42 protein-coding genes, 1 tRNA gene and 1 pseudogene are annotated in these 45,541 nt (G+C 68.2%); 28 read left to right on the top strand and 16 right to left on the bottom strand.

All coding sequences use genetic code 11. The features are described 5' to 3' along the window. Positions 1–402: 402 nt before the first annotated feature. On the bottom strand, positions 403–1,668 hold the full coding sequence (locus tag AP428_RS14750) for an SGNH/GDSL hydrolase family protein (RefSeq protein WP_011546648.1): 1,266 nt from the start codon (positions 1,666–1,668) through the stop codon (positions 403–405). A 206-nt stretch (positions 1,669–1,874) separates the two neighbouring features. Between AP428_RS14750 and paaA the strand changes: the two genes are divergently transcribed. The 8 genes from paaA to AP428_RS14710 all read left to right on the top strand — a co-directional run bounded on the left by paaA (position 1,875) and on the right by AP428_RS14710 (position 8,142). Continuing rightward, positions 1,875–2,873 carry a 1,2-phenylacetyl-CoA epoxidase subunit PaaA gene (gene paaA, locus AP428_RS14745; protein WP_006477414.1) on the top strand — a complete coding sequence of 333 codons (999 nt, stop codon included), beginning with the start codon at positions 1,875–1,877 and terminating at the stop codon, positions 2,871–2,873. A 36-nt stretch (positions 2,874–2,909) separates the two neighbouring features. After that, positions 2,910–3,194 carry a 1,2-phenylacetyl-CoA epoxidase subunit PaaB gene (gene paaB, locus AP428_RS36725; protein WP_011546649.1) on the top strand — a complete coding sequence of 95 codons (285 nt, stop codon included), beginning with the start codon at positions 2,910–2,912 and terminating at the stop codon, positions 3,192–3,194. A gap of 10 nt (positions 3,195–3,204) precedes the next feature. After that, entirely contained in the window at positions 3,205–4,008 is an 804-nt protein-coding gene (paaC, locus tag AP428_RS14735; RefSeq protein ID WP_054928273.1) for a 1,2-phenylacetyl-CoA epoxidase subunit PaaC, read from the top strand. A gap of 25 nt (positions 4,009–4,033) precedes the next feature. Next, positions 4,034–4,597: a 1,2-phenylacetyl-CoA epoxidase subunit PaaD gene (gene paaD / locus AP428_RS14730; protein ID WP_011546651.1), complete on the top strand. Its 564-nt coding sequence runs from the start codon at positions 4,034–4,036 to the stop codon at positions 4,595–4,597. 2 nt (positions 4,598–4,599) lie between these two features. After that, entirely contained in the window at positions 4,600–5,688 is a 1,089-nt protein-coding gene (gene paaE, locus AP428_RS14725) for a 1,2-phenylacetyl-CoA epoxidase subunit PaaE (RefSeq protein WP_011546652.1), read from the top strand. Between the two features lie 129 nt (positions 5,689–5,817). Then, a complete protein-coding gene (locus AP428_RS14720; RefSeq protein ID WP_011546653.1) occupies positions 5,818–6,639 on the top strand; it encodes a DUF1835 domain-containing protein in 822 nt (273 codons plus the stop codon). A 16-nt stretch (positions 6,640–6,655) separates the two neighbouring features. Then, positions 6,656–7,261 (top strand): TetR/AcrR family transcriptional regulator, encoded by a 606-nt coding sequence (locus AP428_RS14715; RefSeq protein WP_006482923.1) that lies wholly within the window; start codon positions 6,656–6,658, stop codon positions 7,259–7,261. A 233-nt stretch (positions 7,262–7,494) separates the two neighbouring features. Beyond that, the gene (locus tag AP428_RS14710) at positions 7,495–8,142 is read left to right on the top strand and encodes a GNAT family N-acetyltransferase (protein ID WP_011546654.1); all 648 of its coding nucleotides are present in this window, start codon (positions 7,495–7,497) and stop codon (positions 8,140–8,142) included. Positions 8,143–8,217: 75 nt separating this feature from the next. Here the strand turns inward: AP428_RS14710 and AP428_RS14705 are convergent, their stop codons facing one another. Beyond that, a complete protein-coding gene (locus AP428_RS14705; protein WP_011546655.1) occupies positions 8,218–8,742 on the bottom strand; it encodes an Lrp/AsnC family transcriptional regulator in 525 nt (174 codons plus the stop codon). Positions 8,743–8,956: 214 nt separating this feature from the next. Between AP428_RS14705 and hppD the strand changes: the two genes are divergently transcribed. Further along, the gene (gene hppD / locus AP428_RS14700) at positions 8,957–10,054 is read left to right on the top strand and encodes a 4-hydroxyphenylpyruvate dioxygenase (protein WP_006477405.1); all 1,098 of its coding nucleotides are present in this window, start codon (positions 8,957–8,959) and stop codon (positions 10,052–10,054) included. 137 nt (positions 10,055–10,191) lie between these two features. Here the strand turns inward: hppD and AP428_RS14695 are convergent, their stop codons facing one another. Further along, positions 10,192–10,386, bottom strand: a complete 195-nt coding sequence (locus AP428_RS14695; RefSeq protein ID WP_012327745.1) for a hypothetical protein — start codon at positions 10,384–10,386, stop codon at positions 10,192–10,194. Positions 10,387–10,716: 330 nt separating this feature from the next. Here AP428_RS14695 and AP428_RS14690 point away from each other — a divergent pair, with 330 nt between their 5' ends. Beyond that, on the top strand, positions 10,717–14,307 hold the full coding sequence (locus AP428_RS14690; protein WP_054928272.1) for an indolepyruvate ferredoxin oxidoreductase family protein: 3,591 nt from the start codon (positions 10,717–10,719) through the stop codon (positions 14,305–14,307). A 150-nt stretch (positions 14,308–14,457) separates the two neighbouring features. Here the strand turns inward: AP428_RS14690 and AP428_RS14685 are convergent, their stop codons facing one another. Beyond that, positions 14,458–16,728 (bottom strand): NADP-dependent malic enzyme, encoded by a 2,271-nt coding sequence (locus tag AP428_RS14685; RefSeq protein ID WP_006477404.1) that lies wholly within the window; start codon positions 16,726–16,728, stop codon positions 14,458–14,460. Positions 16,729–17,187: 459 nt separating this feature from the next. Here AP428_RS14685 and AP428_RS14680 point away from each other — a divergent pair, with 459 nt between their 5' ends. The 7 genes from AP428_RS14680 (at position 17,188) to AP428_RS14650 (ending at position 24,708) form a co-directional block, all read left to right on the top strand. Continuing rightward, on the top strand, positions 17,188–17,874 hold the full coding sequence (locus AP428_RS14680) for an orotate phosphoribosyltransferase (RefSeq protein WP_011546659.1): 687 nt from the start codon (positions 17,188–17,190) through the stop codon (positions 17,872–17,874). Between the two features lie 239 nt (positions 17,875–18,113). Then, positions 18,114–18,710, top strand: coding sequence for a YbhB/YbcL family Raf kinase inhibitor-like protein (locus AP428_RS14675; protein WP_054928271.1), 597 nt, complete (start codon positions 18,114–18,116; stop codon positions 18,708–18,710). Between the two features lie 211 nt (positions 18,711–18,921). Next, the gene (locus AP428_RS14670) at positions 18,922–19,494 is read left to right on the top strand and encodes a flavodoxin family protein (RefSeq protein WP_054928270.1); all 573 of its coding nucleotides are present in this window, start codon (positions 18,922–18,924) and stop codon (positions 19,492–19,494) included. A 165-nt stretch (positions 19,495–19,659) separates the two neighbouring features. Beyond that, positions 19,660–20,610 carry an N-acetyl-gamma-glutamyl-phosphate reductase gene (argC, locus tag AP428_RS14665; protein ID WP_054928269.1) on the top strand — a complete coding sequence of 317 codons (951 nt, stop codon included), beginning with the start codon at positions 19,660–19,662 and terminating at the stop codon, positions 20,608–20,610. Positions 20,611–21,044: 434 nt separating this feature from the next. After that, positions 21,045–22,466, top strand: a complete 1,422-nt coding sequence (locus tag AP428_RS14660; protein ID WP_006477399.1) for a DUF2957 domain-containing protein — start codon at positions 21,045–21,047, stop codon at positions 22,464–22,466. A gap of 148 nt (positions 22,467–22,614) precedes the next feature. Next, positions 22,615–23,856 carry a DUF2957 domain-containing protein gene (locus tag AP428_RS14655; RefSeq protein WP_054928268.1) on the top strand — a complete coding sequence of 414 codons (1,242 nt, stop codon included), beginning with the start codon at positions 22,615–22,617 and terminating at the stop codon, positions 23,854–23,856. Between the two features lie 18 nt (positions 23,857–23,874). After that, positions 23,875–24,708, top strand: a complete 834-nt coding sequence (locus AP428_RS14650) for an OmpW family protein (protein WP_054928267.1) — start codon at positions 23,875–23,877, stop codon at positions 24,706–24,708. Between the two features lie 184 nt (positions 24,709–24,892). On the opposite strand, the gene AP428_RS14645 is transcribed toward AP428_RS14650, so the two are convergent. Then, the gene (locus AP428_RS14645; protein ID WP_054928266.1) at positions 24,893–25,825 is read right to left on the bottom strand and encodes a LysR family transcriptional regulator; all 933 of its coding nucleotides are present in this window, start codon (positions 25,823–25,825) and stop codon (positions 24,893–24,895) included. A 94-nt stretch (positions 25,826–25,919) separates the two neighbouring features. Here AP428_RS14645 and AP428_RS14640 point away from each other — a divergent pair, with 94 nt between their 5' ends. Beyond that, entirely contained in the window at positions 25,920–27,203 is a 1,284-nt protein-coding gene (locus AP428_RS14640) for an MFS transporter (protein WP_054928265.1), read from the top strand. Between the two features lie 142 nt (positions 27,204–27,345). Here the strand turns inward: AP428_RS14640 and AP428_RS14635 are convergent, their stop codons facing one another. Further along, complete coding sequence (locus AP428_RS14635; RefSeq protein WP_054928264.1) at positions 27,346–27,981, bottom strand: LysE family translocator; 636 nt, start codon at positions 27,979–27,981, stop codon at positions 27,346–27,348. A gap of 73 nt (positions 27,982–28,054) precedes the next feature. Further along, a complete protein-coding gene (locus AP428_RS14630) occupies positions 28,055–28,924 on the bottom strand; it encodes an NAD(P)-dependent oxidoreductase (protein WP_054928263.1) in 870 nt (289 codons plus the stop codon). Between the two features lie 96 nt (positions 28,925–29,020). Here AP428_RS14630 and AP428_RS14625 point away from each other — a divergent pair, with 96 nt between their 5' ends. Continuing rightward, positions 29,021–29,800, top strand: a complete 780-nt coding sequence (locus AP428_RS14625; protein ID WP_054928262.1) for a Mut7-C RNAse domain-containing protein — start codon at positions 29,021–29,023, stop codon at positions 29,798–29,800. A gap of 79 nt (positions 29,801–29,879) precedes the next feature. On the opposite strand, the gene AP428_RS14620 is transcribed toward AP428_RS14625, so the two are convergent. Beyond that, on the bottom strand, positions 29,880–30,113 hold the full coding sequence (locus tag AP428_RS14620; protein WP_023477920.1) for a hypothetical protein: 234 nt from the start codon (positions 30,111–30,113) through the stop codon (positions 29,880–29,882). 358 nt (positions 30,114–30,471) lie between these two features. Between AP428_RS14620 and AP428_RS14615 the strand changes: the two genes are divergently transcribed. Genes AP428_RS14615 through AP428_RS14600 form a run of 4 tightly spaced genes read left to right on the top strand, consistent with a single transcriptional unit; the run spans position 30,472 to position 34,732 of the window. Further along, a complete protein-coding gene (locus AP428_RS14615) occupies positions 30,472–31,677 on the top strand; it encodes an efflux RND transporter periplasmic adaptor subunit (protein ID WP_054928261.1) in 1,206 nt (401 codons plus the stop codon). A gap of 5 nt (positions 31,678–31,682) precedes the next feature. After that, positions 31,683–32,381 (top strand): ABC transporter ATP-binding protein, encoded by a 699-nt coding sequence (locus tag AP428_RS14610; RefSeq protein WP_054928260.1) that lies wholly within the window; start codon positions 31,683–31,685, stop codon positions 32,379–32,381. A 21-nt stretch (positions 32,382–32,402) separates the two neighbouring features. Further along, on the top strand, positions 32,403–33,557 hold the full coding sequence (locus AP428_RS14605) for an ABC transporter permease (RefSeq protein ID WP_054928259.1): 1,155 nt from the start codon (positions 32,403–32,405) through the stop codon (positions 33,555–33,557). 8 nt (positions 33,558–33,565) lie between these two features. Next, complete coding sequence (locus AP428_RS14600) at positions 33,566–34,732, top strand: ABC transporter permease (RefSeq protein WP_011546675.1); 1,167 nt, start codon at positions 33,566–33,568, stop codon at positions 34,730–34,732. Between the two features lie 13 nt (positions 34,733–34,745). Here the strand turns inward: AP428_RS14600 and AP428_RS14595 are convergent, their stop codons facing one another. From AP428_RS14595 to AP428_RS14585, 3 genes are all read right to left on the bottom strand, one after another. After that, positions 34,746–36,083 carry a carotenoid oxygenase family protein gene (locus AP428_RS14595; protein WP_054928258.1) on the bottom strand — a complete coding sequence of 446 codons (1,338 nt, stop codon included), beginning with the start codon at positions 36,081–36,083 and terminating at the stop codon, positions 34,746–34,748. Positions 36,084–36,098: 15 nt separating this feature from the next. Then, a complete protein-coding gene (locus AP428_RS14590) occupies positions 36,099–36,731 on the bottom strand; it encodes a DUF2239 family protein (protein WP_054928257.1) in 633 nt (210 codons plus the stop codon). Between the two features lie 126 nt (positions 36,732–36,857). Further along, positions 36,858–37,589 (bottom strand): glutathione S-transferase family protein, encoded by a 732-nt coding sequence (locus tag AP428_RS14585; RefSeq protein WP_054928256.1) that lies wholly within the window; start codon positions 37,587–37,589, stop codon positions 36,858–36,860. A gap of 40 nt (positions 37,590–37,629) precedes the next feature. On the opposite strand from AP428_RS14585, the gene AP428_RS14580 reads away from it, so the two are divergent. From AP428_RS14580 to AP428_RS14565, 4 genes and pseudogenes are all read left to right on the top strand, one after another. After that, entirely contained in the window at positions 37,630–38,607 is a 978-nt protein-coding gene (locus AP428_RS14580) for a LysR family transcriptional regulator (protein WP_054928255.1), read from the top strand. Positions 38,608–38,770: 163 nt separating this feature from the next. Beyond that, positions 38,771–40,159: pseudogene (locus AP428_RS14575) on the top strand (MFS transporter); the annotation flags it as partial. A 62-nt stretch (positions 40,160–40,221) separates the two neighbouring features. After that, positions 40,222–41,619 carry an enolase C-terminal domain-like protein gene (locus AP428_RS14570; RefSeq protein WP_011546681.1) on the top strand — a complete coding sequence of 466 codons (1,398 nt, stop codon included), beginning with the start codon at positions 40,222–40,224 and terminating at the stop codon, positions 41,617–41,619. 126 nt (positions 41,620–41,745) lie between these two features. Continuing rightward, complete coding sequence (locus AP428_RS14565; protein ID WP_054928254.1) at positions 41,746–42,057, top strand: hypothetical protein; 312 nt, start codon at positions 41,746–41,748, stop codon at positions 42,055–42,057. Between the two features lie 69 nt (positions 42,058–42,126). Here the strand turns inward: AP428_RS14565 and AP428_RS14560 are convergent. The 5 genes from AP428_RS14560 to AP428_RS14540 form a co-directional block, all read right to left on the bottom strand. After that, a tRNA-Ala gene (locus AP428_RS14560) sits at positions 42,127–42,202 on the bottom strand. Between the two features lie 67 nt (positions 42,203–42,269). Beyond that, entirely contained in the window at positions 42,270–42,623 is a 354-nt protein-coding gene (locus tag AP428_RS14555) for a c-type cytochrome (RefSeq protein ID WP_006477385.1), read from the bottom strand. Next, positions 42,620–43,420: a BON domain-containing protein gene (locus AP428_RS14550; RefSeq protein WP_011546683.1), complete on the bottom strand. Its 801-nt coding sequence runs from the start codon at positions 43,418–43,420 to the stop codon at positions 42,620–42,622. The genes AP428_RS14555 and AP428_RS14550 overlap by 4 nt, the downstream gene beginning before the upstream one ends. Positions 43,421–43,437: 17 nt before the next feature. Continuing rightward, on the bottom strand, positions 43,438–44,022 hold the full coding sequence (locus AP428_RS14545; protein ID WP_006497445.1) for an SIS domain-containing protein: 585 nt from the start codon (positions 44,020–44,022) through the stop codon (positions 43,438–43,440). A gap of 136 nt (positions 44,023–44,158) precedes the next feature. Further along, positions 44,159–44,587, bottom strand: a complete 429-nt coding sequence (locus AP428_RS14540; protein ID WP_197285598.1) for a YraN family protein — start codon at positions 44,585–44,587, stop codon at positions 44,159–44,161. A gap of 46 nt (positions 44,588–44,633) precedes the next feature. Between AP428_RS14540 and rsmI the strand changes: the two genes are divergently transcribed. Further along, positions 44,634–45,521, top strand: coding sequence for a 16S rRNA (cytidine(1402)-2'-O)-methyltransferase (gene rsmI, locus AP428_RS14535; protein ID WP_027805497.1), 888 nt, complete (start codon positions 44,634–44,636; stop codon positions 45,519–45,521). Positions 45,522–45,541 lie beyond the last annotated feature (20 nt).

Genomic DNA, 45,541 nt, shown 5'->3' with positions numbered 1-45,541 from the left:
GGCTGTTAATTTTTAAAGAGCGTTTCTGCGAGGAATCTTGAACCCCTCAGCAGCGCTGCGTTTTCAGCAGCAGAGAAGCGAGATTATGAACCGTGTTTCGCAGCTCGTCAACAACTTTCTGAACGACTTCGTTGCGACTGCGGGGCTCAACTTCCGTACCGCCGAGGCTCGCTACCGCCGAACCCCAACAGCACTGCTTCCCTTCCTCCCGCGCCGCGTTTCCGTTAGCGCGAAAGAGGCGTGATTCTAAGCATCCGCCCCCGTCCACGCAAGCCCTTTGTGAAGAAAGTTTGAAAAAGCCTCCGTGCGCTGCCGCGCACGGAGGCTTTGGGCTCGACGAACGATGTCGCGGTGTCGGCCCGCAGGCCGTCGGCAACCTTTCCCTCTATATATAGAAGCGCGTCACTTGCCGCCCACCGCGGCCTGCAGTCGCTCGACCGGCACCGCGCCAGCCATCGCCGTGTAGCCCGCATCGCTCGGATGGATACCGTCGCCGCTATCGTATCGGCGTTGCAGCACGCTTGGGCGCGCCGGGTCGCGCAGCACCGCGTCGAAGTCCACCACGCCGTCGAACCCGCCGCCGCTGCGAATCCACCGGTTCACCTCGAGCCGGATCGCCTCGCGTCCGGCCGGCAACGCCGCTGGCGTGAGCGTCGCGCCGAACACCTTCACGCCCTGCCGGTGCGCCGCCTCGATCAGGCGGCGATAGCCGTCGATCAGCGACGCGGCCGTCACCTGCGTATGCGGGTGATCGCAATCGAGCCCCGCGCGCGGCGGCATCTCCGCGAAGTTGATGTCGTTGATCCCGATCAGCACGATCGCCGCCTTCACGCCCGAGCGCGACAGCGCATCGCGCTCGAATCGCGACGCCAGCGACGTGCCGTAGCAAGCGGAATCGCTGAGCAGCCGGTTCCCGCTGATGCCAAGATTCACGACACCGATCGAATCGACGCCCGACGCCGTCAGCCGGCGCGCGAGCGCGTCCGGCCAGCGGCGGTTCCGGTTCACGCTGGAGCGCAGCCCGTCGGTGATCGAATCGCCGATCGCCGCTACGCTGGCGTGCGCGGAGCCGGCTTCGACGGCGAGCTCGGTCACCCACGCATATTGGGTAAAACGGGTCCGGAAGTCGGCGGCACCCGGATCGCTTACGTGATCACCCTGCGCGGACACGTAATTGAACTGGTTCGATACGCGATGCCAGACCGTCATCCGCTGGTCCGGCCCCATCTGGAGACTGATCGCATACGGCTGCGCGGCCGTCACGCCGATCGTCACCGGGTCGCTTTCGAGCTCCGCTCCCGGTGCGAGCGTCACCGACGCCTTGCCGCCGAACCGAACCGGCACCGCCGCACCGCCGGCGAGCGCAGCCCCGTCGCCGGCGCGCGCCAGGCTCGCGGCCTCGACGACCAGCGGCGCGCGACCGTATGCATTGCTCACGCGAATCCGCGCGGCGCGCCCCGACACGGTCGGGTAGACGATCTGGCGCACGGTCCGCCCGGCCACGTCGGGGGCGCGATAAAGCGGCGGCGGCGCGGCGAGATCGGGAATCGGCTGCAGCGCGGTCGCCCATGCGGCGACCCACCCGGCCGGTGCGGCCGACGCCGCAAGCGGCGCCACGAGAACGGCCGCACCCAGCACGGCCGCGGCGAAACTGCTTCGAAATGACATCGGCAAAATCCTCATCGGAAAGCGGGCATTGTGCCGCAGAAGCCGAAGACGCGAGACCACGTGCGGAGCCGTAGCTGCGCCCACCTGACCGCACCCTGACTTCCCTCGTTTACCCGAATCCCACTGCAAATCCGCAAGAAATTTATTAACCGACCGGTCGGTTGGTTTATACTTCGCACACATTCAACCGGACGAGAGCTTTCGCCATGTACACGCAATCCCTCGACATCCCCGGCAACGTCGCGCCGCTCGACGCCGCAGCCGAGTCGCCCGAGCAGGCGCGGTTCGATGCGGTGATGGCCGCGGACGGCAAGATCGAACCGCAGGACTGGATGCCCGACGCGTATCGCAAGACGCTGGTACGCCAGATCTCGCAGCACGCGCATTCCGAAGTCGTCGGCATGCTGCCGGAAGGCAACTGGATCTCGCGCGCGCCGAGCCTGAAACGCAAGGCGATCCTGCTCGCGAAGGTGCAGGACGAAGCCGGTCACGGCCTCTATCTGTATAGCGCGGCCGAAACGCTCGGCGTATCGCGCGACTCGCTGATCGACGCGCTGCACGCCGGCAAGGCGAAATACTCGAGCATCTTCAACTACCCGACGCCGACCTGGGCCGACGTCGGCGTGATCGGCTGGCTGGTCGACGGCGCCGCGATCATGAACCAGATCCCGCTGTGCCGCTGCACGTACGGCCCGTATGCGCGCGCGATGATCCGCGTGTGCAAGGAAGAGTCGTTCCACCAGCGCCAGGGTTTCGACGCGCTGTTGTCGATGATGAAGGGCAGCGACGCGCAACGCGCGATGGTCCAGCAGGCGGTCGACCGCTGGTGGTGGCCGGTGCTGATGATGTTCGGCCCGAGCGACGCCGATTCGGTCCACAGCAGCCAGTCCGCGAAATGGGGCATCAAGCGGATCTCGAACGACGATCTGCGCCAGAAATTCGTCGACGCGACGGTCGACCAGGCCAAGGTGCTCGGCGTGACGCTGCCCGACCCCGACCTGAAATGGAACGAAGCGCGCGGCCACCACGACTACGGCACGATCGACTGGGACGAATTCTGGCGCGTGGTCAACGGCGACGGCCCGTGCAACAAGGAACGCCTCGCGACGCGCGTGAAAGCACACGAGGACGGCGCCTGGGTGCGCGAAGCCGCGCTCGCACACGAAGCGAAGCGCCGCGCCCGCGCCGAACAGCACGCCGCCTGAGCGGCACCCCTCGAATTCAGGAATCTGGAGAAAGTGATGAACAAGGAATGGCCGATCTGGGAAGTGTTCGTGCGCAGCAAGCAGGGCCTCGACCACAAGCATTGCGGCAGCCTGCACGCCGCCGACGCGACGATGGCGCTGCGCATGGCGCGCGACGTGTACACGCGTCGCCAGGAAGGCGTGAGCATCTGGGTGGTGCCGTCGTCGGCGATCACCGCGTCGGACCCGGCCGAGAAGGCCGAACTGTTCGAGCCGGCGGGCGACAAGATCTACCGTCACCCGACGTTCTATACGTTGCCCGACGAAGTCAACCACATGTAACGCCCGCGCCATGACGATCACGCCCGAACACCTCTCCTACGTGCTGCGTCTCGCGGACAATGCGCTGATCCTCGGTCAGCGCAACGCCGAATGGTGCGGCCACGGCCCGATCCTCGAGGAAGACATCGCGCTCACCAACATGAGCCTCGACCTCATCGGCCAGGCGCGCATGCTGTATACGCACGCAGCCGAACTCGAGCGCCAGCTCACCGGCGCGACGAAGACCGAGGACGACTACGCGTACTTCCGCACCGAGCGCGAGTTCGCGAATTTCACGCTCGCCGAGTTGCCGCACTATGGCCCCGTCTCCGGTACCGCGCACGCCGACAAGGACTACGCGGTGACGATCGTGCGCAACTTCCTGTACGCGGCGCTGATGCTGCACGTGTGGAGCGCGCTGGAAACGTCGACCGACACGCAACTGGCCGCGATCGCCGCGAAATCGGTGAAGGAAACCCGCTATCACGTCCAGCATGCGCGCGAATGGCTCGTGCGCCTCGGCGACGGCACCGACGAATCGCACCGCCGCGCGCAGGCCGCGCTCGACTATCTGATGCCGTACACGCGCGAATTCTTCGCCGCCGATGAAATCGACGACGCGATCGTCGCGGCGGACATCGGGCCCGCACCGGCCGCGATCGAGGCCGCGTGGCGCGCGGACGTGGACGACGCACTCGCCGAAGCCACGCTCACGCCGCCTGCGCCCGTGAAGCATGTGACGACCGGCAAGCAGGGCGAGCACTCGGAACACATGGGCTACCTGCTCGCCGAAATGCAGAGCCTCGCGCGCCAGCACCCCGGCGCGAGCTGGTAACCGGCCCACGCCACGGAGCCCGACGATGTCCGCCCAGACCGCCGCCCCTGCCTACGCCGCGCCCGCCGCGCACCACGACGATCCGCTGCTCGCCCGCGCGTGGGACGTGCTCGAAGCCGTGCCCGATCCGGAGATCCCGGTCGTGTCGATCCGCGAGCTCGGCATCCTGCGCGACGTCCGCCGCGCGGACGACGGCCAGCTCGAAGTCGTGATCACGCCGACCTACTCGGGCTGCCCGGCGATGTCGCAGATCGCCGAGGACATCGCCGCCGCGCTGCAGGCCGCCGATCTGCCGCCGCACCGGATCGAGACGGTGCTCGCCCCCGCGTGGACGACCGACTGGATCACGCAGGAAGCGCGCGACAAGCTGCGGGCCTACGGCATCGCGCCGCCGGTCGGCCAATGCGGCAGCGCCGCGCCGCGGGAGAACGTCGTGCGCTTCGTGCCGCGGCCGGTCGCGGCGCCCGCCTGCCCGCGCTGCGGCTCCGCGCGCACCGAACGTCTCGCGCAATTCGCGTCCACGGCGTGCAAGGCGCTGTATCGCTGCATCGACTGCCGCGAACCCTTCGACTACTTCAAACCCTACTGAATATGGCGACCCCGCAATTTCATCCGCTGCGTATCCGCGACGTGCGGCCCGAGACCGCCGACGCCGTGACCGTCTCGTTCGACGTGCCGCCCGAGCTGCGCGACGCGTACCGTTTCACGCAGGGCCAGTTCGTCACGCTGAAGACCCACATCGACGGCGAGGAGACGCGCCGCTCGTATTCGATCTGCGTCGGCACGACGGACTATGACCGCGACGGCGAACTGCGTATCGGCATCAAGCGCGTGCGCGGCGGCCGCTTCTCGAACTTCGCGTTCGACACGCTGAAGCCCGGCCACACGATCGACGTGATGACGCCGGACGGCCGCTTCTTCACGCACCTGAACGCCGACCACGGCAAGCAGTACGTCGCGTTTTCCGGCGGTTCGGGGATCACGCCGGTGCTCGCGATCGTGAAGACGACGCTCGAGCTCGAGCCGCGCAGCACGTTCACGCTGATCTACGGCAACCGCAGCGTCGACGCGATCATGTTCGCGGAGGAGCTCGAGGACCTGAAGAACCGCTACATGAACCGCTTCGTCCTCTATCACGTGCTGTCGGACGATCTGCAGGACGTCGAGCTGTTCAACGGCGTGCTCGATCAAGCGAAATGCGCGGAATTCCTCGCGACCCTGACGCCGGCCGACGCGATCGACGAGGCGTTCATCTGCGGCCCGGCGCCTATGATGGACGCCGCCGAAGCCGCGCTGAAAGCGGCCGGCGTGCCGCCGGCGAAGGTGCACGTCGAGCGCTTCGGCACACCGCTGCCGCAGGCCGGCGCACCGGTCGTCGAGATCACCGACCAGACGCCCGCCGCCGACCTCGAAATCGTGCTCGACGGCAAGAAGCGCAAGCTGCGTTTGCCGTACGAAGGCGTGAGCCTGCTCGACGTGGGCCTGCGCGCGGGGCTCGCGCTGCCGTACGCATGCAAGGGCGGCGTGTGCTGCACGTGCCGCGCGAAGGTGGTCGAAGGCGAGGTGCGGATGGAGAAGAACTACACGCTCGAGGAGCATGAAGTGAAGGACGGTTTCGTGCTGACGTGCCAGTGCCACCCGATCAGCGACAAGGTCGTCGTGAGCTTCGACGAACGTTGAGCGGCGTCGGACCGTCGCGACGCACCGGTTTCTCGTCGTCACACATCTCGCTTACACTAGGGGCCGCCGGCCGGCTGGACATCGCAACGTCCGCCCGGCCGGCGGTTTTCTTTTGTTGACGACAGGCCGATGAGTACCATTCATGTGATTCAGGGCGGCACCGCCGCCGCGTCGCTGCGCGAGGCCCTTGCGCAAGCCGGACGCGACGAGCGCGTCGTCGGGTTGCTCGACGATCTCGGCGTCGGGCCGCTGAAGGGCGTCGACGAGACGCCCGACACGCGCGCCGCCTTCTGGCAGCACGTGCTCGGCGACCAGATTCCCGACTGGAACGCGGAAATCGAGGCCGAATTCGCACGCCTCGACCAGCTCGCGACGGATGCCGGCCAGGTCGTCGTGTGGCACGCGCCGAGCGTCGGCGACAAGCTGCTGCTGCGCCGCGTCGCCTATCACCTGCGCAACGTGCCGCAACGCCTGAACGAGGTACGGCTGTCGGCCGCCGACCTCGACGCCGCGCCGCGCGCAGCGCTGTCGCGCACCGACCAGGCGTGCTCGACCGGGATGTTCTCGCCCGCGGAACTGGCGCGCAAGCGGCCGGCGGCCGCGCCGGTCTCGGTCCTGCGCATCGGCCGCCTCGCGCTCGAATGGCAGGAGGCGAAGCATCTGAACGCCGAACTGCGTTATTGGGTCAGCAACACGATCAAGAGCGGCCACTACGCCGATCTCGACGCGCTGATCGTCGCGCGCGCGGCAGCCGACTGGCAGCCTGCGCGGCGCCTCGTCGGCAGCATCATGGCCGCCGCCGACCGCGGCGGCCTGTTCGTCAGCGACGCGATCGCGTGGTGGCGCTGCCGCGAACTCGCGGCAGCCGGCCGGCTCGAGCTACAGGACGACGCGCCCGACGCCCTCTCTTCCACGCAGGTGCGTGCGGCCCGTGCCGCCGCGCACCGCTAATCTTCCGCATTCGACCATGGCCCGAACCCGAGCGCCCGACCACGAATCCCAGCGCGAGCAGATCCTCGATCTGGCCGCCGAGAAATTCGCGCAGACGAGCTACCCGAGCACGTCGATGTCCGATCTCGCGACCGCGAGCGGCACGTCGAAGGCGCGGCTCTATCACTATTACGAGAGCAAGGAAGCGATCCTGTTCGACCTGCTCGACCGCTACACGAAACGGCTGATGCTGATCATCGCCGAGGTCGAGGGCGCGAGCCAGCGGCGCGGCCTCAGCGAGCGCGACGCGTTCGCCGAACTCGTGCGCGCGTTCCTCGCCGAGTACGAGACGTCGCACAGCCGCCACGTCGCGCTGCTCAACGACGTGAAGTATCTGGAGGACGCGCAGCGCGAAATCGTGCTCGATCGCCAGCGCGACATCGTCGCGGCGTTCACGCGGCAGCTCGCGCGCGCCTACCCCGACCGCATCTCGAAGGAAAACCAGACCTCCGTCACGATGATGGTGTTCGGGATGATCAACTGGACCTTCACGTGGCTGAAGCCGGGCGGGCGCCTCGGCTACCGCGACTTCGCCGAACAGGTGATCGACCTGATCGAGCGCGGGCTGTCGACGGCGGCCTGATTGCCGCGCAGCAGCATGCGTTGCGCGCCGGGCACAGTGCGACCGCCCGCCGCGCATTTCATATGATGAATATTAAATCCGTTTAAAATCAAATAGATATAGAATGAACTAAGCGGATTTAGAATTCCCCCTCAGCACAAACAACGTCAAATACGGGTTTTCCCCAACCCCGCTCGGGTAAAATGCTGTTGCATTGCACAACCCGCTTGTGCGCCCACACTGAGGAACCCACGATGAACACGCAATTCAACGGCCGTGCCGATGCTGTCGGCAAGGTCGGTACTGCGCCGGTTCTCGTCAGGGAACTGGCTTCCAAAGACCGTGAGCAAATGCTCACCCACTTTCTCTCGCTCGACGAAGAGGACCGCCTGCTGCGCTTCGGCCAGATGGTGCCCGACCACGTGATCGAGAACTATGTCCGCACGATCGATTTCGGTCGCGATACCGTGTTCGGCGTGTTCGACCACGACCTCGAACTGATCGGCGTCGGCCATCTGGCCTATCTGCCGGCCGAGGGCGACAAGCGCACGGCCGAATTCGGCGTGTCGGTGCTCGAAAGCGCGCGCGGCTGCGGCGTCGGCTCGAAGCTGTTCGAGCGCGCGGCGATCCGCAGCCGCAACACGCACGTGACGATGCTGTACATGCATTGCCTGTCGCGTAACGCGACGATGATGCACATCGCGAAGAAGTCCGGGATGCGGATCGAGTACGCGTACGGCGAAGCCGATGCGTACTTGTCGCTGCCGCCGGCCGACCACTCGACGATCATCGCCGAAATGCTGCAGGAGCAGGCCGCGGTGTTCGACTATGCGATGAAGCGCCAGGCGCGCCGCACGTCGAAGTTCATCGAATCGCTGATGCCCACCGCGCTGACGGCCTGACGTCGGTAGCCTCGGCCAGCCGGGTTGCGCCTGCGGCGCGCCCGGCGCCCCCTCCTCCCTTCCCCGCCGCGCCAGCTAGCGCACCGAACGAATCGGCAACGCCGTCGTTTCCTTGAAGCAGTCCAGCGAGAAGCTCGTTTTCACGTCGATCACCGACGGGTGATGCAGCAGATGCTCCTGCACGAAGCGGGAGAAATGCGCCATGTCCTCGACCTGCACGCGCAACAGGTAATCCATGTCGCCCGTCATCGCATGGCACGCGACCACTTCCGGCCAGGTCTGCACGGCCGCGCGAAACAGCTCCGCGTGGGTCGCGCCCGCGCGCGCCGACGTCTCGTCGGCCCGCATCGGCGCGAGGCCGCCGCGCTTTTCGAGCCGCACGCTCACGTACGCGAGCAGGTCGAGCCCGAGCTTCTGCGGATTCAGCAGCGCGACGTAGCCGGTGATCACGCCCATTTCCTCGAGCCGCCGGATTCGCCGCAGGCACGGGCTCGGCGACAGGTTCACGCGCTCGGCGATCTCCTGGTTCGACAGGCGCCCGTTCTCCTGAAGAATCGCGAGAATTCGCCGATCGATGGCATCCAATTCGGCTTGCGCCATCTTCTGCCCTCCACTGATTATTTTGAGACTGGAAATTGCGCCATCGTAGGCGCGGGCAATTAAGTTCGCAAGTTTCCGCTCGCGGCCGCCCGCTACACTCTGTCGCATGTCTCGACTCGTCGCGCACGCTCATGGCGGGCACGGCCGTCGACATCGAACCCCGCCGGGCACGCGCACGCCGCCCCGGCAGATCGCCCCGCACAGGAGACACGACATGCAGATCCCCACCTGGGACAACCCCGTCGGCACCGACGGCTTCGAATTCATCGAATACACGGCACCGGACCCGAAAGCACTCGGACAACTGTTCGAACGGATGGGTTTCACCGCGATCGCGCGCCACCGCCACAAGGACGTGACGGTGTACCGCCAGGGCGACATCAACTTCATCATCAACGCCGAACCCGATTCGTTCGCGCAACGCTTCGCGCGGCTGCACGGCCCGTCGATCTGCGCGATCGCGTTCCGCGTGCAGGACGCGGCAAAGGCGTACCAGCGTGCGCTCGAACTCGGCGCATGGGGCTTCGACAACAAGACGGGCCCGATGGAGCTGAACATCCCGGCGATCAAGGGCATCGGCGATTCGCTGATCTATTTCGTCGACCGCTGGCGCGGCAAGAACGGCGCGCAGCCGGGCGCGATCGGCGACATCAGCATCTATGACGTCGACTTCGAGCCGATTGCCGGCGCGAACCCGAATCCGGTCGGCCACGGCCTCACCTACATCGACCACCTGACGCACAACGTGCATCGCGGCCGCATGCAGGAATGGGCCGAGTTCTACGAGCGCCTGTTCAACTTCCGCGAAGTGCGCTACTTCGACATCGAAGGCAAGGTGACGGGCGTGAAGTCGAAGGCGATGACGTCGCCGTGCGGCAAGATCCGCATCCCGATCAACGAGGAAGGCTCGGACACGGCCGGCCAGATCCAGGAGTACCTGGACGCGTATCACGGCGAAGGCATCCAGCACATCGCGCTCGGCGCGAGCGACATCTACCAGGCGGTCGACGGGCTGCGCAGCAAGGAAGTGAAGCTGCTCGACACGATCGACACGTATTACGAGCTGGTCGATCGCCGCGTGCCGAACCACGGCGAATCGCTGGACGAGCTGAAGAAGCGCAAGATCCTGATCGACGGCGCGCGCGACGACCTGCTGCTGCAGATCTTCACCGAGAACCAGATCGGCCCGATCTTCTTCGAGATCATCCAGCGCAAGGGCAACCAGGGCTTCGGCGAAGGCAACTTCAAGGCGCTGTTCGAATCGATCGAGCTCGACCAGATCCGTCGCGGCGTCGTGCAGGACAAGGCCTGACGCTTTCCGCCGCGCGGCGGCGGCGCCGGGCAACCCGGGCGGCCGCACCCTCCGCGCAGCGCAAAGAAAAAGGGCGGGAATCCGAGGATTCCCGCCCTTTTCATATTCCGGCGCAGCCCGCGGGCCGCGCGATCGCATCAACGCACGCTCGCCTTCGACTCGGCGGCACGTTCGGCCGACGGCTGGGCCGCGGCGCCTTGGGCCGGCACGATCTGCTGCATCTGCGCGCCGGCTGCCGCCAGTGCGCTCGCGCCTCGCGCGTGCACCGGGCCGGTCATCGAGAAAAACGCGGCGGACACGATCAGGAAACTCTGGATATGACGTGTGTTCATTGCACCTCCTGTAAAACTGCCGGCGCCTCCCCGACTGCGTCGGCACGAACCCACGCGGCCGGGCACCTCCGGCAGGCCGACAAGATTAACGGCATTTGCCCGAAGATCAACGCGGCTTTACATGCTTTTACATGATGTAACGCATCATCTCGCCCTGTTTCTCAATGTGCGGCCGCCCGTCTCTCCGCGTTGCGACCGATGGGCGGCGGGTTTGCCCCAGTGCTACCATCCCTTAAAACCGGCGAACATGCCGGCCACTGCAGACGCGTCCAAAAGATGCCGACGCAACCGAAGTTTTGGTGATCCCAGACCGGGTGGAGGAGACAGTTAATGAATGCCCCGCTAGACGCAGACCAACGCGCGTCGCTAGAAGCCGCGCTGAAGTCCGTCACGCTTGACGACAAATACACACTGGAGCGCGGCCGCGCGTACATGAGCGGCATCCAGGCCCTCGTGCGCCTGCCGATGCTCCAGCAGGAACGCGACCGCGCCGCCGGTCTCAATACGGCCGGCTTCATCTCCGGCTACCGCGGCTCGCCGCTCGGCGGCCTCGATCTGTCGCTCTGGAAAGCCAAGCAGCACCTGGCCGCCCACCAGATCGTGTTCCAGCCCGGCCTCAACGAAGATCTCGCCGCCACCGCCGTGTGGGGCTCGCAGCAGGTGAACCTGTACCCCGGCGCAAAATACGACGGCGTGTTCGGCATGTGGTACGGCAAGGGCCCGGGCGTCGACCGCACCGGCGACGTCTTCAAGCACGCGAATTCGGCCGGCTCGTCGCAGCACGGCGGCGTGCTGGTGCTCGCCGGCGACGACCACGCGGCGAAATCGTCGACGCTCGCGCACCAGTCCGAACACATCTTCAAGGCCTGCGGGCTGCCGGTGCTGTTCCCGTCGAACGTGCAGGAATATCTCGACTTCGGCCTGCACGGCTGGGCGATGAGCCGCTACTCGGGCCTGTGGGTCGCGCTCAAGTGCGTGACGGACGTCGTCGAATCGTCGGCGTCGGTCGATATCGACCCGCATCGCACCGAGATCGTGCTGCCGACCGATTTCATCCTACCGGAAGGCGGGCTGAACATCCGCTGGCCCGATCCGCCGCTCGTGCAGGAAGCACGGCTGCTTGACTACAAGTGGTACGCGGCGCTCGCCTACGTGCGGGCGAACAAGCTCGACCGGATCGAGATCGATTCGCCGCACGCGCGCTTCGGGATCATGACCGGCGGCAAGGCGTACCTCGACGTGCGCCAGGCGCTGACCGACCTCGGCCTCGACGACGAAACCTGCGCGCGGATCGGCATCCGGCTCTACAAGGTCGGCTGCGTGTGGCCGCTCGAAGCGCAGGGCGCGCAGGCGTTCGCGCGCGGCCTCGACGAAATCCTGGTGGTCGAGGAAAAGCGCCAGATCCTCGAATACGCGATCAAGGAAGAGCTGTACAACTGGCCCGACGCGCAACGCCCGCGCGTGTTCGGCAAGTTCGACGAGAAGGATGGCGCCGGCGGCGAATGGTCGGTGCCGATGGGCAACTGGCTGCTGCCCGCGCACTACGAGCTGTCGCCGGCGATCATCGCGAAGGCGATCGCGACGCGGCTCGAGAAGTTCGAATTGCCGTCCGACGTGCGCGCGCGCATCGCCGCGCGGCTCGCGGTGATCAACGCGAAGGAAATGGCGCTCGCGAAGCCGCACGTGCAGACCGAGCGCAAGCCGTGGTTCTGTTCGGGTTGCCCGCACAACACGTCGACCAACGTGCCGGAAGGCTCGCGTGCGATCGCCGGGATCGGCTGCCACTACATGACCGTATGGATGGACCGCAGCACGAGCACCTTCAGCCAGATGGGCGGCGAAGGCGTGCCGTGGATCGGCCAGGCGCCGTTCACCGACGAAAAGCACGTGTTCGCGAACCTCGGCGACGGCACCTACTTCCACTCGGGCCTGCTGGCCGTGCGCGCGGCGATCTCGTCGAAGGCGAACATCACCTACAAGATCCTATACAACGACGCGGTCGCGATGACGGGCGGCCAGCCGGTCGACGGCGTGCTGACGGTGCCGCAGATCACGCACCAGCTCGCGTCCGAAGGCGCGAAGAAGATCGTGATCGTCACCGACGAGCCGGAAAAGTACGACAGCCAGAACGCGCTGCTCGCGCCGGGCGTGACGATCCATCACCGCGACCAGCTCGACGACGTGCAGCGCGAGCTGCGCGAGATCGAAGGCACGACGATCCTGATCTACGACCAGACCTGCGCGACCGAGAAGCGCCGCCGCCGCAAACGCGGCACGTATCCGGACCCGGCCAAGCGCGTCGTGATCAACGACGCGGTGTGCGAAGGCTGCGGCGACTGCTCGGTGCAGTCGAACTGCCTGTCGGTCGAGCCGCTGGAAACCGAATTCGGCACGAAGCGCCAGATCAACCAGTCGAGCTGCAACAAGGACTTTTCGTGCGTGAAGGGGTTCTGCCCGAGCTTCGTCACGGTCGAGGGCGGCCAGTTGAAGAAGCCGAAGGCGGTGTCGGTCGACGGCAGCGCATTGCCGCCGATTCCCGAACCGACGCTGCCGGCGATCGATCGCGCGTACGGCGTGCTCGTCACCGGCGTGGGCGGCACGGGCGTCGTCACGATCGGCGCGCTGCTCGGGATGGCCGCGCATCTGGAAAACAAGGGCGTGACCGTGCTCGACGTCACCGGCCTCGCGCAGAAAGGCGGCGCCGTGATGAGCCACGTGCAGATCTCGCACGCGCCGACCGACATCCACGCCACGCGGATCGCGATGGGCGAAGCCGATCTCGTGATCGGTTGCGATGCGATCGTCACGGCCGGCGACGAGTGCACGTCGCGGATGCGCCACGACACGACACGGGTGGTCGTCAACAGCGCGCAGACGCCGACCGCCGAGTTCATCAAGAACCCGAACTGGGCGTTCCCGGGCCTGTCCGCCGAGAACGACATCCGCGCGGCGGCCGGTGTTGCGGTCGACTTCATCGACGCGAACCGCTTCGCGGTCGCGCTGCTCGGCGACGCAATCTACACGAACCCGTTCGTGCTCGGCTACGCGTGGCAGAAAGGCTGGCTGCCGCTGACGCTCGCGTCGCTCGAACGCGCGATCGAGCTGAACGCGGTGTCGGTCGAGAAGAACCGCGCGGCGTTCGACTGGGGCCGCCGCGCCGCGTACGACCTCGCCAGCGTGAAGCAGGCCGCGGCCGGCGACGCCCGCCCTGCGCAAGGCGCCACGGTGATCTCGCTGCACACGAAGAAGGCGGTCGACGCGCTGATCGCGAAGCGCGTGGAGTTCCTCACCGCGTACCAGAACGCCGCGTACGCGTCGCGCTATGCGGCCTTCGTCGACAAGGTGCGCGCCGCCGAACGCGCGCTGGCGGACGGCGACACGGTGCAGGAGCCGCTGACCGAAGCGGTCGCGCGCAACCTGTTCAAGCTGATGGCGTACAAGGACGAGTACGAGGTCGCGCGGCTGCAGTCCGACCCCGCGTTCCTCGCGCGCCTGACCGCGCAGTTCGAAGGCGACTGGAAGCTGAAATTCCACCTCGCGCCGCCGCTGTTCGCGAAGACGGACGCCCACGGCCATCTCGTGAAGAAGGCGTACGGCCCGTGGATGATGTCGGCGTTCCGGCTGCTCGCGAAGGCGAAGTTCCTGCGCGGCACGGGGCTCGATCCGTTCGGCCGCACCGCGGAGCGCCGCACCGAGCGCGCGCTGATCGGCGAGTACGAAGCGCTGATCGACGAGGTGCTGACCCGGCTGAACGCGGCCAACCGCCCGCTCGCACTCGAACTCGCGGCGCTGCCGGACGGCATTCGCGGCTACGGCCACGTGAAGGAGAACAACCTGCGCGCGGTGCGGCAGAAGTGGGACACGCTGCTGGCGAAGTGGCGTTCGCCGGCAGGCGGGCAGTCGCACCAGCAGGTCGCGTAAGGGCGCGCGCGGCGGGCGTTCGCGGTCTGGACGCCCTTTCCGCGCCACCGTCGCCCTTACGGTTCACGCGAAAAAAAACGCCACGGAACACAGGTTCCGTGGCGTTTTTCATTGTGCCGCGAGTAACGCGCGGCACACGCGGGCGTGGACTTACTTCGTGTTCACGTTCGCGGCGGCAACGGCCGTCATGTTGATGATCCGGCGCACGGTCGCGGCCGGCGTCAGGATGTGGACCGGCTTGGCGGCGCCGAGCAGGAACGGGCCGACCGTCACGCCTTCGCCGCCGACCATCTTCAGCAGGTTGTACGCGATGTTCGCCGCTTCGACGTTCGGCATGATCAGCAGGTTCGCTTCGCCCGACAGCGTCGTGCCCGGGAACGCCTGCTTGCGGATCAGTTCCGACAGCGCCGCGTCGCCGTGCATTTCGCCGTCGACTTCGAGGTTCGGCGCACGTTCGACGATCAGCTTGCGGGCCTCGGCCATCCGGCGCGACGACGCCGACGGCGCGCTGCCGAAGTTCGAGTTCGACAGCAGCGCGGCCTTCGGCGCGATGCCGAAGCGCTCGATCTCGGCCGCGGCCTGGATCGTCATGTCGGCGAGCTGGTCGGCGCTCGGCAGCTCGTTCACGTACGTGTCGCACACGAACAGGTTGCGGCCCGGCAGCATCAGCAGGTTCATCGCGGCGAAGTGCTCGGCGCCCTTCGCGCGGCCCAGCACCTGCTCGATGAACTTCAGGTGGCTGTGGAACGTGTCGATCATCCCGCAGATCATCCCGTCCGCATCGCCCAGATGGACGAGCATCGCGCCGATCAGCGTGTTGAACTTGCGCATCGCGGCCTTCGCGACTTCCGGCGTCACGCCGTCGCGCGCGCCGATCTCCTGATACGCCTGCCAGTAGCGGTGGTAGCGCGCATCGTCTTCCGGATCGACGATTTCGAAATCGACGCCGGCCTTCAGCTTCGAGCCGATCTTCTGCAAGCGCATGTCGACGACCGACGGACGGCCGACGATGATCGGCTTGGCGATCTTTTCCAGCAGCACGAACTGTGCGGCGCGCAGCACGCGCTCGTCCTCGCCTTCGGCGAACACGATGCGGGCCTCCTTCTGCTTCGCGGCCGCGAACACCGGGCGCATCACCATGCCGGTGCGGTAGACGGTCGCGCCGAGCTGCTCGCGATACGCGTCCATGTCCTGGATCGGACGCGTGGCGACGCCCGAATCCATCGCGGCTTGCGCCACCGCCGGCGCGATCTTGATGATCAGGCGCGGATCGAACGGCTTCGGAATCAGGTAGTCCGGCCCGAATTCGAGCGAATGGCCTTCATACGCCTTCGCGACTTCCTCGCTCTGGTCGGTTTCCTCGGCCAGCTCGGCGATCGCGCGCACGCACGCGAGCTTCATTTCTTCCGTGATCGTCGTCGCGCCGACATCGAGCGCGCCGCGGAAGATGAACGGGAAGCACAGCACGTTGTTGACCTGGTTCGGGTAGTCCGAACGGCCGGTCGCGACGATCGCGTCCGGGCGTACGGCCTTCGCGTCTTCCGGGCGGATTTCCGGTTCCGGGTTCGCGAGCGCCAGGATCAGCGGGCGCTCGCCCATCGTCTTGACCATGTCCTGCTTCAGCACGCCCGCGCTCGAGCAGCCGAGGAACACGTCCGCGCCGACGATCGCGTCGGCGAGCGTGCGCGCGTCGGTGTTCGCCGCATAGCGCTGCTTCGACGGATCGAGGTTGCCGCGCCCTTCGTAGATCACGCCCTTCGAATCGGCGACGAGGATGTTCGACTTCGTGAGGCCGAGGTTCACCAGCAGGTCCAGGCACGCGATCGCCGCCGCGCCCGCGCCCGAACACACGAGCTTCACTTCCGACAGCTTCTTGCCGACGACCTTCAGGCCGTTCAGGATCGCGGCCGACGCGATGATCGCGGTGCCGTGCTGGTCGTCGTGGAAGACCGGGATCTTCATGCGCTCGCGCAGCTTCTGCTCGATGTAGAAGCACTCCGGCGCCTTGATGTCCTCGAGGTTGATGCCGCCGAGCGTCGGCTCGAGCATCGCGATCGCCTCGACGAGCTTGTCGGGGTCGGACTCCGACAGTTCGATGTCGAACACGTCGATGCCCGCGAATTTCTTGAAGAGGCAGCCCTTGCCTTCCATCACCGGCTTCGCGGCCAGCGGGCCGATGTTGCCGAGGCCGAGCACGGCGGTGCCGTTCGTGATGACGCCGACGAGGTTGCCGCGCGACGTGTACTTCTGTGCGTCGAGCGGATCGGCGTGGATCGCCTCGCACGCAGCGGCGACGCCGGGCGAATACGCGAGCGACAGATCGAGCTGGTTCGACAGCGGCTTGGTCGGAGTGACCGAAATCTTGCCGGGTTTCGGGTTCAGGTGATAAGCGAGAGCGGCCTGCTTCAGTTGTTCGTCCATGATTGACCTGCGAGAGACATGCGAAATATTGACGACTCAGTACACAGCACCTTCGGCCGCGTCTGCTTGAATCGAGGGGATGGTCGACTGCGAGACGGCCCGCGACGCGCCGGATCGGCACGCCATCGAACCTTGGCGGATGGCAAGAGGAAGGTCCAAAGTACTGAACGATTTCTTAGGGCCGCCTAGTGTACACCCCCTAAATGACCTCCGTTGGTGCACCGCCGCATCCCCGGCATCAGCATCGGATGGTCGTGCCCCGTTTGTTTCGCCGGTGGTGAGCGGCATGGCGAACCCGCGCGAATTCCGCCGAAAACCGGCCTGAATCGGGTAAAATAGCGGGCTACGCGCGCAGCGATGCGATTGGTCCGCCGATCGCGCCCCGGCCCTTCGGGCAGGTTCCCCTTGCTGCGCCACCGGGCCCGCGCCCGCTCCTCGCTCATCACCCAAGGAATGCCCATGACAGGCTACGATCGTCAGTCGATCTCGGATACGACCGCCAAAATCCTGCTCGAAGTGCAGGCGGTGCACTTCAATGCCGAAAAACCGTTCATCTTCACGTCCGGCTGGGCAAGTCCCGTCTATATCGACTGCCGCAAGCTGATCTCGTATCCGCGCGTGCGCCGTGCGCTGATGGAAATGGCGGAAACGACGATCACGCGCGACATCGGCTTCGAGCAGATCGATGCGGTGGCGGGCGGCGAGACGGCCGGCATCCCGTTCGCGGCCTGGATCGCGGACCGGATGATGGTGCCGATGCAGTACGTGCGTAAAAAGCCGAAGGGTTTCGGCCGCAACGCGCAGATCGAAGGCCATCTGGAAGAAGGCTCGCGCGTGCTGCTGGTGGAAGACCTGACCACCGACAGCCGCAGCAAGATCAACTTCGTCAACGCGCTGCGCACCGCGGGCGCGACGGTGAACCACTGCTTCGTGCTGTTCCACTACGACATCTTCAAGGAAAGCGTGTCGGTCCTGAAGGACATCGACGTCGACCTGCACGCGCTCGCGACCTGGTGGGACGTGCTGCGCGTCGCGAAGGCGTCCGGCTACTTCGAGACGAAGACGCTCGACGAAGTCGAGAAATTCCTGCACGCACCGGCCGAATGGTCGGCCGCGCACGGCGGCGCGACGGCCCCGAAGGAATGACGCCACGCCGGCACACGTGCCGGCGCACTGGCCGAGAAAACCGCCTGCTTGATCGCAGGCGTTTTTTTTCGTCCGTCGACCGGCGCGCTGACCGATCGCAATCGCGCGCGACGGCGGGCGTCGCTCATCGAACCCTAATGCTAGACTTGATCCATCGCCGCCCTCAGCGCTGCGGGCAACATACAACGCCAACAATGCCGGGCGGTTCGGCCCGGCCCACGTGACGGGAGAAGCGCCATATGCGTGTGGATCGCCGGATCACTCCGCCTGCGCCATCGGGTCGCCCTTCTCCGTTTCTTCTCTCCACCCTCCTGTGCGCCGCCGTTTTCGCGGCGCTGCCCGCGCGTGCCGAAGGCCCGTTCACCGTGACGAGCGACGACCTGACGCCCGGCGCGCGCGTGCGGCTCGCGAACGTGTTCGATCGCGGCGACTGCAAGGGCGCGAACCGCTCGCCGCAACTCGCATGGCACAACCCGCCGCCCGGCACGCGCGGCTATGCGGTCACGATCTTCGATCCCGACGCGCCCGGGCACGGCTGGTGGCACTGGGCCGTCGCGGGCATCCCGGCGACCGTCACGAGCCTGCCGGCCGACGCCAGCGCCTCCGGCTTCCTGCGCCGCATCGGCGCGAGCGAGGCGCGCAACGACTACGGGCTCGACGGTTACGGCGGCCCGTGCCCGCCGCCCGGCAAGCCGCATCGCTACGTGATCACCGTCTACGCGCTGAAAGGCACCGACCTGCGCGTCTCGCAGGGGCGCCCCGCGCCGATGTTCGAGCACGAGATCGGCACGCTCGCGATCGGCACCGCGCAACTCACGGTCACTTACGGGCAGTAACCGCGTCCTGCCGCCCGTTGCGGGTCGCGATTGCCCGCGCCCGCGAATTTCTGTGCGCTGCCTGCGCACGTTTTTCCCGTCATTTCGGCTTGCTAGACTCGGTTGCACCGGTCGCGGCATCCCGCCGCGCATCCGGCGCGCCGCCCGAGTACGGCGCGTGACGCGGCGAGCCTGCGGTCCGCCGTTCCCGTCCCTTTCCGGAGAACGCTTCATGTCGAACATCGTCATCGTCTATCACAGCGGCTACGGTCACACGCAGAAACTGGCCGAAGCCGTGCTCGCGGGTGCGCAGGATGCCGGCACCACCGCACGCCTCATCGCCGTCGGCGAGCTCGACGACGCGGGCTGGGCCGCGCTCGACGCGGCGGACGCGATCATCTTCGGCGCACCGACCTACATGGGCGGCCCGTCCGCGCAGTTCAAGCAGTTCGCCGATGCCACGTCGAAAGCGTGGTTCACGCAGAAGTGGAAGGACAAGATCGCCGCGGGCTTCACGAACTCCGCGACGATGAACGGCGACAAGTTCTCGACGATTCAATATTTCGTCACGCTGGCGATGCAGCATGGGATGGTGTGGGTCGGCACGAGCCTGATGCCGGCGAACTCGAAGGCGGCCACGCGTAACGACATCAATTACCTCGGCGGCTCCACGGGCCTGCTCGCGCAGTCGCCGGCGGATGCGACGCCCGACGAGGGGCCGCTGCCGGGCGACCTCGAGACCGGCAAGGCATTCGGCCGGCGCGTCGCTGAAGCGACGGCGCGCTGGGACGCCGGCGCCCGCTGAGCACGCCCCTCCCCGGCCCGCGAGCGGGCCGGCGGGCGTCAAACGGACACCAGGACGGCCCGCGGGCCGTCTTTTTTCGCCCCGCGCGGTGCAGTGCCGCCGGATGACGTCTTAAAATGGCGGTTTCAGGGCGCTGCGGCTCCCGTTTCATTCAGTGAGAGCGAAATGAGCACCAAAGTTTTTGTCGACGGCCAGGAAGGCACGACCGGCCTCAAGATCTTCGAATACCTGTCGGCACGCAGCGACATCGAGATCCTGCGCATCGATGAAGCGAAGCGCAAGGACGTCGACGAGCGCCGCCGCCTGATCAACGCGTCGGACGTCACGTTCCTGTGCCTGCCGGACGTCGCGTCGCGCGAATCCGCGTCGCTCGTCGAGAACCCGAACACCACGCTGATCGACGCGAGCACCGCGTTCCGCACGAATCCCGACTGGGCGTACGGCCTGCCGGAACTGACCCGCGCGCAGCGCGAGAAGATTCGTACGTCGAAGCGCATCGCGGTGCCCGGCTGCCACGCATCGGCATTCGTGCTCGCGATGCGTCCGCTCGTCGATGCGGGCATCGTCGCGCCGACGTTCGCCGCGCACAGCTACTCGATCACCGGCTACAGCGGCGGCGGCAAGTCGATGATCGCCGAGTACGAAAGCGCCGCACCGGGCGGCAAGCTCGCGAGCCCGCGCCCGTACGCGCTCGGCCTCGCGCACAAGCACCTGCCGGAAATGGCCGCGCACACGGGCCTCGCGAACGCGCCGATCTTCACGCCGATCGTCGGCCCGTTCCTGAAGGGCCTCGCGGTGACGACCTACTTCACGCCCGAGCAGCTCGCGAAGCGCGCGACGCCGCAGGACGTGCAGCGCGTGTTCGCCGAGTACTACGCGGACGAGGCGTTCGTGCGCGTCGCACCGTTCGACGCGGAAGCCAACCTCGACGGCGGCTTCTTCGACGTGCAGGCGAACAACGACACGAACCGCGTCGACCTGTTCGTGTTCGGCAACGCGGAGCGCTTCGTCACCGTCGCGCGCCTCGACAACCTCGGCAAGGGCGCGTCGGGCGCCGCGATCCAGTGCATGAACCTCAACATCGGCGCGGCCGAGGACGCGGGCCTCAAACGCTGATTCAGCATCGCATGCCATGCAAAGCCGGCCACTGGCCGGCTTTTTATTTACCCGTATCAGGCAATATATAAAAACACCGGATCGCGCCTTTACAAATATTTACAAGCTTTCCATTGCGCGATTACAAGTGAATTAATCCAGCCCCTCCTCATCCAGTCAATCCCGAATAGGGATAAACCGGATACCCGTCGATTTAAACACTGCCGTTATACGCAGGAAGGCGCCGCGAGAGCGTGCCGGGCGTCGCGCATCCCCCACTCCGGCAGCTTTCGTCAGCCTGTCTCGCGTTTAAATTCTTACTCATTGCCTTATCGGACAAGGATTCAAATCGCAGCTCCCGTTTCAATCGCCTTTTTTAGACGGGTTCATCAATTGACAGCAAAAACCCAGGCAGCGACATTAGCTCGCACAATTAAACGATTGGAGACAGCGGCATGTCGCACGCCTTATCGAAGGGGGTGGCAACGGCCTTTGCCATTGCCCCTTTCCTGGTTGCATGTGGTGGGGGGGACTCCGGCGGCGCGCTCGCGCCGATCAATGCGCCCCAATGTTCCGGCTCGAGTTGCGGCACGCAAGGGCAGCCGCCTTCGCAGCCCATCAACGGCGCACTGTGCCCGGCCAACGCGGATATCGTGAAGAGCACGTATCTCGGCGGCGCGGGGAGCGGCGAGATCGTCAGCGTCAACATCGACGCGGTCGCGATGACGTACACGCTCAAGTGGCTTGAATCGCCGATTCCGCTGAAGACCGGCACCGTCACGCCGAGCCGCGTCGGCACGACCATCACCGGCAAGGTCATCCACCCGCCGACCGGCACGCTGCCGACCGCCGAGCAGACGCGCTGCGCGTTCGTCCTCACGCCGGGCACCGGCCCCGCGCCGGACGGCTCGACCTATTCGACGGCCGCCGACTTCAACCAGGCGAACCCGCCGATGCTGCTGGTCGGCATGGGCGTGGCGGGCGGCGGCATTCCCGGCGCGACGATCCAGTACGACGGGCTGACGATCATCCCGGGCGTCGTGCAGAACGTCGGCCAGGTGCCGAACCGTCACTTCGACTTCTACCCGTTCCTCGGCTTCGCGAATACGACGACCGACCTCTCGAAGCTGCCGGGCACGTACAACGCGCTGCTCTATCACCTCGTGCCGTCGGGCAACTACGCGACGAAGGGCTCGAACTCGAGCGAGACGTTCGACGCGAACGGCGCGTGCACGTCGAGCGGGTCGGGCGGCTGCCAGACCACCGGCGATCCGTGGAAGACGAGCGCGAACGGCGGCTACTTCGACAGCACCAAGGCGCCGCAGACGCTACCGCAGACGCAACTGCCGATCGTCGGCGCGACCGGCAAGTCGGCGACCGCGCACATGGTGATCGGCCAGCTCAACGGCGCGACGGTGCCGGTGATCGTGCGCACGGGCAACGTGAACCTCGGCACGCCGCCGCTGCACCTCGACGCGCAGGTCGACGACGAATCGGGCATCGCGGTGCTCGGCGCGGCGACGGCCGTCACGTCGGGCACGATCGATGGCGGCTACGCGGGCGCGGACTCGAACTTCAAGTACACGGCCGCGCTGATCCGCGGCAGCAACGCGTCGTTCATCAACCCGTCCACGCAAGCCGAGGAAGACGGCTTCACGCTCGACTACGGCCAGACGACGCCGGGCCTGCTGAACGCGAAGACCACCCCGCCGAGCGGCGCGAGCTACCCGTCCGCATCGGGCGTGGTGATCGCGACGGGCGGCCTGTATGCAGCGCTGATCCAGGGCACGGTGAACGGCGGCGTCACGTCGACGTCGGCGAATTCGACGACGTCGTCGACCCCGTACTTCGGCGTGGGCGCGCAGATCAGCAAGTAGCGATCGAGGGCGCGGCGGCCGGCCTGCCGCCGCGGATGGCAGGGAAGGCACGAAGGCGCTCGGCACAGCGCAGGCAGGACGAGTACGACCAACAGAAGCGGCCGACAGGGAGCTGGCCGCCGCACAAAGACAAATCTGGAGGAGCAACATGAAGCGCAACCTCATTCTGGCGGCGGCCCTTGCCGCCCCCCTTCTTTCCGCATGCGGCGGCGGTAGCGACAATCCGCCCCCGCTCGTCGAAGACCGGCTTTGCCCCGCCACGCTCGACTACAACACCGTGTTCACGGGCGGCGCGGGCAGCGGCGAACTCGCGAAGGTCCAGCTCGACACGACCAAGATGACCTGGCAGGTCACCTATGTCGAATCGGCGGTGCCGCAAAAGACCGGCACCGTCACGCCGACCCGCGCGGGCACCGTCGACAGCGGCACGCTCACGCAGGAAACGCTGCTGCCGACCAACAAGCTGAACCAGTGCGCATTCCGCCTGAACGGCGCGAGCCTCGATGCGTCGCGCCCGGCGCGCATCTTCGTCGGCTTCGGCGTTGCCGGCGGCACGATTCCCGGCAAGGAGATCCAGTTCGACGGCGTGCTCGGCCAGGCCGCGGTGCCCGACACGAAATTCCCGTACTACCCGTTCATCGGCTTCTCGTCGATCGAAACCGACATCACGAAGGTCGCGGGCACGTACAGCCACATCGGCTTCGGCGAAGTGCCGTCGCAGAAATTCGCGCCGGCGTCGATCGACGCGAAGGTGACGATCAACGCGGACGGCACCTGGACCAAGTGCGACACGACCGGCCAGTTCGCCGGCGGCGCGTGCGCGCAGCAGGGCACGAACTTCGTGCAGTCGGCCGACGGCAGCGGCGCGTTCCAGTCGAACAACTACGCGAGCCAGTTGAAGCCGACGCTGTCGGCCACGCCGCAGGGCAAGGGCTTCATGATCGTCGGCAAGCTGCGTAACCAGCTCGTGCCGATCCTCGTGCGCACGGGGGTCGCGAACCCGAACCCGACACCGGACAGCAACGGCGTGCCGGGCCTGACTGCCGACGACGAATCGAGCATCTCGATCCTCGCGCCGCAGACGGCCGTCGCGGCCGGCTCGCAGAACGGCGAGTACATCGGCGTCGACAGCCAGTTCGATTACCGGACCACCGCGCTGATCGACAAGCAGGCCACGCTGCTCGATCCGTTCCAGCCGTCGCAGGCGTCGCTCGCGACCGCGCTCGACCTCGACTACACGCAGAAGGTGCCGGGCACGGTCACGACGATCCACACGGGTTCGGGCAGCACGTCGCCGACCGGCAAGTTCATCTTCTCGGGTGGCGTGTTCGGTTTCCTCGACAACGCCGGATCGACGCCGTATTTCACGATCGGCGCATTCGTCCAGTAAGCGGAGGGGAAAGCCGTGATGAAGAAAACCCTTCTCTGCGCGGCGGCCGGCGCCGCCGCCGTGGCGCCGCTCGCGGCGTACGCGCAGAGCGCCGGCAGCAACGTCGTCACGCTGGGCTGGTTCCACATCATGCCGCAGCAGAGCAGCACGCCGATGACGACCAACGTCGCGCCGACGCCGATCAACACGCCGCTGCGGCTGCCGCCGTCGTTCACGTCGGCGGGCACCGGGCTGCACACGAGCGGCGCCGACACCGTCGGCCTGACGGTCAGCCACTTCCTGACCGACCATATCGCGGTGACGTCGGTGGCCGGCGTGCCGCCGGTGTTCAAGGTGTCGGGCCAGGGCACGATCAAGCCGCCGGGTCCTGCCGGCGCGCTCGGCACGCAGAACATCGGGCTGGGGTCGGTCAACCCGATCGTGAAGAGCGTGCGGCAGTGGAGCCCGGCGGTGATCCTGCAGTACTACTTCGGGCAGGCCACCGCGAAGTTCCGGCCGTTCCTCGGCCTCGGCGTGTCGTACAACTGGTTCAGCGACCTGCAGCTCAACACGAACTTCATCAAGCAGACGCAGGACAACCTCGGCGCGATCCTCGCGGCGGGCGCGGGCAAGCCCGGGACGACCTCGGTGGAAGCGAAGGCGTCGTCGTCGTGGCAGCCGGTGTTCAACGCGGGCCTGCAGTACAACCTGACGGAACACTTCGGGCTGATCGCGTCGGTGACCTACATCCCGCTGAAGACGACGTCGACGGTGACGATCAAGGCGGCGGACGGCTCGGTGCTCGCCGAGTCGAAATCGGACCTGAAGGCGGACCCGATCATCAGCTACGTCGGGATGACGTACAAGTTCTGAGCGCGGCGACAGCCGGCGAATGGATGGCCGCGACAAAATCGCAGGCAAAAAAAAGCCCGCCTAAGTGGCGGGCTGAATCCATATCAGAGGAGACATGGAGGAGACAGTTCCAATCATATCGAATCGGTTTCCGCAATGCAACATTTCCGTAGAGAAAATAAGGATTTTCCCTCGAATGCGGCCTCTAGTTCGCCGTGACGGCACCACCTGACCCCTTTCCATTCTCCTGCTCGAGCACCTCGCCCAGCGCGTCGCGCAGCAGCGCGACGGGTCGCACCAGCCGGCCCGGCAAAGTGCCGTGCACGAGCCACACGTTGATCCGCGTTTCCAGCCCCGTCGTTTCCACCACCCTCAGCGCCTCGCGATGCGCGCTGCGCGCCAGCGCGTTCGGCGGCGCGATGCCGATGCCGGCGCCGCGCGCGACGAGCGACAACTGCAACTCCGAGCCGAATGCCTCGACCGCGACGTCGAACGGCAGTCCGGCCGCGCCGAGCGCGCGGCTCAGCGCAGAACGCATCCCGCAGCCGTCCTGGCTCAGCACCCACGGATAACCCGACAGCGTATCGAGCGACAGCGGGCCGTCCGGCAGCGGGAAATCGCGCGCGGCGACGAGCACCGTCGGCTGCGTGGCGAGCAGCGTCGCCGTCAACGCGTCCGGCAGCGCCGCGCTCGCCGGCACCATCACGGTCGCGACGTCGAGCGCGCCGCGCTCGATGCCCTGCACCAGGGCCGGCGACCAGCCGGCCGTCACGCGCAGCGTGAGGCGCGGAAACGCGTCTCGCAGCCGGTCGATCGGCCGCTCCAGCGCGAGTTCCGACAGGAACGGCGGCACGCCGATGCGCAACTCGCCCGACGGCTCGCTGTCCGGCGCGCCCGCCGCCATCAGCTCGTCGACGGCGCCGAGCACGTTGCGCGCGAGCGCGTAGACGTCGCGTCCGGCCGCGGTCGGCTTCAGCGGCTTGCTCTGCCGTTCGAGCAGCGGCACACCGAGCAAGGTTTCGAGGTTCTGCACGCGCCGCGTCAGGCCCGGCTGCGTCAAGTGGAGCTTCGCGGCCGCGGCGACCATCGACCCGCTGTCGACGACCGCGACGAACGCCTGGAGATCACGCGTATTCAAAACAAACTCGCATAATCATGTTAGACATATTTCAATTGTCGCATAAACATCGGGCACCTACGATGGGAGTTCCTTCGATCTCCCCAAGCTTCCGATGAACTGCCCTGCCAACCGTTGCTCCGCCTCCGTTTCGTCCCCCATCGCCGCGCCGCCCGCACTGAGCACGGGCATGGCGCTGTTCTTCGCCGCGACGGTCGGCGTGATCGTGATGGACCTGTTCGCCGCGCAGCCGCTGACCGGCCCGATCAGCGCGGACCTGCACCTGCCGCCCGGCCTCGCCGGCCTCGTCGCGATGCTACCGCAGCTCGGCTACGCGGCCGGGCTCGCGTTGCTCGTGCCGCTGGTCGACCTGCTCGAGAACCGACGCCTGATCGTCGCGACGCTCGCCATCTGCGCGGCGGCGCTCGCGCTGCCCGCCTTCACGCAGTCGGGCGCCGTGTTCCTGCTTGCAACGCTCGCGGCCGGCGCCGCGTCGAGCGTGATCCAGATGCTGGTGCCGATGGCTGCGTCGATGGCGCCCGAAGCGCAGCGCGGCCGCGCGGTCGGCAACGTGATGAGCGGGCTGATGCTCGGCATCCTGCTGTCGCGGCCGCTCGCGAGCCTGATCGCGGGCTCGGCCGGCTGGCGGGCGTTCTATCTGCTGGCCGCGCTCGCGGACGCGGCGATCGCCGTCGTGCTCGCGCTGCGCCTGCCGGCGCGCACGCCGTCGATCACCGCCAGCTACCGCGCGTTGCTCGCGTCGATGGGACGCCTGCTTGCCGACGAGCCGGTGCTGCGCCGGCATGCGCTGTCGGCCGCGCTCGCGATGGCTGCATTCAACGCGTTCTGGACCGCCGTCGGGCTGCGGCTCGCGCAGCCGCCGTTCGCGCTCGACCTGCACGGCATTGCGCTGTTCGCGTTCGCCGGCGCGAGCGGCGCGATCGTCACGCCGCTCGCCGGCCGCGCGGGCGACCGCGGCCACGGCCCGGCCGCGCAACGGCTCGCGCACGGCACGATGCTCGCGGCGCTCGTCGTGCTCGGCGTCGCCGGCGCCGGCTGGTTCGGCTTCGATGCGCACGCGCATCGCGGCGTCGCGCTCGCGCTGCTGGCCGGCGGCGCGGCGCTGCTCGATGCGGGCGTCATCGTCGACCAGACGATCGGCCGCCGCGCGATCAACCTGCTGAACCCGGCCGCGCGCGGACGCCTGAACGGGCTGTTCGTCGGACTGTTCTTCGTCGGCGGCGCGCTGGGTGCGGCGCTCGCGGGCAGTGCATGGGCCTGGGGCGGCTGGAGCGCGGTGTGTGGTGTCGGGTTCGCGTTCGCCGGTGCGGCGGCCGTCTTCGGGCTGATGGCCGGCCGCGGGGCCGGCGCGGCGGTGTGGGATCGGCCGGGTGCGTGAGCAAACATGAGCGGGCATGAGCGCGCGTGATGCCAGCGGCGGTGAAGCGGCGGTGAAGCGACGATGAATCGGCGCCAAAATGCCGAACGCCCCGCCCTCTCGCGAGGGACGGGGCGTTCGGTACACCGGTGTCGGCCGGGAATCAGTGCCGAACCAGCGCCATCATCGCGCCGAAGCCGACGAACAGCCCGCCCGTCAGCCGGTTGAACACCTTCGCCACGCTCTGGCTCTTCAGCGTGGCGCCGATGCGCGTGCCGAACGACGCGTAGACGAGATACCAGCTCACCTCGATCACCGCGAACGTGACGACGAGGATGCCGAACTGCGGCAGCGTCGACTCGGCCGCGTTGATGAACTGCGGCAGCAGCGCGGCCGCGAACAGGATCGCCTTCGGGTTGCTGCCCGCGACCAGGAAGCCATTGCGGAACAGCACCGCGCGCGAGGCCGATGCGCCTTGCGACACGGCGTCGACGTCGGCCGCCGGCGCGTCGTCCACGCGGGCGCGCCACGCCTTCACGCCGAGATAGACCAGGTAGGCCGCGCCCGCGAAGCGCAACGTATTGAACATCGCCGGCCATGCCTCGAGCACCGCGCCGAGCCCCGCCGCGGACACCGCGAGCATCAGCACCAGCGCGCTCAGGCAACCGGCCATCGTCGCGGACGAGCGCCGCAGCCCGTGCCGCGCGCCGTGCGTCATCACGAGCAGCATGTTCGGGCCCGGAATCGCCGACACGACGAACACCGTCGCCACGAAAAGCCACCACGTATGCAAGTTCATGACTGCCTCTGCCTCAAATGTAGGGGGAAACGAACCGCCGATTATGCCGTGCGGGTCGCGCTTCTGTCGCGTGTCAGCGGCCGGCGCGGCGCAGCGCGACCTCGCCGAGCACTGCGAAATCCTGGTCGCCGCCGCCGTGCGCGAGCGCGTCGAGCAGGCTGTCGCGCACGACGCTCGCCACCGGCAGCGGCACCGACGTCGCGTCGCCGGCCTCCAGCGCGAGCCGGACGTCCTTCAGCCCGAGCCGCGCCTTGAAGCGTGCGGGCTCGTAGCGCCGCTCGGCGATCATCGCGCCGTAGCCTTCGTACACGGGCCCCGGAAACGCGCTGCTGGTGATCACGTCGAGGAAATCGCGCATCGCGACGCCGTGCGCGCCGAGCAGCGCGGACGCCTCGCCGAGCGTCTCGATCGCCGACGCGAGCGTGAAGTTCGCGGCGATCTTCGCGACGTTCGCGTGCTGCGGCAGCGAGCCGAAGCGCCAGGTCTTCTGGCCGATCGCGTCGAACAGCGGCTGCACGCGGTCGATCGCCTCGGCCGGGCCGCCTGCCATGATCGTCAGGCGCGCGGCGGCCGCGACGTCGGGCCGCCCCATCACCGGCGCGGCGACGTAGTCGATGCCGCGCGACGCATGCGCGTGCGCGAGCGATTCGGCGAGCGCGACCGACACCGTCGCCATGTTCACGTGGATCAGCCCGCGCGGCGCCTGGGCCAGCAGCGCGTCGTCGAACACCGCGCGCGCGGCCGCATCGTCGCCGAGCATCGAGAACACGGCGTCGCCGCGAAACGCGTCGGCCGGCGTGTCGACGATCTGCGCGCCGAATGCCGCGAGCGGCTCGGCCCGCTCGCGCGACCGGTTCCAGACCCGCACCGTGTGGCCCGCCTTCAGCAGGTTCGTCGCGATCGCCTGCCCCATTTCGCCCAGCCCGATAAACCCGAGATCCATGTCCCGCTCCTTCGCTTCGTGAAGCGGCGAGTTAAACACAGATGCCGGCGCTCTGCAGCGCCTGCCGCCGGCCGGGCGCGGTGCGATACTGCACGGATGGCGACCGCGACCTTCCGCTTTCACGGCGAACTGAACGCCTTTCTCGCGCGTCAGCAGCGCGACCGGGCGTTCGCACACGCGTGTGCCCGCGATGCGACGGTGAAGCATGCGATCGAGGCGCTCGGCGTCCCGCATACCGAAATCGGCCGGCTGTACGTGAACGACGCGCCGGCCGCGCTCGACCGGCCGCTCGACGACGGCGACCGCGTCGAAGTCTTTCCCGAACGCGCACGGCCCGCGGCCGACGGGGCAACCGGACTATCAGCGGCGTCATGGCGTTTCGTCGCCGACGCGCATCTCGGCGGCCTCGCGCAACTGCTGCGCCTCGCCGGCTTCGACACCTGCTACGACAACCACTACCGCGACGACGAACTCGCGGCGCTGGCCGAGCGGGAGCAGCGGATCGTGCTGACGCGCGACCGCGAGCTGCTCAAGCGGCGCGCGGTCGTGCGCGGCTGCTACCTGCATGCGCTGCAGCCGGCCGACCAGTTGCGCGAACTGTTCGAGCGGCTCGATCTCGCGCCGCACATGCGGCCGTTCCGGCTGTGCCTGCGCTGCAACGCGCCGCTGCATCCGCTCGACGCGGCGGCCGCCGCGCCGCGCGTGCCGGCCGGCGTCCGGCTGCGCCACCGGCGCTTCGCCGCATGCGACGTGTGCCGGCGCGTGTTCTGGGAAGGTTCGCACTGGCGGCGCATGCGCGCGGTGGTCGACGCGATGCGCACGCCATCGCCCGTCCGGCGCGACGAAGCGGGCGGACCCGACGAATCCGGCGCCTGAAAAAACAAAACCCCGCATGCCGGAGCATGCGGGGTTGGCCGACCGATGGCCGGCAACGCCGGCCGTGGCGGCGAGCCGCTTAGTTCTGCGTGCCTGCGTCGTTGGTGCCGGCGGCCGATGCGGCTGCAGCCTTCGCCTGGCCCTTCTTCGAACCGTGGTGCTTCAGCTGGTGCTTCGGCTTGCTGTGATCCTTCTTGGCCGGTGCCGAAGCGGCGGCCGGCGTGTCGGCTGCCGGCGCGGACGCCTGTGCGAATGCCGAAACCGATGCGAGAGCGAATGCTGCGGCGATGATCGAAGCGAGCGTCTTCTTCATTGTTCTTCCTTTAGCGGAGAAAAAATCAAACGTACCGGTAATTAGAGATGCGAGGCATTCGCATCGGAGCCCCAGGCCGCGCGGCCGGCTTTCGCCGTTCCGTCGCGACAAAACCTGACGCACTGGTTCCATAACGCACCGCCTTCGCGGCAAGTTGACACGTTGCTTGCATCCTCGGGTTTCCCCGGGGGCGGACGCGTCAGCCGGCGCCGGCGGGCCGGACGTGCCGCCGCCACACGATGCCGCAAACCGGCTCGCGCGGCGCCGGGGCGACGCTTATACTGGCGTCCATCCGTCCCTTTCCCGGAAACCGGATCGCGGCCGGTCACACGACCGCCGCCGTCTCGAGGCGCTCAAATTGCCCGACCACAATCTGGACAAACTGAAAATCGACCGGCGTCCGATCGCCCCGGTGCCGCGTCGGCGCCGGTGGGCCCGCTACGCGGTCGCCGCCGCGCTGATCGTCATCGCGATCGGCGCCGGCCTCGCCCTCACCGGCCGGCCGACCGTCGACACCACCTCCGTCACGTCCGCCTACCCGTACCAGAACGACACGCAGCTCAATGCGACCGGCTACGTCGTGCCGCAGCGCAAGGCCGCGGTCGCATCGAAGGGCCAGGGGCGCGTCGAATGGCTCGGCGTGCTCGAAGGCACGCGCGTGAAGCAGAACGAGATCATCGCGCGCCTCGAAAGCAACGACGTGCAGGCGTCGCTTGCGCAGGCGCGCGCGCAGGTGCAGGTCTCCCGCGCGAACCTCGGCGTCGCGCAGGCCGAACTGAAGGACGCCGAGATCGCATTGCGCCGCACGTCCGCGCTCGCGCCGAAGGGCGCGGTGCCGGCCGCGCAGCTCGATATCGACACGGCGCGCGTGAACAAGGCGCGCGCGACTTTCAATAGCGACCAGGCCGCGATCGTGTCGGCCGAAGCGAACGCGCAGGCCGCGCAGGTCGCGGTCGACCAGACGGTGATCCGCGCGCCGTTCGACGGCATCGTGCTCGCCAAGCATGCGAACGTCGGCGACAACATCACGCCGTTCTCGTCCGCGTCGGACAGCAAGGGCGCGGTCGTGACGATCGCCGACATGGAGACGCTCGAGGTCGAGGCCGACGTCGCCGAATCGAACATCGCGAAGATCCGCGCGGAGCAGCCGTGCGAGATCCAGCTCGACGCGCTGCCCGACCTGCGCTTCGCGGGCCGCGTGTCGCGCATCGTGCCGACCGTCGACCGCTCGAAGGCCACCGTGCTCGTGAAGGTGCGCTTCGTCGACCGCGACGAGCGCGTGCTGCCCGACATGAGCGCGAAGATCGCATTCCTGTCGAAACCCGCGTCGGCGCAGGACCGGCAGCCGGTGACCGCCGTGCAGGCGAGCGCGGTGGTCGAACGCGACGGCCGGCCGGTCGTGTTCGTCGTGAAGGACGACGCCGTGCATGCTGTGGCCGTGACGAAGGGCGCGCGAATCGGCGAGCTCGTCGCGGTGCGCGGCGTGAAGCCCGGCGACACGGTCGTGCTCGCGCCGGGCGCGAAGCTGAAGGACGGCGCGAACGTGACCGTCGCGAAGAAGTAGCGCGCGTGAACGCCGCCCCGCCGCCCCTCGTCGAGCTCAGCCACGTCGCGAAGTCGTATCGGCGCGGCAACCAGATCGTGCCCGTGCTGACCGACATCTCGCTCGACATCGGCGAAGGCGACTTCGTCGCGCTGATGGGGCCGTCGGGTTCCGGCAAGAGCACGCTGCTGAACCTCGTGGCCGGCATCGACCGGCCCGACAGCGGCGAGCTGCGGGTCGGCGGCCTCGACATCTCGCAACTCGCCGAGGCGCAACTGGCCGAATGGCGCGCGGCGAACGTCGGCTTCATCTTCCAGTTCTACAACCTGATGCCGGTGCTGACCGCGTTCGAGAACGTCGAGCTGCCGCTGATGCTCACGCCCCTGTCGCGCCGCGAGCGGCGCGAACGCGTCGAGCTCGTGCTCGACATGGTGAATCTCGGCGACCGCACGAGCCATTACCCGTCCGAGCTGTCGGGCGGCCAGCAGCAGCGCGTCGCGATCGCGCGTGCGCTGATCACCGATCCGGTGCTGATCGTCGCCGACGAGCCGACGGGTGACCTCGACCGCGCGTCGGCCACCGACGTGCTCGCGATGCTGCAGCGGATGAACGCCGAGCTCGGCAAGACGATCATCATGGTGACGCACGACGCGCACGCGGCTGGCGCCGCGCGCGCGCTCGTCCATCTGGAAAAAGGAGAGCTGATCGATGGGCACGCCGGCTGACCGGCGACGGGAGCGCGCGCGATGTTCGTGCTGAAGCTGATCGCGCGCAATGCGCTGCGGCACCGGCTGCGCACGCTCTTGACCGTGCTCGGGCTCACGATCGCCGTGCTCGCGTTCGGGCTGCTGCACACCGTTGTCGACGCGTGGTACGCGGGCGCGGCGGCCGCGTCCAGCGGCCGGCTCGTCACGCGCAACGCGATCTCGCTGGTGTTTCCGCTGCCGGTCAGCTACGAGAACCGCATCCGCGGCGTGGACGGCGTGACGGCCGTGGTGCGCTCGAACTGGTTCGGCGGCATCTATCGCGACCCGAAGAACTTCTTCGCGAGCTTCGCGGTGTCGGACAACTATCTCGACCTGTATCCGGAATTCATCCTGCCGGCGCAGCAGCGCGCCGACTACGCCCGCGACCGCCGCGGCTGCCTCGTCGGCCGCCAGCTCGCGACGCAGTTCGGCTTCAAGGTCGGCGACGTGATCCCGCTGAAGGGCACGATCTATCCGGGCACGTGGGATTTCGTCGTGCGGGGCATTCTCGACGGTCGCGACGATTCGACGATCACGCGCCAGCTGGTGTTCCACTGGGACTACCTGAACGAGACGGTGCGCAAGCGCACGCCGAAGCAGGCCGACCAGGTCGGCGTGTTCGTGCTCGGCGTCGCGCACCCCGACGACGGCGCGTCGATCGCGCGCAACGTCGACGCGGTGTTCAAGAACTCGCTCGCCGAGACGCTGACCGAGACCGAGCAGGCGTTCCAGCTCGGCTTCGTCGCAATGTCGAACCAGATCATCGCGGCGATCCGCCTGGTGTCGTACGTGGTGATCCTGATCATCATGGCCGTGATGGCCAACGCGATGGCGATGAGCGCCCGCGAGCGCACGGCCGAATACGCGACGCTGAAGGCGCTCGGCTTCGGCCCCGGGTTCCTCGCGCTGATCGTGTTCGGCGAATCGGTCGTGATCGCGGTGGCCGGCGGCGGGCTCGGGATTCTCGCGACGCCGCCCGCCGCGAGCCTGTTCAAGCAGGCGGCCGGCGGGATCTTCCCGGTATTCAAGGTGTCGACCGAGACGGTCATGCTGCAGGCCGCGTGTTCGGTCGCGGTCGGCTTCGCGGCGGCAATCGTGCCGGCGTGGCAAGCGGCGCGCGTGCGCGTCGTTGAAGGCCTGCGGGCGATCGGGTAGCGACGCGCATGGCCATCCCGCTCACCTACATCGCGCGCAACCTGTGGACCCGGCGCCTGACCACCGCGCTCACCGCCGGCGGGATGGCGCTCGTGATCTTCGTGTTCGCGACGGTGCAGATGCTCGATGCCGGCCTCACGAAAACGCTCGTGTCGACCGGCGAACCCGACAACGCGGTGGTGATCCGCAAGGGCGCCGAGACCGAGATCCAGAGCTCGATCGACCATCAGCAGGCGAATGCGCTGGAGATGCACCCGGCCGTCGCGCTCGGCCCCGACGGCCGGCCGCTCGTGTCGAAGGAAGCCGTCGTGCTGATCTCGCTCGTGAAGACGTCGACCGGCAAGCCGTCGAACGTCGTGATCCGCGGCGTGTCGCCGGCCGGCCTCGCGCTGCGGCCGCACGTGAAGCTCGTGGCCGGCCGCCCGTTCGCGCCCGGCTCGTCGGAGATCGTCGTCGGCAGCGCGATCGCGAAAGGCTTCAGCGGCACACAGCTCGGCGACCGCCTGCATTTCGCGCAGCGCGACTGGACCATCGTCGGCATCTTCGATGCGGGCGGCAGCGGCTTCGATTCGGAGATCTGGGGCGACGTCGACCAACTGATGCAGTCGTTCCGGCGCACCAGCTATTCGTCGATGGTGCTGCGCATCCCGAGCGCCGACGGCTTCGCGCGCTTCAAGGCCGACATCGACGTCGACCCGCGGCTGACCGACGAGGCGAAGCGCGAGCAGACCTTCTACGGCGACCAGTCGAAGGCGCTGTCGACCTTCATCAACATCCTCGGCATCACGCTGTCGACGATCTTCTCGATCGCCGCGATGATCGGCGCGATGATCACGATGTACGCGTCGGTCGCGAACCGCGTGGCCGAGATCGGCACGCTGCGCGCGCTCGGCTTCAAGCGCACCAGCGTGCTCGCCGCGTTCCTGCTGGAGGCGCTGCTGCTCGGCTTCGTCGGCGGCGTCGCGGGGCTCGCGTGCGCGTCGCTGATGCAGTTCGCGTCGTTCTCGACGACCAACTTCCAGACCTTCTCGGACCTGTCGTTCCGCTTCGTGCTGACGCCCGCGATCGTCGTGAAGACGCTGCTGTTCTCGCTCGTGATGGGGCTCGTCGGCGGCTTCCTGCCGGCGATGCGCGCCGCGCGGCTGAAGATCGTCGACGCGCTGCGCGCGCAGTGACGCGCGCCGCCGCTCACGCTCGACGTTCGCGCGGCACCCATGCGCCGTGGAACCCGGCCGGCACGCGGCGCGGCAGATGCACGGTCGCGACCGGCCCCGCGTCGATCGCGCGCGCATCGAGGATCACAACGTCGCTCGTATCCGTCGCCGCGCGGTAGACCATCACCAGCAGCCAGCCGTCGTCCTCGTCGGCGCCGCCCGGGCGCGGCACGAACACCGGCTCGCCGTTCTGGTCGCCGGCCGGCACCGCGTAGTACATCGTCGTGCCGCGCGCGTGGTCGAAGCGCATCACGCCGCGCATTTCCGCGTTGTTCGGCTGCTCGACCGCATACAGGTAGCGGTAGCGGCGCCCGGTGCGGCTTTCGTTGATGCGCGGCAGCTCGATGCCGCCGTCGGCGAGCGGCCCTTCGTCGATCAGCCCGTTCGCCGTATCGATCACGTAGCGCCACAGCTCGCCGACCGGGTTGTCGGCGAAGCGGCCCGTGCGCGCGTCGAGCCGCAGGAACGACGGATAGCGCACCGCGTCGAGCACGAGGCACGACGCGTCGCAGTCGTACGCGTTCACGACGTGCTGGATGAAGCACGGCTCGACGCCGAACCAGCGCACGTCGCCGCCGTGGCGCGGCAGCACGCCGATGCGCGCGGGCCGGTCGTCGTGCCAGCGCAGCGGCATCCGGTGGCCCTGCTGCAGCAGCGAGAAGTCGTAGCCGACGTTCAGGTCGAGCAGCAGGCTGCGGGTTTCGGTGATCGCGAGGTCGTGCATCATCGACGGCGCGCCCAGCTCGATCTCGAGATCGACGCGCGGCACGCCCTGCGCATCCACGACGCCGTAGCGCAGCCACGGTGCGCGCCAGTCCGCGCGGAACAGGATCAGCTCGCCGGTTACCGGGTCGACCTTCGGATGCGCGGTCATCGCGCCGTCGAGGCCCGCGTGCCGCGCCGGCACGCCGAACGAATCGAGCGCGGCGGTGATCGCGAGCGGCGCGCCGCCCTCGGCCAGCGCGAGCAATTCGCCCGCATGCTGCAGCACGTTCACGTTCGGATTGGTGTCGGGCAGATGCGGCGCCTGCCCGGGCGCGTGGACGGCGGCCCAGCGCCGGGTGCGCGCCCAACGGTTCCGGTAGCCGGCCGCGCGGCCGTCGTCGAACGCAATCGCGTGCAGCATCGCGGCCTCCGGCCACCACGACAGCATGTCGTTGCCTTCGAAGCGGCCGCCCGGCGGGTTCGGGCCGTTGCGCAGCAGCGTGCCGTCGAGTTCGCGCGGAATGGCGCCCGTCACGCGCAGCTCGACGATGTCGACTTCGTCGGCGACCGGCGCGAGCGCGCCGCGGTTGAGGTCGAATACGGTCATCGCGTCGGCACTCCGTCAGCAGTCTTCGGCAGACGGCGGCAGATCGCCGCGCGCCAGGGCCAGCGCATGGTCGCGCACGTCGTCGGGCCAGCCGGCGATCAGCTCGGCCAGCCGTGCCGGGTCGTTCGCATACAGCGCCCGCGCGGCTTCCTCGAAACCGGGCAGGTCGCCCGCCATCGCCGACATGAAGTGGTACGCGCGCGCCTGCGCGTCGCGCTGCCGGTCGGCCGCCGCGTGCGTGCGCCGCGCGTCCTCGACGAGCTTGCGCAGCGCCACCGACGCGCCGCCCGGCTGCGCGCCGAGCCATTCCCAATGACGCGGCAGCAGCGTGACCTCGCGCGACACGACGCCGAGCTTCGGCCTGCCGCGGCCGCGTTGTTCGCCCGCGCCCGCGCCGGCCGGCTCGCCGGCGCCGCCCGACGCATCGTCCGATGGCGCCGCATAGCGCGCGCGGATGTCGTCCGCCGTGCCGCGCAGGTCGAGGTCGATCGAGCGGCCCGTCGCGTCGTCGAAGATCAGGATCGAACCGGGCATCGCGTCGCCGGCCGCCTGCCGGACCGCGAGCGCGACCGTCGCGAGCGGGCCCGATGCGAGCCGCCGGTGGCCGTCGAAGGCCGTGTACGAAGGAAGGAGTGTGGAAGAGGTCATCGTGGTCGCCCGCAGGCTGGAATCGGAATGACGCTATTTTTATCCGGGTATTAATTGGATGTCAATATTATCCGGGTAAAAATTGTCGCCAGCATGTTCCGTCCTGTGGAGCGACCGGCTTGCCGATCACACCGCCCGCGCCGACGCCAGGATGCCGCGCGCGCTGGCCAGCGCGTCGTCGAGCGACACATGCCCTTCGAACGCGGAAGACGCCGGCGGCGGCAGGTTCTCCTCGATCGCGTGCGCGAACTGCACACCGGCATCGTCGGCAAGCCGCGCGCGCAGCGCGGCGACGCACGGGAACGCATCGCGCTCGAACACCGCGTGATAGTCGGCCCAGCGCGCGATTCCCGTGAAGTACGCGTCGGCCAGCGTGCGCCGTGCGCCCAGCAGCCACGGGCCTTCGCCGCGCTCGAGCAGCGCTTCGAGCTGTCGGTGCGCCTTCAGCACCTTGCCGCGGCCGTACGCCTGCAACGCCGCTTTCTCCGCGCCTTCGGTGTCGTGTTCGTACACGTACCACAGCGCGCCGAACGCGTTGAAGAACGTCGTGTTCAGCCACGCCAGCATCCGGTTCAGCCGGTCGAAATCCGCGCTGCCCTGCCGAAACGCGAGGCCGCTGTCGAGCGCCTGCGCGCCGATATGGCCGAGGATCGCGATGCTTTCGGTCAGCACGTCGCCGTTCGCGGTGACGAACGCCGGCGTCTCAGCGACCGGGTTCAGCGCGAGGAACGCGTCGCTCGTCACGGCGCCCGGCATCGTGATGCGCGACAGCCGGTACGGGCGGCCGGTCCATTCGAGCGCGACGATCGAGCCGAACGAGCAGCCGGCGGGAATACCGTAGAGAAGGATCGGGGACATCGGGAAATTCCACAGAAGTTGAACGAGCAGTCATGCTCCCATGGCGAACGATGGCGCAGTAGCCGCTAAAATCGAAACCCGTCGTTTCTCCATGTGGACGCTGGAAATGAATCTGAACGATCTCTACCTGTTCGTGCAGGCGGTGGAGGCCGGCAGCATGTCGGCGGCCGCGCGCCGGCTCGATCTGCCGAAATCGACGGTCAGCAAGCGCGTGGCCGAGCTGGAACGCACGCTCGGCGCGCGGCTCGTGCATCGCACGTCGCGCAGCTTCCGGCTCACGCCGGTCGGCGCCGAATTCTTCGAGCATGCGCGCGCCGCCGTGATCGAGGCCGACAGCGCGCGCGACGCGGTGCTGCGGCAGGCCGCCGAGCCGGCCGGCGTCGTGCGGATCACGAGCTCGGTGCCGGTCGCGCAGCACATCCTCGCGCCGTGCCTGCCGGCGCTGGCGATCGCGCATCCGAAGCTGCTGCTGCAGATTCATGCGAGCGACCACCTCGTCGACATCGCGCAGGAAGGCTTCGACATCGCGGTACGCAGCCATTTCGCGCCGCTGCCCGATTCCGCGATCGTGCAACGGCCGCTCGCGGCGTCGCCGATCGTCGTCGTGGCCGCGCCGGCCTATCTCGCGCGGGCCGGCACGCCCGACACGCCGGCCGATCTCGCACAGCACGACGGGCTCCACCCGGGCCCGCAGCCGTGGCGGCTGCAGCGCGGCGGCGATGCCGTCGACGTGACGCCTCGCCTGCGGCTGCAGGCCGACGAATCGACGCTGCTGCTCCAGGCCGCGACGGCCGGCCTCGGCCTCGCGTGCCTGCCCGACTGGATCGCCGGCGCCGCGCTCGCGTCCGGCGCGCTCGTGCGCGTGCTGCCCGGCTGGTGCGCCGGCACCGTCACGACGACGCTGCTGATGCCGCATCGACGCGGCCAGCTGCCCGGCGTGCGCGCCGCCGTCGAGTTTCTCGCGCAGCACGTGGCGCGCCATCACGGCAGCGGCAGCACGATCGAGCCGCACGCGTGACCGTATCTCGCCCGATCGATTCAAATGCTGAATCGATCAAGTCAGCAATTGGCATGAAAGCGCAAATTTCGACATGACAGAATGGCCCGGACGCCCCGCCTGCCTCGGCGTCCGGTGCCCGGCCTCCCGCCGGCGGCATCAACACACACAACGCGCGCACCGACGCGCCTGCCGCACGACGGCGCCTTCCGCCCCTCGGAGGAGACAAGTCATGAATCCGCTTCACGCGCTGCCGGCGTCCGCGTCGGCAACGGCCCGGCGCACCCGCGTGCGCTGGCTGGTGCTGGCCGTCCTGTTCGCGGTCACGACGATCAACTACGCGGATCGCGCGGCGATCGCGATCGCCGGCCCGAGCCTCGCCCGCGCGCTGCACCTGAGCCACGTGCAGATGGGCTTCATCTTCTCCGCGTTCGGCTGGTCGTACGTGATCGCGCAATTGCCGGGCGGCTGGCTGCTCGACCGCTTCGGGTCGCGCATCGTCTACGCATTCAGCATCTTCTTCTGGTCGTTGTTCACGCTGCTGCAAGGCGGGATCGGCTTCTTCGGCGGCGCGGCCGCGTTCGCGCTGCTGTTCGGGCTGCGCTTCCTGGTCGGCGCGGCCGAGGCGCCGTCGTTCCCGGCCAACAGCCGGATCGTGTCCGCATGGTTCCCGGCGCCCGAGCGCGGCACCGCATCGGCGATCTTCAACGCCGCACAGTACGCGGCGACCGTCGTGTTCGCGCCGCTGATGGGCTGGCTCGTGCACGCGTTCGGCTGGCAGTCGGTGTTCGCGGTGATGGGCGTGCTCGGCTTCGCGTTCGTGCTGGTGTGGAACCGCACGATGTACGACCCCAAGGACCACCCGACCATCAACCGCGCGGAACTCGACTACCTCGCCGAAGGCGGTGCGCTCGTCAACATCGACCAGTCGACCGGTGGACGCGACGGCGGCCCGTCGCTGCGTCACGTGAAGGCGCTGCTGAGAAACCGGATGCTGGTCGGCGTGTACGTCGCGCAGTACTGCATCAACGCGCTCACCTACTTCTTCATCACGTGGTTCCCCGTCTATCTGGTGCAGGCGCGCGGGATGTCGATCCTCAACGCGGGACTCGTCGCGTCGATCCCGGCCGTGTGCGGCTTCCTCGGCGGGATTCTCGGCGGCGTCGTGTCCGATGCGCTGCTCAGGCAGGGCCGGTCGCTGTCGGTCGCGCGCAAGGTGCCGATCGTGATCGGCATGCTGCTGTCGATGTCGATGATCGTCTGCAACTACACCGATTCGCACGTGATCGTCGTGGTGTTCATGGCGCTGTCGTTCTTCGGCAAGGGGCTCGGCGCGCTCGGCTGGGCCGTCAACGCCGACACCGCGCCGCGCCAGATCGCCGGCCTGAGCGGCGCGCTGCTCAACACGTGCGGCAACCTGTCCAGCATCACGACGCCGATCGCGATCGGCTATATCGTCGATCGCAGCGGCTCGTTCAACGGCGCGCTCGTCTATGTCGTCGCGCACGCGCTCGTCGCCGTGATCTGCTACCTGTTCGTCGTCGGCGAAATTCGCCGCGTCGAGCTTCAATGAACGGCGCGGGCCGCGCCGGCGCACCCCGCGGCCCGCACGCCACCGGAACCAGGAGCGAACCGATGTCCGAACCCAGCCGTGCCGGCACCCCGCGCGTCACGCGGATGCAGGTGATTCCCGTCGCCGGCCGCGACAGCATGCTGCTCAACCTGTGCGGCGCGCACGCGCCGTATTTCACGCGCAATCTCGTGATCCTCGACGACAGCAGCGGGCATACGGGCGTCGGCGAAGTGCCGGGCGGCGAAGGCATCCGCCACGCGCTCGAGCGCATGACGGATCTCGTCGTCGGCCAGTCGATCGGGCGCTACCAGGCGACGCTCAACGCGGTGCGCGCGGCGCTGTCCGGCGCGGGCGCCGGCGCCGGCCGCACGATCCGCCACGAAGTGACGTCGGCCGGCGAGGCGGCGGTGCTGCGCCAGCCGCACGAGATCAACCTGCGGCTCGACAACGTGATCACCGCGATCGAAGCCGCGCTGCTCGACCTGCTCGGCCAGCACCTCGACGTGCCGGTCGCGGCACTGCTCGGCGAAGGCCAGCAGCGCGACGCGGTGCCGATGCTCGCGTATTTGTTCTACATCGGCGACCGGCGCCGCACCGATCTGCCGTATCGCGACGAGGCGCAGGCGCGCGCCCCGTGGTTCCGGCTGCGCAACGAGGCGGCGCTCACGCCGGCCGCGATCGCGCGGCAGGCCGAAGCCGCGGTCGAGCGCTACGGTTTCACCGATTTCAAGCTGAAGGGCGGCGTGATGGCCGGCGCCGACGAGATGGAAGCGATCGCGGCGATCAAGACGCGCTTTCCCGACGCGCGCGCGACGCTCGACCCGAACGGCGCATGGTCGCTCGACGAGGCCGTCGCGCTGTGCCGCGGGCAAGGCCACCTGCTCGCGTATGCGGAAGATCCGTGCGGGCCGGAAGCCGGCTATTCGGGCCGCGAGGTGATGGCCGAATTCCGCCGCGCGACGGGCATCCCGACCGCGACCAACATGATCGCGACCGACTGGCGGCAGATGGATCACGCGGTGCGGCTGCAGGCGGTCGACATCCCGCTCGCCGATCCGCATTTCTGGACGATGCAGGGCTCGGTGCGGCTCGCGCAGCTGTGCCGCGACTGGGGACTCACGTGGGGCTCGCACTCGAACAACCACTTCGACGTGTCGCTCGCGATGTTCACGCATGCGGCGGCGGCCGCGCCCGGCACGATCACCGCGATCGACACGCACTGGATCTGGCAGGAAGGCGACGCGCGGCTCACGCGCGAACCGCTCGCGATCGTCGGCGGCAAGGTGGCCGTGCCGGAACGGCCGGGGCTCGGCATCGAGCTGGACATGGCGCAGGTCGAGGCCGCGCATGCGCTGTACAACGCGGTGGGTGGTACGGCGCGCGACGATGCGGTCGCGATGCGTTATCTGGTGCCGGGGTGGACGTATGATCCGAAGCGGCCGAGTTTGGGGCGGGTTTAGGGCAGAGTGGCGGGACGGTGGCGGTTGCCAAACGCAGGAAACGGTCGCATCCTGCCGGCTGCCTTGATCGGCCCGCGTGGCGGACGGTCGGGCGCCCCCCCGTCCATCCGCAACAGAACGCCATCCATGACGCGATCCGATCCAACACCGCGGCAGACCATCGTCTTCGTGCTGTATTCGGTGCTGTGCCTGCCCGCGAGCATGACCGTTGCCGGTCTTGTCGCGACACAGATCACGCGGAACGTATCGAATTTCGAAGGCGGCGCGGGTTATGCGGCGCTTTGGTGGATCATCATTCTGACTTGCGCGTTCTATGGGCTGTCGATCGCCGTCTGTGCGCTGCTGCGGAAAAGAACCGCGGTGCTCGCGGTCATGACGGCGGGGTTCGCCGTGTTGGCGGTGCCGACGTTCAGGGTGATCTACGAATTGGCGACCTAGCCGCGTCGGCCAAGGTCCCGCGGAAAAACAAAAAGGCCCGATCTTGCGATCAGGCCTTTCGAATTCCGTTGGTGGAGCGGAGGAGGATCGAACTCCCGACCTTCGCATTGCGAACGCGACGCTCTCCCAGCTGAGCTACCGCCCCATCAGTCAACTATCATACACACGCATTTCTGCGCTTGGCAATAGGGGGTTGAATCGCCCCTGAAACCTTACTTCGACGGCGCGCCGGCCAGCACCCATTCGACCACCGACCGGACGTCGGCGTCGCTCATGCGCGGATGCGCCGGCATCGGAATCGCGCCCCACACGCCCGAGCCGCCGTCCTTCACTTTCTTCGACAGCTTCGCGACGGCCTGCGGATCGGACTTGTAGCGCGCGGCGATATCCTTGAACGACGGCCCGACGAGCTTGCGGTCGACCGCGTGGCAGCCCATGCACGCGTTGCTGCGCGCGACTTTCAGGCCGTCGCCGACGTCCGCGTGCGCGGCGCCCAGCGTGCCGGCCACGAGCGCCGCGGCCGCGGCGCCCTGCACCATCCATCGTTTCATCTGCATGCCCGTCATTGCGCCTTCGCCTTCGGATTGCCCGGATGCACGTTCGACGAATTCGAGATCGGCGCGGGCGGCTGCAGCGGCGCGGACTGCACCGATGCGTCGGGCACCGCGCCGACCGTCGCGCTGTCCGCCGGTGCGGCAACCGCCTGCGCGGCGGATGCGCCGCTCGCGGGCGACGCGTCCTGCAGCGCCTGCGCGTCCTGCGGCTTCACGTACTGGAACACCTTCACGACCTTCTCGACGCCCGGCACCTGGCTCGCGGCTTCCGCGCCGCGATTGCCTTCGTCCACCGTCACGAGGCCCATCAGGTAAAGATTGCCGCGCTCGCTGACGACCTTGTAGTAGTTCGCCGAGATGCCCTTCGTCGCGATCAGCTCCGACTTCACGCGCCCTTCGAGGTACGAGTCGTTCGCGCGCGACGACAGCGACGACGCCGGCTCGACCGACAGCTCGTTGACGATGCCGTTCACGTTGTTGATGCCGCGCACGAGTTCCTCGGCGCGCTGCTTCGACGCATCGTTCGGCACTTCGCCCGTCAGCAGCACGCGGCGGTTGAACACCGTCACGTTCACGTGCGACTGGTCCGGCAGCCCGTTGTTGATCTGCGTGAGCGACTTGACCTGGATTTCGCGATCCTCCGTCTGCGCGCCGAGCGTACGGCGATCGGTCGCGATCAGCGCGCCGCCGCCGGCCGCGGCACCCACGACCCCGAGCACACAACCCTGCAGCGACACGGCGAGGCCCGCCGTCAGCGCGGCGAGCAGCGTGGTCCTGACGAGCGTCTGTTTGACGCGGCTTTGATTCATCGACGGCTCTCCTTCGTTCAATCCTCACCCAGCAGCATCGCGTCGATGCCGTCGCACAGGCTGTGGATGGTCAGCAGATGGACTTCGTGGATGCGCGCCGCGCGAACGGCGGGCACGCTGATTGGAATATCGGTGTCGGACAGCGCGGCCGCGACCGTGTGGTCGTTGCCGCCCGTCAATGCGACGACGGTCATCTCGCGCTCGTGCGCCTCGTCGATCGCCGCGAGCACGCGCGGCGATGCGCCGCCTGCGTCGAGCACCAGCAGGATGTCGCCCGTCTGGCCCAGCACGCGCACCTGCTGCGCGAACAACTGCTCGGCCGCCGCCGCGCCCGCGAGGCCGGCCTGCGACGCGTCGGTGGCCAGCGCGATCGCGGGCAGGCCCGGACGTTCGCGCTCGAAACCGCCGACGAGCGACGCGGCGAGGTACTGCGCAGCGGCGGCCGACGGGCCGTCACCGCACGCGACGATCTTGTTGCCGTTCGCCAGCGCGGCGAACATCGCATCGACCGCGGCTGCGATCGGCAGCGACAGCGCGTCGGCCGCTTCGGCGTGAAGCGCGGCGCTGTCGCGGAATTGTTGCTGAATACGTTCGACTGACATCGATTCCTGGTGAACTGGGCGCGTGGCACAACGTGGCACAACTCGCGCGACATCGTGGGTGCGGCGAGTTTACCGTACTCCGGCGCCCTCTCCGGGGGTCCGGCAAGAACTCTTTACATCTCGTCACAGCTCGCGGCTACGCATCGTCGGTACGAAATGCGTCGCGCAGCCACGCAAGCCGGCCGGCCTCGAACGCGACGACGTCGAAACGGCACGCGGCGCCCGCACCGTGCCGCGACCAGAACTGCAACGCGGCCGCGACCAGACGCCGCCGCTTGCGCCAGCCGACGCTCGCGGTCGCACCGCCGTGCCGGGTACTGCGCCGCGCGCGCACTTCGACGAACACGAGCATGCCGTCGGGCTCGCGCATCACGAGATCGAGCTCGCCGCCGCGCATCGTCACGTTCGCGGCGACGAATCCGAGGCCATGACGCTCGAGAAACTGCCGCGCGCGCTGCTCGAACGCCGCGCCGACCGGTTTGGATCGCGCCGCGCCGGAAAAGTTGTCGCCCGAAGGCGGCCGACCGCGCGCGCCCTCCGGCCGGGCCGGCGGCGCGTGGCACAATGCCGTCCTTGTTCCGTTCGTGCCGCGACCGCGTGCATTGCCTGCCATGACTGCCCTCCTCGAACTCGCGCATACGCAGCACTACCCGGACGCCACGCTCTACGTGGTCGCCACACCGATCGGCAATACGGCCGACATCACGCTGCGCGCGCTGCACGTGCTCGGCCTCGCCGACCGCATCGCCGCCGAAGACACCCGCAACACGGGGCAGCTGCTCGCCCGCTACGGGATCTCGAAACCGCTCGTCGCCGTGCACGAGCACAACGAACGCGAAGCCGCGCAGCGCGTGATCGAACTGCTGCGTGGCGGCGAACGCGTGGCCTACGTGTCGGACGCCGGCACGCCCGGCATCTCGGACCCCGGCGCGCGCCTCGTCGACGCCGTGCGCGCGGCCGGCTTCACGGTGGTTCCGCTGCCTGGCGCGAGCGCGGCCGTGACCGCGCTGAGCGTGGCCGGTGACTGGGCCGGCGCGTTCACGTTCGCGGGCTTCCTGCCGCCGAAGGCGAAACAGCGCGCGACCGCGCTGCAGGCGCTGGTGTCGCACCCGTACGCGCTGGTGTTCTACGAAGCGCCGCACCGGATCGCCGAAACCGTCGCCGCGCTCGCCGAAGCGTTCGGCCCCGCGCGCCGGCTGCTGATCGCGCGCGAGCTCACCAAGCTACACGAGCAGTTGTTCCAGGGCACCCTGGCCGAAGGACAGAGCTGGCTCGCCGGCGATGCGAACCGGCAGCGCGGCGAGTTCGTGCTGGTGGTCGAAGGCGCGCCGGCGGCCAGCGGCGAAGCCGACGACACCGCGCACGACGCGCTGCTCAGGCTGCTGCTGGAAGAGGTGCCGGTGAAGAGCGCGGCGAAGCTCGCGGCCGCGCTGACGGGCGCATCGCGCAACACGCTGTATGCGCGTGCGCTCGTGCTGAAGGAAGGCAAGGAGGACTGACGCGCGACGCCGCCGCGCGG

Source organism: Burkholderia sp. E168m22 (assembly GCF_001319805.1).
GTDB lineage: Bacteria > Pseudomonadota > Gammaproteobacteria > Burkholderiales > Burkholderiaceae > Burkholderia > Burkholderia orbicola.
This window is presented reverse-complemented; position numbering and strand designations above follow the sequence as displayed.

Coding starts and splice junctions, on each gene's coding strand:
- AP428_RS14680 (WP_011546659.1), top strand. CDS start 17,188: ATGACAGGCTACGATCGTCAGTCGATCTCGGATACGACCGCCAAAATC.
- AP428_RS14600 (WP_011546675.1), top strand. CDS start 33,566: ATGGCCATCCCGCTCACCTACATCGCGCGCAACCTGTGGACCCGGCGC.
- paaB (WP_011546649.1), top strand. CDS start 2,910: ATGAACAAGGAATGGCCGATCTGGGAAGTGTTCGTGCGCAGCAAGCAG.
- AP428_RS14695 (WP_012327745.1), bottom strand. CDS start 10,386: ATGAACACACGTCATATCCAGAGTTTCCTGATCGTGTCCGCCGCGTTT.
- AP428_RS14545 (WP_006497445.1), bottom strand. CDS start 44,022: ATGTCAGTCGAACGTATTCAGCAACAATTCCGCGACAGCGCCGCGCTT.
- AP428_RS14660 (WP_006477399.1), top strand. CDS start 21,045: ATGTCGCACGCCTTATCGAAGGGGGTGGCAACGGCCTTTGCCATTGCC.
- AP428_RS14630 (WP_054928263.1), bottom strand. CDS start 28,924: ATGGATCTCGGGTTTATCGGGCTGGGCGAAATGGGGCAGGCGATCGCG.
- AP428_RS14650 (WP_054928267.1), top strand. CDS start 23,875: ATGAAGAAAACCCTTCTCTGCGCGGCGGCCGGCGCCGCCGCCGTGGCG.
- AP428_RS14555 (WP_006477385.1), bottom strand. CDS start 42,623: ATGACGGGCATGCAGATGAAACGATGGATGGTGCAGGGCGCCGCGGCC.
- paaE (WP_011546652.1), top strand. CDS start 4,600: ATGGCGACCCCGCAATTTCATCCGCTGCGTATCCGCGACGTGCGGCCC.
- AP428_RS14590 (WP_054928257.1), bottom strand. CDS start 36,731: ATGACCTCTTCCACACTCCTTCCTTCGTACACGGCCTTCGACGGCCAC.
- AP428_RS14675 (WP_054928271.1), top strand. CDS start 18,114: ATGCGTGTGGATCGCCGGATCACTCCGCCTGCGCCATCGGGTCGCCCT.
- paaA (WP_006477414.1), top strand. CDS start 1,875: ATGTACACGCAATCCCTCGACATCCCCGGCAACGTCGCGCCGCTCGAC.
- AP428_RS14705 (WP_011546655.1), bottom strand. CDS start 8,742: ATGGCGCAAGCCGAATTGGATGCCATCGATCGGCGAATTCTCGCGATT.
- rsmI (WP_027805497.1), top strand. CDS start 44,634: ATGACTGCCCTCCTCGAACTCGCGCATACGCAGCACTACCCGGACGCC.
- AP428_RS14585 (WP_054928256.1), bottom strand. CDS start 37,589: ATGTCCCCGATCCTTCTCTACGGTATTCCCGCCGGCTGCTCGTTCGGC.
- hppD (WP_006477405.1), top strand. CDS start 8,957: ATGCAGATCCCCACCTGGGACAACCCCGTCGGCACCGACGGCTTCGAA.
- AP428_RS14655 (WP_054928268.1), top strand. CDS start 22,615: ATGAAGCGCAACCTCATTCTGGCGGCGGCCCTTGCCGCCCCCCTTCTT.
- AP428_RS14750 (WP_011546648.1), bottom strand. CDS start 1,668: ATGTCATTTCGAAGCAGTTTCGCCGCGGCCGTGCTGGGTGCGGCCGTT.
- AP428_RS14720 (WP_011546653.1), top strand. CDS start 5,818: ATGAGTACCATTCATGTGATTCAGGGCGGCACCGCCGCCGCGTCGCTG.
- AP428_RS14640 (WP_054928265.1), top strand. CDS start 25,920: ATGAACTGCCCTGCCAACCGTTGCTCCGCCTCCGTTTCGTCCCCCATC.
- AP428_RS14550 (WP_011546683.1), bottom strand. CDS start 43,420: ATGAATCAAAGCCGCGTCAAACAGACGCTCGTCAGGACCACGCTGCTC.
- AP428_RS14685 (WP_006477404.1), bottom strand. CDS start 16,728: ATGGACGAACAACTGAAGCAGGCCGCTCTCGCTTATCACCTGAACCCG.
- AP428_RS14710 (WP_011546654.1), top strand. CDS start 7,495: ATGAACACGCAATTCAACGGCCGTGCCGATGCTGTCGGCAAGGTCGGT.
- AP428_RS14625 (WP_054928262.1), top strand. CDS start 29,021: ATGGCGACCGCGACCTTCCGCTTTCACGGCGAACTGAACGCCTTTCTC.
- AP428_RS14565 (WP_054928254.1), top strand. CDS start 41,746: ATGACGCGATCCGATCCAACACCGCGGCAGACCATCGTCTTCGTGCTG.
- paaC (WP_054928273.1), top strand. CDS start 3,205: ATGACGATCACGCCCGAACACCTCTCCTACGTGCTGCGTCTCGCGGAC.
- paaD (WP_011546651.1), top strand. CDS start 4,034: ATGTCCGCCCAGACCGCCGCCCCTGCCTACGCCGCGCCCGCCGCGCAC.
- AP428_RS14635 (WP_054928264.1), bottom strand. CDS start 27,981: ATGAACTTGCATACGTGGTGGCTTTTCGTGGCGACGGTGTTCGTCGTG.
- argC (WP_054928269.1), top strand. CDS start 19,660: ATGAGCACCAAAGTTTTTGTCGACGGCCAGGAAGGCACGACCGGCCTC.
- AP428_RS14595 (WP_054928258.1), bottom strand. CDS start 36,083: ATGACCGTATTCGACCTCAACCGCGGCGCGCTCGCGCCGGTCGCCGAC.
- AP428_RS14570 (WP_011546681.1), top strand. CDS start 40,222: ATGTCCGAACCCAGCCGTGCCGGCACCCCGCGCGTCACGCGGATGCAG.
- AP428_RS14690 (WP_054928272.1), top strand. CDS start 10,717: ATGAATGCCCCGCTAGACGCAGACCAACGCGCGTCGCTAGAAGCCGCG.
- AP428_RS14620 (WP_023477920.1), bottom strand. CDS start 30,113: ATGAAGAAGACGCTCGCTTCGATCATCGCCGCAGCATTCGCTCTCGCA.
- AP428_RS14670 (WP_054928270.1), top strand. CDS start 18,922: ATGTCGAACATCGTCATCGTCTATCACAGCGGCTACGGTCACACGCAG.
- AP428_RS14715 (WP_006482923.1), top strand. CDS start 6,656: ATGGCCCGAACCCGAGCGCCCGACCACGAATCCCAGCGCGAGCAGATC.
- AP428_RS14605 (WP_054928259.1), top strand. CDS start 32,403: ATGTTCGTGCTGAAGCTGATCGCGCGCAATGCGCTGCGGCACCGGCTG.
- AP428_RS14580 (WP_054928255.1), top strand. CDS start 37,630: ATGGCGAACGATGGCGCAGTAGCCGCTAAAATCGAAACCCGTCGTTTC.